Origin of the sequence: Dyadobacter diqingensis, from assembly GCF_024220585.1 — a bacterium.
GTDB lineage: Bacteria > Bacteroidota > Bacteroidia > Cytophagales > Spirosomataceae > Dyadobacter > Dyadobacter diqingensis.
This window is the reverse complement of record NZ_JAMXKF010000003.1, coordinates 403,698-461,368: the sequence shown is the minus strand read 5'-3', so window position 1 is coordinate 461,368 and position 57,671 is coordinate 403,698. Positions and strand designations below refer to the sequence as shown.

At 42.8% G+C, this 57,671-nt stretch carries 45 protein-coding genes (1 of these 45 only partly in view); 22 read left to right on the top strand and 23 right to left on the bottom strand.

The annotated features are described in order from the left end of the window. A protein-coding gene (locus tag M1L62_RS11100) for a fibronectin type III domain-containing protein (protein ID WP_254413102.1) crosses the window boundary here: on the bottom strand, positions 1 to 1,792 show its 5' end (the start). Its footprint begins 2,576 nt before the window's first position; the window shows 1,792 of its 4,368 coding nt (coding positions 1-1,792); it begins with the start codon at positions 1,790 to 1,792; its stop codon lies beyond the left edge, outside the window. A 708-nt stretch (positions 1,793 to 2,500) separates the two neighbouring features. Between M1L62_RS11100 and M1L62_RS11095 the strand changes: the two genes are divergently transcribed. Then, on the top strand, positions 2,501 to 3,709 hold the full coding sequence (locus M1L62_RS11095; protein WP_254413101.1) for a hypothetical protein: 1,209 nt from the start codon (positions 2,501 to 2,503) through the stop codon (positions 3,707 to 3,709). 45 nt (positions 3,710 to 3,754) lie between these two features. Further along, positions 3,755 to 4,951 carry a hypothetical protein gene (locus M1L62_RS11090; RefSeq protein WP_254413100.1) on the top strand — a complete coding sequence of 399 codons (1,197 nt, stop codon included), beginning with the start codon at positions 3,755 to 3,757 and terminating at the stop codon, positions 4,949 to 4,951. A 14-nt stretch (positions 4,952 to 4,965) separates the two neighbouring features. Here M1L62_RS11090 and M1L62_RS11085 read toward each other — a convergent pair whose 3' ends face one another. Both M1L62_RS11085 and M1L62_RS11080 read right to left on the bottom strand, forming a co-directional pair. Beyond that, a complete protein-coding gene (locus tag M1L62_RS11085; RefSeq protein ID WP_254413099.1) occupies positions 4,966 to 6,285 on the bottom strand; it encodes a WG repeat-containing protein in 1,320 nt (439 codons plus the stop codon). Between the two features lie 239 nt (positions 6,286 to 6,524). After that, positions 6,525 to 6,920, bottom strand: coding sequence for a hypothetical protein (locus M1L62_RS11080; protein WP_254413098.1), 396 nt, complete (start codon positions 6,918 to 6,920; stop codon positions 6,525 to 6,527). Between the two features lie 571 nt (positions 6,921 to 7,491). Between M1L62_RS11080 and M1L62_RS11075 the strand changes: the two genes are divergently transcribed. Further along, on the top strand, positions 7,492 to 8,457 hold the full coding sequence (locus M1L62_RS11075) for a glycosyltransferase family 9 protein (protein ID WP_254413097.1): 966 nt from the start codon (positions 7,492 to 7,494) through the stop codon (positions 8,455 to 8,457). An 83-nt stretch (positions 8,458 to 8,540) separates the two neighbouring features. Here M1L62_RS11075 and M1L62_RS11070 read toward each other — a convergent pair whose 3' ends face one another. From M1L62_RS11070 to M1L62_RS11060, 3 genes are all read right to left on the bottom strand, one after another. Next, positions 8,541 to 10,247 carry a PQQ-dependent sugar dehydrogenase gene (locus tag M1L62_RS11070; RefSeq protein ID WP_254413096.1) on the bottom strand — a complete coding sequence of 569 codons (1,707 nt, stop codon included), beginning with the start codon at positions 10,245 to 10,247 and terminating at the stop codon, positions 8,541 to 8,543. Between the two features lie 239 nt (positions 10,248 to 10,486). Then, positions 10,487 to 11,581: a Fic family protein gene (locus M1L62_RS11065; RefSeq protein ID WP_254413095.1), complete on the bottom strand. Its 1,095-nt coding sequence runs from the start codon at positions 11,579 to 11,581 to the stop codon at positions 10,487 to 10,489. Positions 11,582 to 11,650: 69 nt separating this feature from the next. After that, on the bottom strand, positions 11,651 to 12,823 hold the full coding sequence (locus M1L62_RS11060) for an AIR synthase related protein (RefSeq protein ID WP_254413094.1): 1,173 nt from the start codon (positions 12,821 to 12,823) through the stop codon (positions 11,651 to 11,653). Positions 12,824 to 13,105: 282 nt separating this feature from the next. On the opposite strand from M1L62_RS11060, the gene M1L62_RS11055 reads away from it, so the two are divergent. Beyond that, positions 13,106 to 13,612 carry a C40 family peptidase gene (locus tag M1L62_RS11055; protein WP_254413093.1) on the top strand — a complete coding sequence of 169 codons (507 nt, stop codon included), beginning with the start codon at positions 13,106 to 13,108 and terminating at the stop codon, positions 13,610 to 13,612. Between the two features lie 32 nt (positions 13,613 to 13,644). On the opposite strand, the gene M1L62_RS11050 is transcribed toward M1L62_RS11055, so the two are convergent. Together M1L62_RS11050 and M1L62_RS11045 are read right to left on the bottom strand one after the other, a co-directional pair. Beyond that, positions 13,645 to 14,043 (bottom strand): GNAT family N-acetyltransferase, encoded by a 399-nt coding sequence (locus M1L62_RS11050; protein WP_254413092.1) that lies wholly within the window; start codon positions 14,041 to 14,043, stop codon positions 13,645 to 13,647. Between the two features lie 12 nt (positions 14,044 to 14,055). After that, positions 14,056 to 14,490 (bottom strand): carboxymuconolactone decarboxylase family protein, encoded by a 435-nt coding sequence (locus M1L62_RS11045; protein WP_254413091.1) that lies wholly within the window; start codon positions 14,488 to 14,490, stop codon positions 14,056 to 14,058. Positions 14,491 to 14,743: 253 nt separating this feature from the next. On the opposite strand from M1L62_RS11045, the gene argH reads away from it, so the two are divergent. Continuing rightward, positions 14,744 to 16,081, top strand: coding sequence for an argininosuccinate lyase (gene argH / locus M1L62_RS11040; protein WP_254413090.1), 1,338 nt, complete (start codon positions 14,744 to 14,746; stop codon positions 16,079 to 16,081). Positions 16,082 to 16,198: 117 nt separating this feature from the next. After that, positions 16,199 to 17,752 (top strand): FG-GAP repeat domain-containing protein, encoded by a 1,554-nt coding sequence (locus M1L62_RS11035; protein ID WP_254413089.1) that lies wholly within the window; start codon positions 16,199 to 16,201, stop codon positions 17,750 to 17,752. A 76-nt stretch (positions 17,753 to 17,828) separates the two neighbouring features. Here the strand turns inward: M1L62_RS11035 and M1L62_RS11030 are convergent, their stop codons facing one another. The 3 genes from M1L62_RS11030 to argB form a co-directional block, all read right to left on the bottom strand. Continuing rightward, positions 17,829 to 19,424 (bottom strand): SusD/RagB family nutrient-binding outer membrane lipoprotein, encoded by a 1,596-nt coding sequence (locus tag M1L62_RS11030; RefSeq protein ID WP_254413088.1) that lies wholly within the window; start codon positions 19,422 to 19,424, stop codon positions 17,829 to 17,831. Positions 19,425 to 19,457: 33 nt separating this feature from the next. Next, the gene (locus M1L62_RS11025; RefSeq protein WP_254413087.1) at positions 19,458 to 22,778 is read right to left on the bottom strand and encodes a SusC/RagA family TonB-linked outer membrane protein; all 3,321 of its coding nucleotides are present in this window, start codon (positions 22,776 to 22,778) and stop codon (positions 19,458 to 19,460) included. Positions 22,779 to 23,090: 312 nt separating this feature from the next. Beyond that, positions 23,091 to 23,882: an acetylglutamate kinase gene (gene argB, locus M1L62_RS11020; RefSeq protein WP_254413086.1), complete on the bottom strand. Its 792-nt coding sequence runs from the start codon at positions 23,880 to 23,882 to the stop codon at positions 23,091 to 23,093. Between the two features lie 320 nt (positions 23,883 to 24,202). Between argB and M1L62_RS11015 the strand changes: the two genes are divergently transcribed. Further along, entirely contained in the window at positions 24,203 to 26,317 is a 2,115-nt protein-coding gene (locus M1L62_RS11015; RefSeq protein ID WP_254413085.1) for a protein-disulfide reductase DsbD family protein, read from the top strand. A 210-nt stretch (positions 26,318 to 26,527) separates the two neighbouring features. Then, positions 26,528 to 29,014, top strand: a complete 2,487-nt coding sequence (locus tag M1L62_RS11010; RefSeq protein WP_254413084.1) for a glutaminase family protein — start codon at positions 26,528 to 26,530, stop codon at positions 29,012 to 29,014. An 80-nt stretch (positions 29,015 to 29,094) separates the two neighbouring features. On the opposite strand, the gene M1L62_RS11005 is transcribed toward M1L62_RS11010, so the two are convergent. Together M1L62_RS11005 and M1L62_RS11000 are read right to left on the bottom strand one after the other, a co-directional pair. Further along, on the bottom strand, positions 29,095 to 30,030 hold the full coding sequence (locus M1L62_RS11005; protein ID WP_254413083.1) for an RpnC/YadD family protein: 936 nt from the start codon (positions 30,028 to 30,030) through the stop codon (positions 29,095 to 29,097). Between the two features lie 143 nt (positions 30,031 to 30,173). Next, entirely contained in the window at positions 30,174 to 31,622 is a 1,449-nt protein-coding gene (locus M1L62_RS11000) for a M48 family metalloprotease (protein WP_254413082.1), read from the bottom strand. A 266-nt stretch (positions 31,623 to 31,888) separates the two neighbouring features. Here M1L62_RS11000 and M1L62_RS10995 point away from each other — a divergent pair, with 266 nt between their 5' ends. Together M1L62_RS10995 and M1L62_RS10990 are read left to right on the top strand one after the other, a co-directional pair. Further along, a complete protein-coding gene (locus M1L62_RS10995; RefSeq protein ID WP_254413081.1) occupies positions 31,889 to 32,704 on the top strand; it encodes a lysophospholipid acyltransferase family protein in 816 nt (271 codons plus the stop codon). Between the two features lie 57 nt (positions 32,705 to 32,761). After that, positions 32,762 to 33,676, top strand: a complete 915-nt coding sequence (locus tag M1L62_RS10990; RefSeq protein WP_254413080.1) for a TIGR01777 family oxidoreductase — start codon at positions 32,762 to 32,764, stop codon at positions 33,674 to 33,676. Positions 33,677 to 33,697: 21 nt separating this feature from the next. On the opposite strand, the gene M1L62_RS10985 is transcribed toward M1L62_RS10990, so the two are convergent. Beyond that, complete coding sequence (locus M1L62_RS10985; protein WP_254413079.1) at positions 33,698 to 35,020, bottom strand: CehA/McbA family metallohydrolase domain-containing protein; 1,323 nt, start codon at positions 35,018 to 35,020, stop codon at positions 33,698 to 33,700. Positions 35,021 to 35,206: 186 nt separating this feature from the next. After that, on the bottom strand, positions 35,207 to 36,679 hold the full coding sequence (locus tag M1L62_RS10980; RefSeq protein ID WP_254413078.1) for a M61 family metallopeptidase: 1,473 nt from the start codon (positions 36,677 to 36,679) through the stop codon (positions 35,207 to 35,209). 110 nt (positions 36,680 to 36,789) lie between these two features. Here M1L62_RS10980 and M1L62_RS10975 point away from each other — a divergent pair, with 110 nt between their 5' ends. The 10 genes from M1L62_RS10975 to M1L62_RS10930 all read left to right on the top strand — a co-directional run bounded on the left by M1L62_RS10975 (position 36,790) and on the right by M1L62_RS10930 (position 44,769). Continuing rightward, on the top strand, positions 36,790 to 37,449 hold the full coding sequence (locus tag M1L62_RS10975; RefSeq protein WP_254413077.1) for a hypothetical protein: 660 nt from the start codon (positions 36,790 to 36,792) through the stop codon (positions 37,447 to 37,449). Positions 37,450 to 37,614: 165 nt separating this feature from the next. Continuing rightward, entirely contained in the window at positions 37,615 to 38,247 is a 633-nt protein-coding gene (locus tag M1L62_RS10970) for an acetyltransferase (protein ID WP_254413076.1), read from the top strand. 144 nt (positions 38,248 to 38,391) lie between these two features. After that, positions 38,392 to 38,958 (top strand): YceD family protein, encoded by a 567-nt coding sequence (locus tag M1L62_RS10965; RefSeq protein ID WP_374760299.1) that lies wholly within the window; start codon positions 38,392 to 38,394, stop codon positions 38,956 to 38,958. 61 nt (positions 38,959 to 39,019) lie between these two features. Continuing rightward, entirely contained in the window at positions 39,020 to 39,214 is a 195-nt protein-coding gene (gene rpmF / locus M1L62_RS10960) for a 50S ribosomal protein L32 (protein ID WP_090337350.1), read from the top strand. 131 nt (positions 39,215 to 39,345) lie between these two features. Beyond that, complete coding sequence (gene plsX / locus M1L62_RS10955; RefSeq protein ID WP_254413075.1) at positions 39,346 to 40,284, top strand: phosphate acyltransferase PlsX; 939 nt, start codon at positions 39,346 to 39,348, stop codon at positions 40,282 to 40,284. Between the two features lie 90 nt (positions 40,285 to 40,374). Then, positions 40,375 to 41,379: a beta-ketoacyl-ACP synthase III gene (locus M1L62_RS10950; RefSeq protein WP_254413074.1), complete on the top strand. Its 1,005-nt coding sequence runs from the start codon at positions 40,375 to 40,377 to the stop codon at positions 41,377 to 41,379. A 76-nt stretch (positions 41,380 to 41,455) separates the two neighbouring features. Next, positions 41,456 to 42,022 carry an elongation factor P gene (gene efp, locus M1L62_RS10945; protein ID WP_090337344.1) on the top strand — a complete coding sequence of 189 codons (567 nt, stop codon included), beginning with the start codon at positions 41,456 to 41,458 and terminating at the stop codon, positions 42,020 to 42,022. Positions 42,023 to 42,056: 34 nt separating this feature from the next. After that, the gene (gene accB, locus M1L62_RS10940; protein ID WP_254413073.1) at positions 42,057 to 42,536 is read left to right on the top strand and encodes an acetyl-CoA carboxylase biotin carboxyl carrier protein; all 480 of its coding nucleotides are present in this window, start codon (positions 42,057 to 42,059) and stop codon (positions 42,534 to 42,536) included. A 37-nt stretch (positions 42,537 to 42,573) separates the two neighbouring features. After that, entirely contained in the window at positions 42,574 to 43,917 is a 1,344-nt protein-coding gene (accC, locus tag M1L62_RS10935; protein ID WP_254413072.1) for an acetyl-CoA carboxylase biotin carboxylase subunit, read from the top strand. A gap of 180 nt (positions 43,918 to 44,097) precedes the next feature. Continuing rightward, a complete protein-coding gene (locus M1L62_RS10930) occupies positions 44,098 to 44,769 on the top strand; it encodes a hypothetical protein (protein ID WP_254413071.1) in 672 nt (223 codons plus the stop codon). 105 nt (positions 44,770 to 44,874) lie between these two features. Here the strand turns inward: M1L62_RS10930 and M1L62_RS10925 are convergent, their stop codons facing one another. Next, on the bottom strand, positions 44,875 to 46,185 hold the full coding sequence (locus M1L62_RS10925; RefSeq protein ID WP_254413070.1) for a Gfo/Idh/MocA family oxidoreductase: 1,311 nt from the start codon (positions 46,183 to 46,185) through the stop codon (positions 44,875 to 44,877). 332 nt (positions 46,186 to 46,517) lie between these two features. Further along, the gene (locus tag M1L62_RS10920; protein ID WP_254413069.1) at positions 46,518 to 47,978 is read right to left on the bottom strand and encodes a TonB-dependent receptor; all 1,461 of its coding nucleotides are present in this window, start codon (positions 47,976 to 47,978) and stop codon (positions 46,518 to 46,520) included. Positions 47,979 to 48,130: 152 nt separating this feature from the next. On the opposite strand from M1L62_RS10920, the gene M1L62_RS10915 reads away from it, so the two are divergent. Then, positions 48,131 to 48,535, top strand: a complete 405-nt coding sequence (locus M1L62_RS10915; protein ID WP_254413068.1) for a gamma-glutamylcyclotransferase family protein — start codon at positions 48,131 to 48,133, stop codon at positions 48,533 to 48,535. Between the two features lie 4 nt (positions 48,536 to 48,539). Here the strand turns inward: M1L62_RS10915 and M1L62_RS10910 are convergent, their stop codons facing one another. After that, positions 48,540 to 49,313 (bottom strand): type III pantothenate kinase, encoded by a 774-nt coding sequence (locus M1L62_RS10910; protein ID WP_254413067.1) that lies wholly within the window; start codon positions 49,311 to 49,313, stop codon positions 48,540 to 48,542. A gap of 183 nt (positions 49,314 to 49,496) precedes the next feature. Between M1L62_RS10910 and lacZ the strand changes: the two genes are divergently transcribed. Beyond that, positions 49,497 to 52,916 (top strand): beta-galactosidase, LacZ type, encoded by a 3,420-nt coding sequence (gene lacZ / locus M1L62_RS10905; RefSeq protein ID WP_254413066.1) that lies wholly within the window; start codon positions 49,497 to 49,499, stop codon positions 52,914 to 52,916. A gap of 18 nt (positions 52,917 to 52,934) precedes the next feature. Here lacZ and M1L62_RS10900 read toward each other — a convergent pair whose 3' ends face one another. From M1L62_RS10900 to M1L62_RS10880, 5 genes are all read right to left on the bottom strand, one after another. Then, positions 52,935 to 53,501, bottom strand: coding sequence for a YceI family protein (locus M1L62_RS10900; protein ID WP_254413065.1), 567 nt, complete (start codon positions 53,499 to 53,501; stop codon positions 52,935 to 52,937). Positions 53,502 to 53,513: 12 nt separating this feature from the next. Further along, positions 53,514 to 54,416 (bottom strand): DUF5777 family beta-barrel protein, encoded by a 903-nt coding sequence (locus tag M1L62_RS10895; protein ID WP_254413064.1) that lies wholly within the window; start codon positions 54,414 to 54,416, stop codon positions 53,514 to 53,516. Between the two features lie 11 nt (positions 54,417 to 54,427). After that, on the bottom strand, positions 54,428 to 54,946 hold the full coding sequence (locus M1L62_RS10890) for a QcrA and Rieske domain-containing protein (RefSeq protein WP_254413063.1): 519 nt from the start codon (positions 54,944 to 54,946) through the stop codon (positions 54,428 to 54,430). A 94-nt stretch (positions 54,947 to 55,040) separates the two neighbouring features. After that, complete coding sequence (locus M1L62_RS10885; RefSeq protein ID WP_254413062.1) at positions 55,041 to 56,570, bottom strand: hypothetical protein; 1,530 nt, start codon at positions 56,568 to 56,570, stop codon at positions 55,041 to 55,043. Then, positions 56,551 to 57,120, bottom strand: coding sequence for an RNA polymerase sigma factor (locus tag M1L62_RS10880; protein ID WP_254413061.1), 570 nt, complete (start codon positions 57,118 to 57,120; stop codon positions 56,551 to 56,553). The genes M1L62_RS10885 and M1L62_RS10880 overlap by 20 nt, the downstream gene beginning before the upstream one ends. Positions 57,121 to 57,671: the final 551 nt, after the last annotated feature.

The window sequence follows — 57,671 nt, the reverse complement described above, 5'->3', positions numbered from 1 at the left end:
GATATCTACCCAGATTATTTCCTGTTTGATACGAATCGGTAGTACGTGCCGCATTCCCCTTCTTCCGGATCATCCCCGCCCGTAAAAAGGCATGCGTATGAGATACCAGCAAAGCATCTACATGAAATTCAGGCCTTTCCAAAATCGGCAGCAATTTTTCCCTTACCCTGGTCAAATCCTTTTCATCAGGAAAATGTCCGATAGTAGAAAACGGTGGCAGGTGAAAAGTAACGACTGTCCATTTTTTTGTATTTGCACTTAAATCCTTGATTAACCACTTAACCTGTGGCAGATTATCGATGGATGTGTTAAAATTATAATCCAGCGCAATTGAGTTTTTACTCAAAATGTCATAACCTCCAAAGTTGGATGTTAACCAATTATCGCTAATATTTTGAATTTCAATGAGTGGTGGATTCAAAACTACAAAATGGATATCTCCCTGATTGAAAGAATAATAACCCTTTTTATTCAACGTAGATTCTCCTCCGATTTGGGCACTGTCGGGGTACGCAAATGTTGAAAAACTGGCCGCGGTTTGTTTGTGGTATGCTTTTCTGACATAATAAGTTTTGCCATCACTATGCACGTAGTTGGGCTCAGGCTCATAGTCATGATTCCCAATCACTGTCCAGGAAGGTATGTGGGAAAGAAGCTGCTGATCATTCGGTCGGTTATAGAATCTAAAAAGGGTGGTGTCCAATGCTAGCTGAGTTCCCTCATAGTCCTGCGTATTTGAATTGTCTCCCAAAAATACAATACCGTCTACGTTGGGATTATTTTTGGAATTCAGGTACGCCAGATAGGCATTCCGCACTTTAAAAGGCCTGGGATTCAGATAGGTTCCCGCTCCCGAGTCACCCAGCAACCAAAAACGCAACGGATGGCTTGTGTCCGTGGGAGAAGGCAGGGTGCGGAAATAGTTAACAACCGAATTGTATTGCAATAACTGAAAGCTGTTGCCACTGTTATAACCCACGCTATAATAATATTTCGTGTCCGGATTAAGATTTTTAAGTAAAACACTATGCATCGTATCCCGGGTTGCTACGGAAACTTCGGTGTAAGAAGCCAAATCCGGACTGGTGCCATAGCGAACTGTTGCGGTTGACGCTACATTCGTGTACCAGCGTACCGTCATCTGGTTATAGGAAGGGAGTTGCAGATATGGATACCTGGAAAGCGAAATGGGCGTTACATCCGCTTCCAGCTGAAGATCAAAAAGGATATCAGTACTCCCGGAGTTATTTTGGTGCAGCTCTACGGCAATGATATTGTTTCCTTCCTGAAAAAGCGACGAGTTCAGTTTCATATCAATAGTGAGTGAATCTCCCGCTGTGATGGTAAACGGATCGCTTGAATTCGCGTTCATATTTTTACGGGTCGCTTCTACGCCGTTTACATAAATGACGATGCCATCATCGAGATAAGCCCTTAACCGGTAACTATTCTTTGCAGCCGCGTTGGTAATGTTGACCGTTTTACGAAAATAAAAAACCGGGTGATTAGGCGTGTTGTTATTCGGTCCCCGTTGCAGGAGTGTCCGATAAAAATGATTTCCAAAGGCAAACGGCGCCGGTCTGTAAAGCCATCCGCTGTCATCAAATCCAGCTAAACGCCAATTATTTGTATTAAAAATGGTGCCATTATCCAGATATTTCCAGTCCGACTGGTAAGCAATAATCGTTTCAGCCTGGCTTGTTAACGTAATGAATAAGAGGATCAGGAGGGATGTCCTGCGAAAAATGGAGGCGGATCGAGAAGCAAGAAGAGAATAGAGGTCAGTTCCCATAATACATAAAGTTTAAATGGATACCATTCTCTAATATAAGGATTTTCAAGGAGAAAAGATATGATAAATGTAAGTTTATTCGCTTAAAATGAGCGGTTTATAGCGATTTTCTACACCAGTATAAACGTGGTTCCTTCACATGCTTATCACTCTGTTTTTTATACCCGTTTAACCCATTTAATCAGGCTATCTTAATCAGCTATTCAGCATAAAATTACACACGCTAAAACATTCATTATCAACAAAAAAAGACAACAAATGCACCCACTATATACTTCATTCATCCTAGAAAAATGAATAAAACACGAGATGACCATAATCTTTATACGTACCTTCGGCATAGTGACTGGTCAGGTTGTTGGATCGCGTAGCGCTAAACGTAGTCTCGGGTAGCTAGGCGTAGCCTCGGACAGTAAAACGTAGTATTAGGCTGATGGGTAGTGTCAGGCTGTTGGGTCAGGCTGTTGGGCGTAGTCTCCAGACTACGCCCGTGTGTCATCGGTCTCCGACCGAAATATCCAGCCGTCAACCTCAATTACCCAGCGGTAAACAAACTTCGTGACACCCCACTTAACTTTGCAAAGTCAATTCCATACCGGAGAAAGCAGTTGTACCTCTCTTGTCCGACGGTCAAAAATGATACCTCAGACAGACGAATAAACCAATTCGATTTCAATGTTCACCTCCCGTGCTTCAATGATCAACCTTATGGCGCTTACTAAATGGCTGAGTATTTCCGCACTTTTGGGCTGCCAGTCCATTGATAAAACCATTACCAGCGGTCCGTTTACGATTGAGCGGGTTATCAAAAAGGAGTCAAACGGATCGTGGTATAACAATGGCACCAGTCCCTTCGCGACAGACAAAGCCATTTATTACCAGATCAGATACAAGGGCAAAAAGATAAGTCTACGCAATGGGGAATCGGACGATAAACTGTTTTACAAGGCACTTTTCCTGAACCATTCTGGTAAACCTGCGATCCTGGCCGGATCTGCCGCCATGTATTTGCTGACAGAAAAAAATGGTCAGCTAAAATCGGAGCTGCTGAGTTACAATAAAGATGAAAGTGGCAGCTATCAATGGCTGGATAGCGAAAATAACCAACCGGGTTATTCTTACAAGGCTTACAGTCAGCCCGCAGCAGAGGACAATGGATATCTGGATGGAGGAAAATTTCTGCTCGTCAATAACAATTGCGTGCTTGATGTGGTTACACATCGTTTTTACCCGTTTGAAAAGAACAGCTACGAAGCCCATCTGAAATCCGGCGATTTTTTCTCAGAACATGAAATAGCGGCCGGGTTTTCGCCAAATCGTACGCAGGTTGTTTTTGTTGGGTATAAAAGAAAATCGGATAACCACTTAAAACATATCTACGGCCTTATCGTGGTCGATTTCATCCATCAAACATTGACTGCCGTCCCCTTTGACCAGAATCAAACACATTTTATACCCGAACATTGTAAACACCCCGAATGGCTTCACAAACATTTCGAATGGGTTGTGGACGAAAATGGCAGGGAAAAGTTAATAGCACGAAAATCTGAAAATGACTACTGGAAAGGTTATTTCAGCGGTGATTTGCCTGGCACAGCCGCAGAAGACGATTATTATTCCTTACAGCCCGTCAAATCATCCATTGTTGAGACATTGAAAGATTACCTCATAAAAAAATGGAATGCAAGTCTGATCGAAAGCCGAAAGTTTGAAGATTCTGCAACCTTAATTTTCAAAATCGGGAAAGCCGAGATAACCTTATTTGACAACATCCGTCAGGAGAAAAAAATCAGCTTATCCACAAGTCTGGCAAGCAATACGGCAGAAAACAGAGCATTGGTCCGTCAGATCGGAAAAGATTTAAATGCGCAACTGGCATCAGGCCAGTTCAGGGAATATTTTGATGTATTTGATTAAAGAAAAACAATGCAAAAAAATAAACTACATCAAATATTGTCATACATGAAATGGTTAAGTCTAGTGACAACCTTGCTCGGCTGCGGATCGGGCACGAAGAAAATAAGTGATGGTCATGCCGCATCCGGCCCCTTTGAAATCCGCTGGGACGTAGAAAGCAGCCGTTCCGGCGCATGGTTCAATAATGGCGGCGACTTTAATGCACAACAATATACCTCCTATTTCAGTGTTTATTATAAGGGCAAGCTCATCGAAGTACCCACCAAAAAGGAGAATGCCAAATCTTTCTGGCAGGCTTTATTTTTGAAAGATGCCAGTCAGCCGGCGATACTGATCGGCACACACAGCATGTATCTCATTACTGAAAACAATGGCGCGCCCAAAGTTACACCACTTCACGAGCAGGACGGCAATTTTGCTACCTTCCAATGGCTGGATAGTGATAATGGACAACCCGGACCAGCAGAACGGGTTTATCTGGGCGACGATTCGGCCCGGGATCGTTTTTTATCGGGCGGAAATTATCTTATGGTTAACAATCAGGTAGTACTTGACGTTAAAAACCTGAAAATATACCCCATTGAAGTGAATACGTACGAGCGTGTTAAAGCACTGGATGACTACAATGCCTATAATTCTCAATTGATTGGCTTGTCTCCCGGCGGCACGCAAATGATCATGATCGGCAGCCGAAGCAATCCCGAAAACCAATTGTTATTTCAATATGCACTCGTGATGATCGACTTTCTTACCAATGAGGCCTATGCGGTGCCCTTTGACAGGACCGAAACAAGGTTCTTTTCTATATGGGATGGCACACCTGCATGGCTGACAACTTATTTCGAATGGAAAAAAGACAAAACAGGCCGCGACCAACTCGTCAAAAGAACTTTTGATAAATTGCCAAACTGGCAAGGTCGTTTCAGCAATGACCATTTTACGGGAAAAGTGTCGCAGTACAAACTGATTCCGGTTAAAGCATCTATGCTGGAAGCTTATTTTGAATTTCTGAAAACTCATTACGAAGTAACCGAGGTACGCCGCAAAGAAATGCCGGACTTCGGGACAAAAAGCATTCACTTAAAAATAAACGGGACCGAACTTTTGCTCTATTTCCAGCAAGAAGAACAGTCATTGTCGCTAAGTGGGAATGCAGAAGGCGTGATAGAACCTTTTGGAAAAGATTTTGACGCGGAAATGGCAAAAGGAAAATACCAGGAGCATTTTGACAACTTTAAATAAGTCATAAAAATCCGTCAGCCTTTGTTTTTCTGCCTCGACCTTTTTAGAAACCTCCACGGTGCAATCGCTAACGCAAACAGCCCGACCAGTATCAGCGCGCCTTTCCAGTAGCCGGAAATTCGTTTAAATTTTACACTGCCATTTGGTAAAACTTCATAAAAAAGGCCAAATCTTTCGGTTTCAACCATTTCTTCCCGAAACGGCTCGGCTTCACTAAACCATTCTTTCGTGATAACTTTCCCGCTGGTATCAATATAGGCGTACTTATTGTTCAGCTGTATCATCGCCACGCCGTGTTTGAAGTACGATGCAGACTGATACATAATCGGCGTTGTTATTTTTCCCGTCGTGTCGATATGGCCAAACTTACCATGCAACGAAACAGACGCACGATTTTCATCCATAAAACGCCCGGCATAATCATACAAAAACGGGATAACCGTTTCGCCCTTTTTATTGATACAGCCCCATTTTCCATTTTTCTTGACCCAGTAACGCCCCAGAGACGGTTTCTGTGTATCGTCGTAAAGAAACGGAATTACAATCTCGCCGGTTTTTGAGCTGACATAACCAAACTTATCACCGTATTTCACCCGCGCTAACCCTCGTCCTGAATGTTTGTAGATCAGATCGATATCATCCAGCGCCACAGGTACGCGTAGTATCAGGTTTTTATCGACAATCCCGAATTTCCCCTTATAATAAAACCGGAAAGGTTCCTTCGCTTTTTTGATATCAGCCTCGGTATATCGGCCAAAATTCCAGCAAAGCGTTGTCAGATTGCCATTTACATACCATATAAAATCCTCCTGACAATCGTGGTTGGCTACGTAAGAAGCGGTTGCATTTTCAATTAGAAAATCCCGCGTAAATAACTTCACCGGCACTTTATAAATTTCCTTTCCAAACGTATCCAGGTAAGAAAGTCCGAATTGTTTGCCGACCGGATAAATAACGTAGGTAATTCCATCGCGAAATTCCCCTCCACCATAATAAACCGGCGGAATCACAATTTTACCTGCCTTGTTAATGTAGCCATGCATCCCGATCGCCCCCCTGTGATTTTCAAAGGGGACGAACTCCGCCAGGCCATTTGAGAATTTGCCAATATCCCGGTATGCAGGCGTAAGTTTTTTCCCGTTTCTATCGACCAGATAACTGCTGTACTTGACGCCGGATTTCTCTATGCTTTTTACTACATAAACGTCTTGATAAACCTGATGCTCATTATACTTTTCAAGCCAGGCAGGCTTGTCGGCAAGCGCTTTACCAACGCTAAAAAAGTTGAACAACAATATCAAAAACAGCAAAAATGAAGTATTCTTAACAATCATATGGTTTCTTTTTTGGCAAATCAGGCTATTCACATCCGGGTTAAAATTATAACTAATAAATTAGTTATAATATATTTTCAGGAAATGATTTTCAGCAAGACCTTAATAAGGTGGTAAGTTAATTTACTTTTTTGTAAAAAAACCATCAAATCAAGCACGCAGGCTCGTTTTGATGGTTCATTTGTGAATAAGCTGCCTTGACAACGGACAGGATAACCGATTTTATATTGTTCTGATATTTAACTTAAAGAGATCGTTCTGAAAGTTTTTACATCCTGCGTGTTCAGTTCAATGTCTTTGATCTGTTTACTACCTCCTTCGGTTAAAATTAATTTATAAGAGCCGTCGGGAAGTGCGTTCAGGTCAAAACGCGTGCGGGTGGCTCCATCCTCTTTTTGTATTGACTTCGTTACCAGGGTATGGCCAAATTCATCAATTAAAGTAAGCGATGCTGTTTTGGGTGCAGACTTAATAACAACAACATCCACTTTTCCGGTACTTGTTTCGGCTACCATAAATCGGGGATTTTCAGTTTGATTCACTGCAATGGAGCGTGTGGTTGTCGATTGTGCAAAACTTGCGGATGAAATAGCAAGTGAGCATACTGCTACTACGGATGCGATAAGCGTTTTCATGGTTCTGAATGTTTTAAGGTGATCGTTTTTGTTTCTCAGCAGCAATTTGCTCCTGACTTCTGATACAAGAATACGACGTTTCGAACCGGTGTAAAAACGAAATCGACGGAGAGCCAAAGAATCCCGGTAGAGAGCAATAAAATACGTAAATAACTAAAAACAAGGAAGTTAATAACTTAAAATAGCAATTAATAGACCAAAAACGGCAACTCATAGACCGAGACGGTTGATTCATTGATTTTACAATGATATTTATGTGATCTTATTGTTATCAAGTTACCAATTTATAACTTAATGTTACTTATTTATCAGCCCGAATTTTACAGACATCAGAACCGCCTGACAAAATACAATACACTATCTGTGAGTTAATTAATATATAAAAAAGGGTCAATTCTCTTCTCGTTTCAGAGATAAAAAAAGCAAATACTAGCGCCTTCCAATAATTCCAAGTGTCCTGGTAGTGAATTTTTTTCGCAAATAATCACTTTATCAGGTATAGTATTTTTCATTAAAATCGGCACGAAGGCTCATATCTGTTTTTTCAACCCCAGATAGACGTTTCTGACAAATGCATATTTTAGTAACCCGGACTGATGCTATCGGCGATGTTGTACTGGCACTCCCACTTTGCGGCTATTTAAAAAAAACGCTGCCTGATACGCGTGTTTCAATTTTAGCCAGAAGTTATACCCGGTCAGTTGCCGAAGCAAGCAATGCCGTCGACCATTTTATTAATTACGATGACATTCTTGCTTTGCCTGAAAATGAACAGGTAAGCCTGATCAAACAGTACCAGTTTGATGTAATTCTGCATTTGAAAACAGAGCGTCATATTACGACTCTTGCGAAAAAAGCCAGAATTCCGATTCGTGTGGGCACCATCAGTAGGCCTTATCATTGGGCAAACTGTAACCGGTTTGTCTGGCTGCGACGTAAGGTTTCCGATGATCACGAGGGTATTCTTCATTTCCGTTTGGCGAGGCCTCTTGGTATTAGAAATGCCCCTGATAACATATGGGAGTATTACCAGCTGACTAAATATACAGCGCTGCCCGAAGATTTTTCGTCACTTTTAAACACGGAAAAATTCACCATTATCCTTCATCCCAAATCACATGGCAATGCACTCGAATGGGATTTGAAAAGGTTTTCCGAACTGATCGGTTTACTGGATAAAGATCTGTACAGAATATTTATTACCGGATCAGAAAAAGAACATGGTGAATTAAAACCATGGCTGAAAAGCCTGCCTGAACACGTTATTGATATGACCGGGCAACTTTCATTAAGTCAGCTCATAACTTTTATAAAGAAAACTGACGGTTTGGTTGCCGGGAGTACAGGTCCGGTACACCTCGCTGCGGCCTGCGGAATCAATACGCTGGGTTTATACCCGCATATCCGGCCAAAACATGCCGGTCGTTGGGGGCCCATTGGCCCAAAGGCGGACTATATTGAAACAACCACCGAAACACTGGACAGTATTTCAGCAACAGCAGTTTTTGAGAAAATCCGGTCGTGGCAGAAAATGTAAGGACATTCTAAATACCGATAAAGCTTCAAACCCATCCTGAACAGATGTTTTGAAGCTTTAGCAATATTTAAAATCCTGAAATTTTATTGCGAAATCAATACTTTTTGATTGACCACTTTGGTATCGCCTTGCAAACGTACGACATACATACCCGCCGCCATTGCTCCGACCGGCACACCGATATTGCCTGTTTTATTGGTGATATCCTGCTTTAATAAAACGCTGCCATTAACGCCTACCAATTCAAGTGATTTGAATGGTTCTTCAATCAGGACATTCATCATCCGGTTATCAATAAAAGATGGCCGTACAAAATTTGCGCTCAGATTATCACCATTCCGGTTGATGCTGATGATTTTTGAATATTTATAACTATCGTCCCGATCTACCATTTTCAGCCGGTAGTACATCGTGTTTCCGATCATCGTGTTATGTGAAAAATTGTATAAACCACCATTGGAAAAACTTTGTGACATAACGGTTCCAATTTTATTAAACTGTTTGGCATTGGTGCTGTATTCGACGTCAAATTGTCGGAAGTTCTTCTCCATAGCGGTTTTCCAGCTCAGCTGAACGCTCTCAACGCCGGGCCTTGCTGTAAAACTTACCAGTTCCACCGGCAGAGGGGCAGCAGGTGACAATGCATAGATAGTTCCTGCATTCAAACTCACAGCGAAAATTTCTCCGTTTTCGGCTTCGCCAAAATCCGAGAGTCCTGTGTAAATGGATGTCTGAATCGTGGTGGTCATTTCAGGATCATTCACCGGGCCAATAATATGGATATCGCCGGAGAAGTAGTCCGCACCCACATAGTAACCCTGCATCAATGGTTCTGCTATCCCCCGGTAGACCACGCCTCCCACCACGGATCGCCCCGCTTCCGAACCGGTCGCGTAGGTGTGCACAGGGAAATGAAACTGGGCTATCGGCGGGCAGCCACCCGTTATGTGAGCATTATCACCTTCATAACAGCGCCAGCCAAAGTTCGCACCTAGGGCCGTTGTGGCCGTTTTATGATTGATTTCTTCTTCCGCTCCCTGCCCTACATCCCCAATCCACATATCGTTTGTCTGGCTGTCGAAACTCCATCGAAACGGATTCCTGAGCCCAACCGAGAATATTTCATTTTTAGGTACGTTGCCGGCAGGATATGGATTACTGGCTGGATTGGTATAAAATGGAGCTGTTGCGGACGTATTGACATCGATACGGAGAATTTTACCAAGCAGAACGGCGGTATTTTGTGCATTATTATTGGGGTCATTGCCGCTTCCCCCGTCTCCGGTCGAAAGGTACAGATAACCATCAGTACCAAAATGGAGCTCGCCGCCATTATGATTTGCCTGTCCGGGATGCGGAATTGTGAGCACTACAACGCCGGAAGAGGCATTGGCAACATCCGGATTTGCACTGACCTGAAACCGTTTAATTTCCAGATTTCCCTCTGCATTGACATAGTACACGAAGAAAAATCCATTGGTTTCGTAATTCGGATGAAACGCCAGACTTAACAAGCCTTGCTCACCTCCTGTTAATAATCCGGTAACGGTCAGGAAAGTACCCCGGTTGACGTAATTATCATCATACACCAGAATCGTTCCACCTTTTTGAACGATAAAAATACGGTTAGAACCATCCCCTGCATGTACCAGCTGCATGGGAGAACTTAATCCAGTAATAACGGGGTCAAATTCGATCGTTGGCTGGGCATAGGAAACGCCCAGACTTAAGCAGAAAAACAGCAAAACATGAAAACACGCCTTACTGTACGTTGAGTCAAATTTTTCCATGGTTTCTGAAATGTTTTAGTGAGAAACACTCGAACTAGTTTGTAAAACTAGTTCTAAAACTTTCATGCCAGAGGATATTTTTAGGTTGAATTTCAATAAGTTAACACTAAAAAAATTGAAATTATCAGCTAAAAAATGACTGCATGGAATCTGATTTTCTTAACATGTTCTTCAAACGTGTTAAAAAAATGATTTTTTCTTAACACGTTTGAAGAACATGTTAAAAATCACCCTAATAATTAACGTATTTGCGAGGCACCAGTATTGACGCTAATTAACAATTTATAGAGGGCAACGTTGATGTAATAATTATCCTTTCCCAATTTAACTTTACTAACTAAGCCTATTCTCGCAAGCTCATCGAGATACTTAGAGGCCGTTTGCCTGGATACAGACAATTCCGACAACACAAACTCAATTTTTGTATACGGATGACGGAACAGATTATTCAGCAAGTCCTGGCTATAAATCTTTGGTAATTCGGTCCTCATTCGTACTTTGTAGTTCTGCATTTCTGTTTTAATGCCGCTTATTAAAACAACAGTCTGTTTGGAGGTACTTTCAATGCCATCCAGCATAAATAGAAGCCATTGCTCCCAATTACCTGTATCACGGACTTCCTGAAGCAAATGATAATAAAGATTTTTATTATCATTTATATACCTGCTAAGATACAGGATTGGCAAGTTGAGTAAATTCTCCTTGACCAGATATAAAATATTGATAATACGCCCCGTCCTTCCATTTCCGTCGTAGAAGGGGTGAATCGTTTCAAATTGATGGTGAATAACAGCCATTTTTATCAATGGATCTAAGTCACTCAGTTCATTAGCATTAATAAATTCCTCAAGATTATTCATCAATCTTATAATCTCGTCCGGATGCTGTGGCGGCATATACACAACCTCACCGGTTTGGCTATTTTTTAAAGCCGTACCGGGCAATTTTCGGAATCCTGCTTTATTTTCTTCAATCGAAGCCTGAATTTTCAGAATCAGGTTATTAGTCAGAATGCCCGTCTCCTTTACGACCTGAAATCCGTCCTGAAGAGCTTTAGAATAATTATAGACTTCTTTTGCCGCGATCGTTATAAACTCATGGGCCAGGAAATTACTTTGATATAACTCATCGTGGGTAGTAACAATATTTTCAATTGCTGAGCTATCTTTTGCCTCCTGTAATAGAAGCGTATCGATCAGGATTTTCTCATTGGGAATGCTATTCGCCACACCCTTTAACTCCGCTAATGCCTGATGAGCTTTGGCTACTTTTTTCAAAATGGACTTAGACTCAACATCCTGCTTAAAAGGCAATAAAGGGATGGCTCCTTGCATAGCTTAAATCATAATTTTTGATATCTGATTAATTATTTCCAAGCCAATCCCCTCACTTTAAATCATAGGTTACTCATACAAAAACGTCCCAGCCTCGCTCGAAATCGTTAATTTCTTCACAGGCGAAGCTTCAACCCGGCCGATGATCTGGGCATCGATACCAAATGATCTGGATAATTCGATCACTCTGGCTGCGTGTTCTTCCGATAAATATATTTCAAGCCGGTGCCCCATGTTGAACACCTTGTACATTTCCTGCCACGACGTACCACTTTCTTCCTGGATCAAACGGAACAAAGGAGGAACCGGTAAAAGGTTATCCTTAATGATGTGAAGATTATCAATAAAATGTAAAATCTTGGTTTGCGCTCCACCGCTGCAATGCACCATACCATGAATATGCGGACGAAGTTCATCCAGCAAAGCTTTCGCAACAGGCGCGTAAGTTCTTGTGGGTGAAAGAATTAATTGTCCCACATTTAGGGGTGTTCCTTCCACAGGGTCGGTCAGTTTTTTCGAACCGCTATAAATCAGATCCTTATTAACCTCAGGATCAAAACTTTCAGCATATTTGTCAGCAAGGTATTTACCCAATACATCATGGCGGGCAGACGTTAATCCGTTGCTTCCCATCCCCCCGTTGTAAGAAGTTTCGTAGGTCGACTGGCCGTATGAGGCCAGCCCTACAATGACATCACCCGCCTGGATATTGGCGTTGTCCACCACCTCAGATCTTTTCATACGGGCGATAACCGTACTGTTAACCGTTACCGTGCGTACCAGGTCACCAACGTCGGCTGTTTCACCGCCTGTGCTATAAATTTCAACACCATAACTACGCAGCATTTCCAGGATTTCCTCCGCTCCGTTGATCACTTCTGCAATCACTTCGCCCGGAATTCTGTTTTTGTTTCTGTCAATGGTCGACGAATACAACATGGGTCCCGTTGCACCCACGCATAACAAATCATCCGTATTCATCACAATCGCATCCTGCGCTATGCCTTTCCAAACCGAGATATCGCCCGTTTCTTTCCAGTATAAATACGCCAGCGAAGTTTTTGTACCTGCGCCGTCTGCGTGCATGATCGTGCAATACTCAGGATCACCGGCCAGCGTATCAGGAACAATTTTACAGAAAGCTTTTGGATAGAGCCCTTTATCAATGTTCTCGATTGCTTTATGAACATCTTCTTTCGATGCAGATACGCCGCGTTGCAAATAACGATCGGTGGTTTCCATGCAATAGGTATAGTTAATTCTTGAATAATCTTTTTGAAGGGCACAAAAATAGCAAAAAAGATGGGGGGAATGAAGCTTAGTGTGAGGAATGAAGAAGAGAAACCCGGAATCGTTGGGAATAAGCGACTTAACCGTTAAATCAAAAATATTAACAGAATCAATACAACCTAAAATTTCATTCCTAAAAAAACCTGTTTAGCTTTACACAACTAAGGTAAATTTAAAAAAGACAATATATTCTATTGATTAGGAGTTTTAGACTCAGAACCTAACCCAACCTGAATGTTTTTTACGATTCAACGTACCGTTTTATTAGGCTTACTTTTTTGCGCAGTTTTATTTGGCAATGGTGCCAGTGCCCAATCAAAAAATCCACAGCAGGCTGATGCTGATACGCTGAATGCGATCGAGTCATTGGTTTCGTTTGCAAACAAGCATTTACATATTCCTTACCGCTCTGGCGGTTCTTCAAAAAAAGGTTTCGACTGCTCCGGATTTGTCCGTTATTGTTTCAGCCAATGGGATATTCTTTTACCTCATTCCAGTGAAGCACAATCTGAAAAGGGTGAAATTGTAGAACTTCCGGAAGCACGTCCGGGCGACCTGATTTTTTTCAAAGGTCACAGCTCCAAAACTTCCCGGATCGGGCATGTCGGTATCATCACGGATGTTACACCCGGTTATGTCCGCTTCATACATTCGGCCTGGAAAGGGGGCGTACGTTATGACCTGTTAAGTGCTGATTATTACAAAAAACGCTTCGTGGCCATCAGAAGGATGATTGATTAGCGGTTCGGCGGTCGGTCGTCAGCAGTCGTTAGCTATAATTTCCTATTGATAATAAACCCGTTCTGTACTTTTTCTAATCCTACTTTGGGATAGTATTCCATAGCAGCCGGAGCAGACAAAAGCAACAGCATACTCTCATCACTGATCTTTTCTCTGGTCAGATAAATCAGCTTTTTCCCGATTCCCTCCTTCTGATAATCCTTTCTCACGGCCAAATCAGAAAGATAACAGCAATGACAAAAGTCGCTCAGCGACCTTGCTATACCCACCAGCAAATCGCCGTCCCAGGCCGAAATAACCAGGTTGGAGTTTTCATACATCTTGCCGATTCTTGCCTTATCCTTCGTTGGCCGGTTAAGCCCCGCATTTTCATACAATGTTATAATTGCGTCTGTTTCGGGTGTCAGATCAAACTGATAGGTAATATTCATGGCTAATAGATTTTATTCAGGTTTTCTTTCTGTGGTAACTCCCACTCTGTTCCAGGCATTCATGGCAATGGCCGCCATCATCACCTCCGTAGTATACTTTTGTCCGAGCAGGTCAATGGCATCGTTGTAAACTTTGTCCGGTACACCGTTTGTTATCATGGTTATCGATTCAGCTAAGGCTAAAACGGCCTGTTCTTCCTTTGTAAAAAACGTAGTGTCGCGCCAGACGCTCAATACATGTATCCGGCGACTGCTCTCTCCTGCGGCGAGCGCATCTGTAATATGTTTGTCGAGGCAGTAAGCGCAGCCATTCATTTGTGAAATCCTGATTTTGATCAGTTCCGCATGGATTTTGGTTAATGAACTTTGCGCCAGATAACGTTCAAAACCCATCATGGTTTCAAATGCCTTCGGATCTGCTTCTTTTAAAATCTTTCGTTTTGACATCTTCACTGCTGTTTACATCTCAAAAGTAAAAAGCAAATGGCCCTTCAAAGTCATCCAGATTTGAAAAATCCGGTAGTCCAGATTACTTCCCGGACAAAAATTGATATGCATCTTCATTTCCATATGAAGCGGTTTTAATTGTAAATTTGCGCATTCAAAGTTGGATACAGGATAACCATTCCTGAATCACGCATTTTATCATCGCAGCGGCGGAAATTATTCCGGTTTACCGCTCATTCATTTCGATATTGTTTTGAAACTCTGGCAAAAAGAAAATACCGTAACTTCTGAAAAAATAGAGCGTTTCACCGTCGGCCGCGACCGTGAAATGGATTTGCATCTTGCTGAATTTGATGTTTTAGGAAATCTGGCGCACGCGATCATGCTGGAAACGATCGGTTTGCTTACCGCCGATGACCTGAGTGCTTTAAAAACGGAGCTTCATGCGATTTATGAACAGATTCAGCAGGGAGATTTCACCATCGAAGACGGTGTTGAAGATGTCCATTCACAGGTTGAATTAATGCTTACGCGCAAGCTTGGTGATATTGGCAAGAAAATTCACAGCGGCCGTTCACGTAACGACCAGGTGCTGGTGGATATGAAACTTTATACCCGCGATCGTCTTTTTCAGGTTGTTGAGGCTACGGAAAAACTTTTCAGCGTATTGATAAGTCAGTCAGAAAAGCATAAAAATGATCTTCTTCCAGGGTATACCCATTTGCAGATCGCCATGCCGTCTTCTTTCGGGTTGTGGTTTGGTGCTTATGCAGAAGCGCTGATTGACGATGTGGTTCAATTAAATGCGGCATATCGTCTGGCAAACCGAAATCCACTGGGTTCGGGAGCTGGTTATGGTTCTTCCTTTCCTTTAAACCGTACACTTACTACCGCATTGCTGGGATTTGAGGGCATGCACCACAATGTGGTTTACGCGCAAATGAGCCGCGGACGTACGGAGCAGGCCGCTTTGACAGCGATCTCTTCGCTGGCGGCAACGGTTTCCCGTCTAGCGATGGATGTTTGTTTGTACAACAGCCAAAATTTCAGTTTCATCGTTTTGCCCGATGACCTGACCACCGGAAGCAGCATCATGCCACACAAGAAAAATCCGGATGTTGCGGAATTACTCCGTGCCAAAACAAACCGGATGAAAGCGCTGCCGATGGAAGTGACAATGGTGTTGAGTAATCTGCCTTCAGGATATCACCGGGATATGCAGCTTCTGAAAGAAATACTGATGCCGGCATTCGACGAAATACTGGACTGCCTGGATGTTGCGACATTTATGTTGGAAAATATAAAGGTGAAAGAAAATCTGCTGGATGATACCAAATATGATCTTCTTTTCAGCGTAGAAAGAGTAAATGAGCTTGTGATCAACGGCGTTCCATTCCGTGACGCTTACCGTCAGGTTGGCGCCGAAATTGGAGATGGAAGTTATGTGGCACCACGTGAGCTGAAACATACGCATGAGGGTAGTATCGGGAATTTACAAAACGACCTGATCCAAACCCGGATGAAACAGGAACTGGCTCGTTTTGAATTTGAGAAAGTTGAGAAAGCTTTGAATAATCTGATTGTTTCCTGATTCAGGCGACAGGGTTATGAAAGGTTTTATGAGAGAAGTCAAGTTTTGAAAACGGGGACGCCCAGTCTTGACTTCTCGTTTTTCCGGGGCCAGAAAACTAATTACGCGAATAGTAAAATGTCATGGATCAAAATCACAGCGGTCGTTTCGTTATCTCTCTGGATCACCGCATTTGCCTTTATCGACACCGATAAAAAAGTCACCACGTCCGCAGGCAACATTTCGTTTTCCGATTCCCTGTCCGGCAAACAGCTGGCAGCTCAGTACTGTGCCAGCTGCCACCTTTTTCCCGATCCCTCATTGCTGGACAAAAATACCTGGGTTACCTCGGTTTTGCCCAATATGGGGCTTCGTCTCGGGATTCGTGAGTCAGGCACAAACCCATACGACGATTTAAAACCGGAAGAAGTAAAGGTCATGCAGGAGCTGAATATCTATCCGGAAACGGCTTTACTTTCTCATGCAGAGTGGCAGAAAATTGTCTCTTATTATCAAACAGAGGCACCCGCTGAACCACTTCCGCAAAAGACAACCGCCCCTGTGACCGATCAGCTTCCCTTGTTCAAAGCACAGGAAATCACGCTCGGCGATAAACCTTTCCCTCAGACCACTTTACTGAAATTCGATAAAGCCACCTCCCAATTTTATGTTGGCGATGCACAGAACGCGCTGTATGTCCTGGACAATCAGTTTCAGGTGAAAGATACCTGGTGGGTTGAGAGTGCACCAACGGATATCGATTTCCCTAAAAATACGGCACCAAGGTTACTGACCATTGGTGTTTTTAAACCTTCTGAGCAAAAAACGGGAAGACTGATGTCGCTCGAAAAAACCGCATCATCCTCAGCCATCAATATCAAATCACTCCCACGTCCCGTACAATTTACGTCAGCAGATATCAATCTGGATGGGAAGGAGGACGCCGTAATTTCAGGTTTTGGAAACCATTCGGGTAAACTGGTTTGGTATGATGGTTTTCAATCCGATAAGGAGCATATTTTGAAAGCCTTGCCCGGAGCGAGAAAGGCGGAAATATCAGATTTCAATCGTGACAAAAAACCTGATATCATTGCTTTGATGGCCCAGGCCAGAGAAGAGATTTCAATTTTTTACAATCTGGGGAATGGGAAATTCAAGGAAAAAGTATTGCTTCGTTTCCCGCCGGCTTATGGTATGAGTTATTTTGAGCTTGTTGATTTTAACAAAGATGGCTTTCAGGATATTCTGCTGACCAATGGCGACAACTGGGATTTGTCACCTATCCTTAAAAATTATCACGGTGTAAGAATTTACCTGAACGACGGCAAAGACAATTTCAAAGAAGCCTTTTTCTATCCTCTTTACGGCGCCAGCAAAGCCGTTGCGAGAGACTTCGATCAGGATGGTGATCTTGATATCGCAGCCACTTCCTTCTACTCTGATCTCGAAAATCCTGCCCATGGATTTGTTTATTTATCCAATGAAGGTAAACTGAATTTTAAAGCCCTTGCCACACCGGAAGCCGCCAACGGAAAATGGCTGACAATGGAAGTCGCCGACTTCGACCAGGATGGCGATATCGATATCGTCCTGGGCTCCTATTTCCACACCATCGTAGAAATGACCAAACTGATTGCACATGGCGTTTTATCCTTTCCTCAAATACTGGTTTTGACGAATCAGAAGAAGTAAGAAGAGATGATTAACAAAAAAGCGGCAAGCCATATGGCCTGCCGCTTTAACTCTTAATAAACTTTAAACCCTGAGATTATTTAACGTCCCAGAAAATCTTTGCAGTGGCAAGATCGGATGCAGCAACAGCACTGTAATTTGCAGCGTTGTAAGCTTTTTCACTTCCAGGATATAGCAATCTTGAAGGAGGTAGCGGAGCATCCGGTGTGTTAGAGTCACGAACAAAAGTAAGTTGTGGATATTTTGTTCTTCTTACTTCCGCCCAGCTTTGAATCGATTGAAGGAAACCGAAGTTTACCCATTTCTGAACCCAGATTTTTTCAAGCTTTTGCGTAGCAGTACCTGTATAGGCAACAGACGCGCTTGCAACCAAAGCGTCTAAAACAGCCGCAGAAGGTACTGTAAGTTTTCCTTCGGCTCTTGTTGTGTTTGTATTGTTAAGGAAATAATAAAACTCAACAGATTGTTTTACCCCTTTATTATAAGCTGTGGCTGCGTCTGCACTGCTTCCCCATCTTTCCAAAGCCTCAGCTTTAAGGAAATTTGTTTCCGCTGCTGTAAATACTACGCCTGGAAGCTTCGTATTGAACAAAAAGGTAGTAGAGTCAAGAACAGCATATTTACCGGCTGTGATATTGGTTGTCTGCTCATTACTTGGAATATCCAAAGGCATCGCATTGAAATCAGCATTCTGAACAAATTTCTTGGCGGCATTTTCTGCACCATACTTGTCATAAATAGCTTCGATTCTAGGATCCTTTGCAGGTTTTAAAACAGTATTCAACAAATATGGTGTTGCGTACATCGAGTTAAAATCATTCAAAGCATTGCGTAGATTATCATTGTAGTCCGTCATTGGGTTAAGCAAGACATTATATTTTGACTCATCCACCAAAGGATAGGCTGTCGGATTATTAAGCATTTCCAAAACGGCCGCTTTTGATCCCGCTTCATCAACAAAAGATAATCTCATCAACGCACGTAAACGAAGTGAGTTTGCATAACGTCTCCATTTGTCCGTATCTCCCGCTAACAAAATATCCTGTTTTTTGAAACCCGCCAGGATTCCCGCATTCAGTGTATTGTTTGCAAAGAAATCAGATGCTTCTTTCAACCCAGTTAAAGCTGCCGCATATACATCTTTTGCTTTGTCAAATTTTGGCAATACAATATTACCGGTTGCATTCAAACTACCTGCCTCACTAAAAGGCATGTCTCCCCACAAATCAACCATTTGCAGCGTTTGATCCATCAATGCAATTTTAGACGCCTGCAAATATACCTCGGATACCTTCTTGTTCTCTGCAGACAAAGCATTGTAAGCTTTCTCTACTTCCCGATAGTGAGATACCATACCACTCCCCGAACTCTGGGTGTAATACGAGTTCCACCTGGATTGCGTATAATCAATCTGCTGCTGATAACGTTTGTTCTCGTTATTATACGAAAGGAACTGAGAGTAACGGGCTGTGTGGTTAACAACAAACGTTCTGATATCCCAATACTGAGGATAAACGCGCTCATTGTTTAGCATTTGAGTGAAAAATTTCTCAATTGAGGCATTTTCCGTTTTTTCAGGATCGCTGTACAGCTCTTCAAGCTTGTCCTGGCAGGAAGACAATCCTCCTAAAAACAAGACCGGTACAATAATTTTTATTAATGACTTTTTCATATTTTCTATTAGAATTTAAAAGTACAGGATTGTTTAGAAGCTCACGTGCAGGGAAACACCATAACTTCTGGTTGCTGCGCTTGAACCCTCATCTACACCCTGATTTTTCCAGGACGTTCCAACCGGAGCCTCAGGATCCAGGTTTTTAAGCGTTCTATAGATATAGAATAAGTTTCTTCCAATCAACGAAACCCGGATATTTTGCAGATGCATTTTTTCAGCAATTGATTTTGGAAGGTTGTAAGACAATACCAGCTCTCTTAGCTTAGCATAGTCATTTTTGTAAACCGCTCCTTTTTCATACCAACCCGTTGACCATCCGTACATGTTCAGATAGTAGTTAGGTGCGTCCACAATTGTTGTATTTTTTTCACCAGTAGTTGTTACCCCATCCAGCAAAACGCCATCATGATACACTCTTCCTCCGTTAGGCGCCGTTGTCGCATTTCCGGTAAGAAGAACTTTTTTCTCTCCATCCAAATAATACGAAAGTCCTCCATTCTCCTTGTCTCTGTACTCCATAGTGCTTTCAAACATACCAGCACCCGTTTGATAAAGTAATGGATTAGAAACTAGTTTTCCTCCGAAACGGTAATCAATAACCGCGTCAAGTGCAAATCCTTTGTAGCTAAAATTGTTAATCCAGCCACCAAGACCTTTTGGCATCACATTTCCAACCTTTTTGTATTCGTTGCTCATTACATAAAGACCATCATCAGAAATTACATAATTCCCATTGCTGTCTTGTAAACGAGGGTGTACATAAATGTTACCCAAAGCATCTCCTACATCAGAAACGATTTTAAGAGCGCCACCATCGGCGTTATATGCAACCAGCTGATTAATTCCCTGAGCCAGTTTATGAACCATTGTTTTATTCACAGAGAAGTTCAAACGTGTATTCCACTTGAAATTTTCTGTTGCAACCGGCGTAGCATAAATTCCGGCTTCGAAACCTTTTGAGCGAAGCTCTCCTACGTTAGCCAAAAATGTACTTGCTCCCGTACTGGATGGTACGTCCGTCTGAAGAATTTGATCAACAATACGGCTGGTATAATAAGTAAGATCAAGACCAATTTTGTTATGGAACCATTTAGTCTCTAATCCTAATTCAGTTTCGTATTTGTTTTCAGGCTTAATATTTTTGTTACCATAGTTGGTGTTAGCCTGCAAAATAGGCACAGAACCACTGCTTGTTTGCAAAGATTTCTGGTTATAAGTAGTATTAGCCAGATAAATCTGTGGAGAGTTACCCACGATACCGTAAGAAGCACGAACCTTACCGTAAGTTAAGAATGCCGGCAATTGGAAAGCCTCTGAGAATACGAATCCGGAGTTCACGGATGTATATACATAACTGTTGTTATTAGGAGGCAATGTAGATGAGTATTCTTTACGGGCAGTGGCCTCAAGGAAAAGGAAGTTTTTATAACCTAAATTAGCCATCCCAAGGAACGCATATTTCTGCAACTTACTTCTGCTGGCAGTAGCTTCAGCCAGACCTACCGAGTTGTTTAAGCTAAACCAGTTCTCTTGTACCAATCCATTTCTTGTTCCAACAGAATAGTTATAGTATTCCTCTTGTCTTGCCTGATAACCTCCGCTAACTGAGAAATCAAGATCTTTTGAGATATTGCCGGCGTAAGTCGCAAGAACATCTCCATAGAATATAGAGTATCTTCCGCTTGCAAGCGTATAACCACCTGTGCTGTTAGTTCCGTTATTGAAAGCAGTTGGATATTCTGTATAATTTTTCGTTTCCGTTCCAGTGCTTGTAAAGTCATTACCTACACGGCCACGCAAAGTAAAGTTCTTGAAAACGTTGTATGTCAAAGTAGCACTACTGATCAAACGATTTTGAATCTCATCGTTTGTATTCTTATAGTTTCTCCACATGTATTCCATCAAATCTGACGCACGGATATTGTATTTTGCACGGCTTTCGTCAACTAGATATTTGTTATCGTTGTATAATAAATATTTATACCCCGAGTTTGTCTGATACATATTCAAATATGTATTCATGTCATCAGTTCTACTGAAAAAACCGCCATAATTAGCAGTAATACGGGAAATCAACTCAGGTCTGTTGTGAATATTCGTATTCACATAGTTAACAACCACATCAGTACTAAGTTTTTTACCTAGTTTGATATTTGAGTTAAGATTGAAAGTATTCTTCTTCATATCACTTTCGCGCTGAATAGCGGAGTAGTCAGTACGTGTGTATGAGAAACGAATTGATGCTTTATCAGTATGGCTTGAAATCGCTGCATTGATCGTTGAATTTGAACCAGTTCTGTACAAATCCTTATAGTTATTTGGGCGAGCTGAATAGTCTTTTACAGAACCATCCCACCAAGTTACTTGCTGACCTTCCATTTTAGGGCCAAATTGTCCATAAGCACGGAAATATGGTCTCAATGGAGCAGAAGTTACCCCATCATGGAACCATCCATCTTCATCAGCACCGGCTGACAGGTTTGTTACACGGTCATATCCAGGGCCATACGTATTTTGATACTTTGGTGTAAAAGCAACCTTCTCAGTATTATAGGTATAGTTCAATTCTACTCCCAAACCTTTACCTCCTTTTGAACCTGACTTTGTTGTTATTACAATAACACCATTTGATGCCTCAGAACCATAGAGTGCAGTTGCACTTGCACCTTTAAGTACTGTAAGCGTTTCAATATCAGCCGGGTTAACATCTAGAATACCGTTACCACGGATCTTCTGATCACCCCAATAACCACCATTATTCAATCCACTGGATCCAGTTTCACTGATGTTACGGATTACAATACCATCAACAACATATAGAGGCTGCGTGTTACCCGTAAGTGAGTTAATACCGCGAACCTGTATGTTAACCGCACTGGTAGCTCCACCAGGAGCCGTTGTAATTTTAACACCAGGGGCCTTTCCATATAGTGCCGATCCAAAGTTAGTATTACCTGAGGCTGTAATGTCTTTTGCAGACACAGTGCTTACTGAATAACCCAAGGCTTTTTGCTCTCTTTTAATACCAAGAGCCGTTACTACAACTTCGTTTAGTTGAGCTGCGTCTTCTTCAAGAGCAACTTCAACTACCGTTTTGTTTCCTACAAGAACCTCTTTAGTTTTGTATCCAATAAAAGAAACAATCAAAGTACTTTGTGAAGAAGCATTGATACTAAATTGTCCATCGATACCTGTTGTGGTACCATTGGTAGAACCTTTGACCAGGATCGAAACCCCTGGCAAGGCCTGTCCATCACCGCTTGTTGTAACCTTTCCCGTTATCGTTTGTGCGAAAACAGGACCGCTTATCATCATCAACATGACAATAAGCCTAAGTAAATTTTTTCCCATAGAGAGTTAAATAATTTTGGTTAGTAGCCGATTTATGTGTTAAATAAAAAGCTTAACACAAACTTAATAAGATATTTTAATAAATAAATAAACTTATTAAAAATAAATTAGGTTATTCATTAAATTTATTAATATATCTATCGAATAGACTGTAAATAGCGAAGAAAATTCTGACGTGTATAAAAAGAGCAGAATTAGATACAGTGTTAAGAAAATATCATTTTCCGTGATTTTTTATCGATGATTCGCCGAAGGAAAAATCACTGAACATTGTTAGTGTAGATGGGACACAAAGTCCCCTATCTTAAAATTCTACTTATAGAAAAAGATAACAGTACCAGCTTCCCCAACTGCCGCTTCGCCTAACTCATCCGCATGGCAAATGGTAACTTTCTTAACACCTTCCTGCAACGCAGCGAAAGCATTATCCAATTTTGGAATCATTCCTTTATTTATAGCTCCGGATTCTTTGTGTCCGGCATACTCCGAAGGAGTTAACGAACGAATTACAGAATCATCATCTTCAGGATCTGATAAAACCCCTTTCTTCTCAAAGCAGTAAATAAGGTTTACATCATAGGATTTAGCCATCGCAACAGCCATCGCGGACGCCATGGTGTCTGCATTTGTATTTAGAAGTAACCCGTCATTGCTATACGTCAGCGGCGCGATGACGGGGACTAAATTACTATTCAGCAAAGCATTTACCTGAGCCGCATTCACCTCTTCAATGTCACCTACAAAACCATAGTCAATCGTTTTTACCGGCCGTTTGACCGAACGGATAATACCTCCGTCCGCGCCGGTCAGCCCGATGGCATTACATCCCACCGCCTGTAAACTAGCCACCAGATTTTTATTGACCAGTCCACCATAAACCATCGTGACCACATCCAGCATGGGTTTATCCGTAATCCTGCGCCCGTCAACCATCTGCGTTTCGATCTGAAGTCTGGCAGCAATTTGCGTCGCTACTTTTCCACCGCCATGAACCAGAATCTTAATTCCTGATAACTTTGCAAAAGCATTCAGAAAGCGGGAACAGGCTTCCGGGTTATCAATAACATTTCCTCCGATTTTGACTACGTAAAGTGGCTGCGACATTGAAGTAATATTTAACGATGCGTTTTTCGAGGTCGCAAAGTTAGTAGAAAACGTTTAGCAGCATGATAATTTCGAACGAAATCAGGGAGTTATTTCCGAAAAACATATTCGCACGCAACACTTTTCACCTATGTGAAAAATATTTTGGCTAACAATTTGCAGTTTTGCATTCACAAAAGGTAAACACGGGTGGTGAATTTTTTCGGGGAAATTACGTTGAATAGGTAAGTCTGCGTAAACTCCACCAGTTTACTAGATCATTAATCAAATAAAGAAAGCTTGAATATTATTAAATTCGGCTCCTACTATCGAAATATCAGATGAAACGAAGTATTTTTCTATTCATTATCGTTTGCGCATTTTTCGCAAAAACCAGCGCGTTTGCTCAAGTCCAGAAACATGCCCACTGGACTTATACATTCTCCAAAAATGATGTAAAACAAGGAGAAACCGTCGACTTGATCTTCACGGCAATTCTTGATAAGGACTGGTACCTGTATTCATCCGACTTCGATCCTGATCTGGGGCCAATGCTGACTAGCTTTGCTTTCACGCCCAACAAATCTTTTTCGCTTGTAGGGAAACTGAAACCGCAGAATCCAAAGACAAAATATGAAGAAATATGGGGCGGGAACGTCAAATTTTTCGACGACAAAGCTGTTTTCAAGCAAACCATAAAAATTTTAACGGACAAGCCAGTCATCAAGGGAAGCTCTGAATATCAGACTTGCAGCCACACATCGGGCCTCTGTGTAGCCGGAAACGATGATTTTGAATTTAAGGGCTTAAAGGTTGTAGCTTCAACCGGGGCAGTTCCTGCGGCGGAAACCGCAACACCTGCCGAAACAAAATCTGTGGCTACCAATGCAGTTTCGCCAACTGACACGACGACGCAGGAAACAGCGAATATTTCCATAACTGCCGGTGATTCGGCCGGAGACGTTTCGGAAAAAGAGGCTCCAAAAGTTGACCTCAGCAGCAGTGAAAAGTCTTCAGCAGGGGCGCCGGCCGCAGACAAGTCGTTATGGGCATTTGCGCTGGCCGCATTTTTGTCGGGGCTGGTGGCATTGCTTACTCCGTGTGTATTTCCAATTATCCCGATGACGGTCAGTTATTTTACCAACCAGACCAATGGAAAAGTAAAAGCGCTGCTTTATGGTATCTCTATCGTATTGATTTATACCTTAATAGGAACCGTTGTATCGCGTTTAAACGGACCGGCTTTTGCCAACTTTTTGAGTACACACTGGATCCCAAACGTACTCTTCTTCGCGATTTTCTTCGTTTTCGGATTGTCATTTTTAGGATTGTTTGAAATTGTTTTGCCTAGCGCATTTGTCAATAAAATGGACGCTAAGGCAGATCAGGGTGGTTATGCAGGGATCTTTTTCATGGCATTTACCCTCGTTTTGGTTTCGTTTTCATGCACGGGTCCTATCGTCGGAAGTCTTTTGGTCGCCTCAGCCGGTGGCGCGGTAGTGAAACCTATCGTCGGGATGGCCGCTTTTTCTTCCGCTTTTGCCATACCTTTTACCTTATTTGCCCTTTTCCCTCAATGGCTTAAATCACTGCCAAAATCGGGTGGATGGTTAAATACGGTCAAAGTTGTCCTGGGTTTCCTCGAACTGGCTCTCGCACTTAAATTCCTCAGTATCGCAGATCAGGTATACCACTGGCGCTTACTCGACCGTGAAGTTTACCTTGCTTTCTGGATCGTAATATTCTCCATGTTAGGATTTTATCTGTTGGGGAAAATTCTGACTCCGCACGACTCTCCGGTGGAGCGTGTCAGCGTACCGAGAATTCTTTTATCCATCATCACGTTCACTTTTGTTATCTATATGCTTCCGGGCATGTGGGGTGCCCCTTTGAAAGCTTTGGCGGGTTATTTGCCCCCGCAGTCGACGATAGACTTTGATCTGAGCAAAAGAGGCGTCGGTGTGGCTCCTGCTGGTTCGTCTAGTGTCACAAAAAAATATGCAGACCTGTTCCATTTACCACACGAACTGGACGGTTTCTTTGATATTAAAGAAGCACAGGCCTATGCGAAAAAGGTTAATAAGCCTGTTTTCATTGATTTTACAGGGCATGGCTGTGTCAATTGCCGTGAAATGGAAGCCCGTGTGTGGTCTGATCCGGAAGTTTTAAAACGCCTTCAGAATGACTTTGTAATCGCCGCTTTGTATGTGGATGACAAAACCGAATTATCTGAATCAGAATGGTATACATCCAAATATGATAACAAAGTAAAGAAAACCATCGGTGCACAAAATGCAGATTTGCAGATTGTGAAGTACAATAACAATGCGCAGCCACATTATTGCATCGTTGACCAGGAAGGAAATCTGCTGGTTGCACCCAAAAATTATGACCTTAATCCCGCTCACTTTGTTACTTTCCTTGAAAGCGCGAAAACAGCTTTTAAGAAATTATAATGCGTTAATCCCGGCCAGGGATAACTTTTAAAGTACGAAATTTTAAGGTGGTTCTGTTGTCTCTGGCGATAGAACCACGTTTTATTTGTGAGAAAGCGAAAAAAAGTTTTGAGATTTAGGATTAATACCGCCGGATTGAAAATTCATCTTATTAGCTTTCCGTCCTAAATCAATTGCTAAAACGTTTTAAACTATAAAAAACTCACGCTAATGAATAAACGCTGGTCTTTCGCGACGCTTTTGCTTTGCGGATTTTATTCCTGTTTTGCACAGGATTTCCATCCGCCGGCAGTTCCCCTGATCACCATCGATCCTTACACCAGTGTATGGTCTTTTGGTGACCAGCTTACCGGCTCTTCCACCAGACACTGGACCGGCAAACCCAATCCGATTGACGGGCTTGTTCGCGTCGATGGCAAAACTTACCGGTTTATGGGTGCACCGACGCCTGTTTTAAAAACCGTTGTTCCCACTGCCAAAACAGAAAACTATGATGCATCCTATACGATAACCAAACCAGCGGCTGACTGGTTTAAAGCAAATTTCAAAGCTATCGACTGGAAAACCGGAAAGGCACCCTTTGGGACAAAGGACAGAAATGACGCCATGCTCAAATCCGGCACCGAGTTTCCAAAGGAGGTCTGGTACCGCCGAGAGTTTACACTGGATAATGTAAATTTTGAAAAAATAGGTCTGAACATATTTCACGATGACGACGTGACGGTTTACATCAATGGTGTTCTGGCCTACAATTGCACCAACTGTTTTACGGCGGATTACGAGATCAAAGGAATAAATGCAGCTGCGAAAAAAACGCTTAAAAAAGGAAAAAATGTACTGGCCGCCTATTGCAAAAATGGAGCAGGGCCAGGTTATATCGATATCGGATTAACGGATGAGCTGGCTCCGAAAGGTTCAGAAGTGATCCTGAATACCAAACAGGCCAACTTCAAAATGACGGCTACACAGAGCATTTATGAATTTGACGCGGGGCCAGTCCATATCAGAACCCGTTTTGTTGCACCGTTACTTATGGATAACCTTGCCTTGTTATCCCGGCCGGTTAATTATATCATTTATGACGTCCGCGCTACCGATGGAAAAACGCATGAAGTTCAACTCCTCACCTCCGTTTCCGGTCTTCTGGCAGTACATGAGGGCACGCAGGAAGTAACGGAGCGCAAAGGTAAAGACGGCGATCTGGTCACGCTGTCGATTGGAAGTCTGGACCAGAAGGTTTTGCAGCGCAAAGGCGATGATGTCCGCATCGACTGGGGTTATGCTTATCTGGCCGCTCATGAAAAGTCGGTGCTCAGCGCCGGGTTGGGGACACCAACCGGTTTGATCAAAAACTTTGCAGAGAAAGGTGAACTGGATCAAATGAACATGGCAGTAATTGGTACCGGTGGAGACCGCGCGATGGCCATTGTGACTGACGTCGGAAAAGTAAGCAGCCAACCCAGTTCGAATCATGTCATGATCGGCTATGACGACGAATTTTCGGTCCAGTACTTCGGAAAAAACTTGTTGCCATGGTGGAATAAAAATGGCGATAAAACCATTCAGGGAGAATTAAAAGATGCTGAGGCTAATTTCAGCCAAATTGTTTCAGCATGCGAGGCTGTTGACACGAAAATTTACGGCGACGCTCTTAAAGCCGGCGGAAAAACGTATGCAGACCTGTGTGTGATGGCCTACCGCCAGGCCATTGCTGCACATAAATTAGTGGCAGGTCCTGATAATACCCCGCTATTTCTGTCAAAGGAAAATTTTAGCAATGGGTCCATTGGCACGGTCGATATAACCTATCCTTCTGCACCGCTCTTTCTTGTTTACAACCCGACACTCCTGAAAGGAATGATGGAACCGATTTTCTATTATTCTGAAAGTGGGAAATGGACAAAACCGTTTGCAGCGCATGATGTGGGTACTTATCCACTCGCAAACGGGCAGACCTACGGTGAAGATATGCCGGTTGAGGAATCCGGAAACATGTTGATCCTGACCTACGCCGTTTCCAAAACCGAACAAAATACCGACTTTGCCAAAAAACACTGGAAGACGCTGAGCATCTGGGCCAATTACCTAAAGAAAGAAGGTTTTGATCCCTCAAATCAGCTTTGCACGGATGATTTTGCAGGACATTTGGCCCGTAATACCAATTTGTCGATCAAAGCCATTATGGGACTGGCCTGTTATGCTAAACTGGCTGAGCAGCTAGGTGAAACAAAAGAAGCGGCAGAGGTTAATGCGCTGGTTAAAGAATTCGCTCAGAAATGGATCCAGATGGCCAATGACGGCGATCACTATGCTCTGACTTTTGATAAAAAAGGCACATGGAGCCAGAAGTATAATCTGGTTTGGGACAAACTTTTGGATTTGAATGTATTCCCAAAAGAAGTGGCGAAAAAGGAAATTAACTACTACCTGAAAAAACAGCTGACATTCGGTCTTCCGCTCGACAGCCGCAAAACCTACACCAAATCTGACTGGATTATCTGGACGGCGACATTGGCTGACAATCAAAAGGATTTCGAAGCTTTCATTCAGCCGGTTTATCGTTTCGCAACAAAAACACCTGATCGCATTCCGCTTTCTGACTGGCATGAAACAAAGGACGGAAAGTCTGTCGGTTTCCGTGCCCGCTCGGTAGTAGGAGGTTATTATATGAAGGTTCTCGAAAGAAAATTAAAATAGGCCTGATATTGGATCGTAAAATCACATTCAACTTTGTGTGATGTGGTTTTACGATTCTTATCTAAATAAAGGAATCAGCGTTAAAACTCTTGTCCTATATCTGTTTTTACTTTTTTGACAAAAGACTGCGTAGTATTGGCAAGTGCAGCAATTTTCGGAATATCAAAATCGGTGTTAAGTAAAAGGTTTTCAACAAACTCATAAGTTTTATTTTGAGCACCTGTTTCAATCCCTTGCACAATCCCCTTTTCAATTCCCTCCTCCAAGGTTATCACCTTTATAGCCTCTATAATACCCATAACTTTCTCGTTTCCAGTTAATATTTCTACCTCACTATCAAAATTACTATTTATTTCAGGATTTTCTATTCTAATAAACGTTTTAAGAAAAAACAAAAAACGCCTGATTTCTTCAATATCATATCGCTTGCTTCCAATAAGAGCTCGGGCAATGGTCAGTCTTTGTTCCGCCAGCTCAGCCTCGGGAATTTTACTAGCCAGCAGTGCTTTCTGCGCTGCCAGAATCACCAATGCAAAACGATTGTCCATCGTTAACAATTGTTCTTCGGTATGATCCAGGATATGGTAGACATTATATTCGTAGACAATTTTTGTTCCCAGAAAGTCATTACGGTATTGTGCAACGCTCTTTTGATTTATACCGCCCGTAAAGACCGCCAACGCCGCCACTTCCACTTCAAAACGATCCAGTATTCGGTAATAATATTGAAACATTCTTTTAGGAAAGTTCTTCGTTGCCCCGTCCTGTATTTCGATATGCACCAGAATCCATTCTTCGTTTCCATTTTTAAGGAATGTTTTTACCAGCATATCGACAAAACGGCTACCGCCCTTTTTCTCAATTTCCGGGAAAAGCTCCGACAGCTCCTTATCCATAAATTCAAAGTCGCGCGACAAGTCAAAAATATCGGCAGCATCTTTGAAAAAGAAATACAGCAATTCTGAAAATGCCTCTTCGAAGGCACTTTTTAATAAGATATCGTTTTTCCTGCGCATGACTTACGAATGCGTTTACCTAATTTCGGTTCACCGTTAATACAAAAACCACTTGCATAACTGAATCCTCAGTAATACAAGTGGTTTGTTTTGTATCAGTCTTTCGACGTAAAATCAGACGCTGCGTCTCGCCGCAGACAGTTTTATTTATTCAAAGTTTTGAAAAGCGTCCCTTTGGTAATCTTGTCGGTCAAAGCCATTCCGTTAAGAATCGCCAGATCGTCCAGTTTGCTGTCAGGCATATTGGCTCCCTTTAAGGCATCCCGCAATGTACCATCATTTTGTGCTGTCTTAATTCTGATACGATCAGCTTCCCTGTTAAGCTTTGAAGGATCAGTCAACGCCTTAAATCCTTGTGCAACTGATTTGAACTGATTGAAATTCGACCCAAAATCCGTACTTGCAGCTACGCCGTGAATAGCATAAATAGTACCGTTGTACTGAATAAGCCAGCTTGCAACCTGCGCTGCATTTGCGGCCGGAGCAGTTTGCCCTTGTGCCACCTGTTTCGCAACCAAAGCAATGGCAGGATTTCCGTTAATGGTTGTTTTATTGTTTTCAGAAACCTGAAGACTATAATTCTTGATCACCGTCTGTGCGGCCTCATCCAGTGTTTTCCCCTCCGCCAGTGTGAAAAGCATCATCGCTTTGCCATCTTTGGAAGCCATCTGGAATTGCGCCGGTGTATTTTCCGACTGCCAGTCGGCTGGTACCGGGAATTGGAATTTTAACTCTGGGTGATAAAACTGCCCGCCTTCAACAAATCCCTGTTTTGGATCGACACCATAAATAAGGCCTTCAATCCGGCGCAGATAAACATCCCGGTTCACATTATATTTAGCCTGATGTGCCGACTGGTAAGAGGTGGCAAGCTGCTCCACCTTCACCTGGCGGTTGCCCGGATCCGGGTGCGTCGACTGGAAAGTAGGAATGCTTTGCCCGGCTTTTTCACTGATTCTTTTCAAGGTACCGAAGAAATCGGCCATTTGGTGTGCGTCATATCCGATCTTACTGGAATAATCTACCCCCAGTTCATCAGACTGACTTTCATGATCGCGGCTGTATTTTAACAACACTAAGCCCAATCCCTGGGAAGCCAGATCCGATATACTCGGTGCAAAAACCGATCCTACGAGCAGAGCGCTTTGTGTAAATACCTGTTTCGTTTGTTGGCTAGCAGAGTGGCGCGCTGTAATATGCCCAATTTCATGGCCTAAAACACCAGCAAATTCTGCTTCATTATTAAAATGTGCCATAATACCGCGCGTGAAATAAACATATCCACCTGGTACGGCGAACGCGTTAACAACAGGTGAGTCTACGATAAAAAACTGATAGGTTACATCGGGGCGATGTGAAATCTTGCCCATCGCTTTCCCTTTTTCATTAATAAAGGCAGTCAGGTTTTTATCGTCATACAATCCCATGGATGCTACCACAGAAGGATGTGATTCAGCTCCCAAAGCTTTTTCCTTTTCCGGCGACATAAAAATAATCTCATTTTTTCCTGTCACAGGATTTTTAGAACAGCCCGAAAAAACTCCGGCTGCCAGAAAACAAGCAAGTATGTGTGTCTGATACTTAATATTCATAAAATATGGGTAATTTTTGTTAGTGAGTAGGTCAAAATTAAGTAAGTATTGAACGTTAATCAAAGAATCATGCCAATAGTTCCTCAATACTGTTATGACTGAAAAACATCGTTTTGGTTACAGTCATTTTTGTGGTCTGGTTATTTTATTAAATATAAGATTCTCTTTATATCTTACCTTCGTTATTCACAACACATGCTGATCAATTCCTATTTGAAAACCGGTTCCTAACTTTAAGCGCGCTTTATTGAACCATACTTTACTACATGAATTCAAAAAAAAGTATATTCAGTGCACTCCCGTCCTGGCTGGCACGATTTGATTTTCTGGGACTTTTCGAAAAGGACCCTTTCGGCAATTTCCTGAGCATTAAACGTTTTTTCATTTTTGTGATCGGATGGTTTACCTATTATCGCTATACGGCTGTCAACAAAATCCGGATCACGGGCAGTGAACAGTTGGTGGATCTTCCCGACCACGGCGTTATATTTTTATCAAACCACCAGACTTATTTCGCAGATGTTATCGCTTTTTACCACATTTTTTGTGCCACAAAATGGGGGTATAAGGATACCATTTCTCCCCCTTTTTACCTGTTCTCGCCCAGAGCAAGATGTTATTACGTAGCGGCTTCCGAAACGATGAAAGAAGGCATTCTTCCAAAACTTTTTAGCATTGGCGGAGCCATCACGATTGATCGTTCCTGGCGTGCCAACGGTGAAAATGTAAAAAGGCAACTTGATAACTCCGCGCAGGATAAAATTGGCATGGGACTTAAACATGGCTGGGTTGTAAGTTTTCCGCAGGGTACTACCAAACCGTTTGCACCAGTCAGAAAGGGAACTGCTTATCTCATCAAAGAACACCAGCCAATCGTTATTCCCGTTGTTATTAACGGTTTCAGAAGGGCATTTGATAAAAAAGGGTTACGATTTAAAAAGAGAAATACCACGCTCACCGTCCAGTTTAAAGCGCCCATGCACTTTTCGCCGGATGAATCCATCGACAGTATTATTGATCGTGTCACAAAAGCCATTGAACAGGAGCCACCCAAAGATTTCAATCCGGCTATGCCCGAATAATATCCTCGGCACCATTTTTGTAATCTGATTGATAAAAATATTTCATCCTAATCGTTTATGGCACAAAAAGTATTGATTACCGGCGGAACAGGGTTAATCGGGAAAAGGCTGACGACATTACTCCTTCAAAAAGGATATGAAATTGCCTATCTAACCCGAAAAAAGACAAATATTCCTTCGGTAAAAGTGTTTGAATGGGATGTTAAAAATAATTATATCGAACCAGGCGCACTCGAAAATACCGATTATCTGATTCACCTTGCCGGTGCCGGCGTGGCTGACGAACGTTGGTCGAAAAAGCGGAAAAGAGAAATTTTCAGCAGCCGCACCGATAGCATTGAGCTGATTGCCCGACAGTTAAAAGCCCTTCACTTCTTCCCCAAAGCATTTGTTTCCGCATCCGGGAGCAGTTATTATGGCGAAGATACCGGTGATATCCAGCATACCGAACACTCGCCACCTGCCAATGATTTTTTGTCAGAAGTAACCATTGCCTGGGAAAAATCAGCGGATGAAGTGGCGGCGCTCGGTGTAAGAACGGTGAAACTCAGAACTGGTATAGTGCTAAGCAACGATGGTGGTGCTATTCCGAAAATGGCTCAACCTGCCAAATTCGGTTTTGGCGCACCACTTGGTTCAGGAAAACAATGGTTATCGTGGATCCACATTGATGATCTTTGCCGGATGTACATCGAGGCGATGGAAAACGACACATGGCATGGCGCTTACAATGCAGTTGCTGCTCCTCCGGCAACAAATGAATATTTTACCAGACAAATCTGCAAGGCACTTCATAAACCTCAATGGCTTCCTAATGTACCCGCATTTGCACTGCGTCTTGTTTTTGGCGAGATGGCCAATGTGGTTCTGGGTAGTAATTATGTTATCAACGAGCGGGTTCAGGATGAGACCGATTTTAAATATCAATATCCTGATTTACCGGAAGCGTTGGAAAACGTACTGAGATCTTAATGCATGTCCCGAATGCGGCTGCTAAAATACATAAATAGGATTCGTGTAAACCCACGGAAGCCACTGGTTCCTGAATTTCAGTCTCGCGACAATCCGGTAATTTCCTTTTTTATCCCTGACTTTAAATTCGTACGCATAACGATCCTCCTGACTATCGATTAGTTTACCATTTCTGAACAGCTCGAATCGTACGGGATAAGGTGAAACTGCGCTGAGTTTAACCGCATTTTTGCCCTGAACAGAGTCTCCAACAATAGCATTCACTTTACCTGAACTATCGCTGGTAAAAAACTGAAATCCGCTGGCCTGCGCCAGACTTTCAAACGAAATATAAGCATGCCCTTTTACCAGTTCATTTTTAAGAGAACGACTCGACAATGAATCACCGAAGATGTGGGTGTTGGCAAAATTAAAAGAGTGGAAATAGGTATCGAGCTCCATTTTAAAAGCCCAGCCTGCAATATCAGGTTTCCCCAGAATTAATTTTTCCTTCCAGCCGGGTTTGTTTACCGACAATGTTTTGGCATTGGGCCCCACCCATTCCACCATATCATTTTTGGTATATCGCGCCCGCAGACTTTGATTGTTATGCGCGTCCACCGCAGCCATTCCCACAATCCGCCGATGATTATTCAGAGAATCCCAAAGCGCAACAATTTTTGTTTGTTCGTCGAAAAGCTCGCGATAACTCCAGTGCCTGTACACGCCGCTGTTGATCATACCATTGATCAGAAATTTGAGCGGACTTTTTTCATCAATGAGGTCCGAGTGGATATTGTAAATTTCCATTCCCTGATAATCCGGATTTCCCCAGTCGTGCTCATCCTCGGAATGAAGATAAAACACCATGCCGTTATTTTTCACCACCTCATGCATTAGCTGACTACGATCCTTCGCCCAGTCCAGAACGACGCTTCGCAGAGGCGTTACCATCATGCTGGCACCCGGCGATTCTGTTCCCGATTCGATCAAGATACCTTCAAAAGTCCCATGAATTCCTCTCGGAAAAGTGTCCAGATCAGCCATTCGATGATCGGCAAGGAAAATAAAATTCAGTTTTGCTTTTTTGGCGGCGGGAATAATTTCCTCCAAAATACCTCGGCTATCATGTGACCGGTATGTATGGGAATGAAGAACGCCTTTAAAGTCCGCATGGGGTATAAATTGCTCCGGCTTTTTATAACTCCGCCAAAGCCGGGTCCGCTCCTCTTCCAATTCCGGATAAACGACATACCGGTTCCACAAGGGCTCAGCCAGAAAGTATGCAATCAGCCCGATAAAAAGCACCAATATTATTTTCACCAGAACAAGCAGCATACGCCCGGCCATATTAACTGCTTTCATTTTTGGAGGATTTAGGAAATGTATCTTAATTAAAGCAGTTGAGCAGCCAATTCTAAGCAAGCATCAGGTTATCTCTTTGTTAAAAAATGTTTTTGAAGTTTAATTTATAAACGGCAACCTGGGAGCGACAAAGGCTTGGCTTTACACTTGCGGGAGGCTCCTTAGGAGTTCTTCGCAAAAGTCACCTCACTCCTCCTCCTCCTCCGAAAGCACCTGACGTGTTTCCAGCCATTTATCGCGCTGTATTTTGGCACGAAAATCGTCCTGAATGTTTAACTGAATATTCCCGTTGCTAAAAATGGTCATCTGTAAACCCACAAAACTCAGTGCTTCGTTGAGTCTGGTTTCGAGCGGCTCGTTGGTCAGAATACAATCGTTCCAGTACCAGTCCATTTTCTCACCGGCCACTTCCTCCACAATATCCCTGTAATCCTGGATGGTATAACCGATGAAAGGTTTTCCGAAACGCTCCCAAAGGATCTGCATAACCGTATCCAGCGACGAAACATGATTTGACTTTTTCCTCAGGAACAAATCAAGAATCAAAGCCACCAGCGCCCCTTTGTGGTAAACCGAAACCTTACGGTGCGGAATACCCTTGTCATAACCATCCAGCCATAAGTCAAAGGAAGATTCCGCCAGCGACTGCGAAGCGAGCGCATTGTTTTCAAAATGACGCTTCATATAAACCTGTAATTCCTTGATATAGGCTTCGTCGTTAAAAACACCGGCGCGTCTTAAAAACAAATCGCCATAATAAGTCGTGCAGCCTTCTGCCACAAAACAGGTTTCAAAATAGTTTTCTTTGGTAAAATCGTAGGGTAAAAGTTCGATCGGACGAATACGGATGATATTCCAGGCATGAAACAATTCGTGCGAACTCACACCCAGCAAATCCGTATAAAGTCCCTCACCTTCATCATCCGGGCCGAGCACAATCATCGTAGAATTATGATGCTCCACGCCATGGTAAAAAGCGTGTGGCAGAATAAGGTTCAGGAAATGGTACTCTTCCTCCGGAAATTCACCCATGGTAGCAATCTGTTCCCTGGAAAATCTCCTGAAATCACGCTGAATACGCTTCCAGTTCGGTTTCAGATTACCATGCATCCATATGTGAAACTGTACACCCCGAACGGTATAATCCGATTTTTGTAATGTTTCCGACGCCAGAAGCGGGCTATCCACCAACTGATAAAAATCTTTCGCTTTCAACTGATGTTTGCCAGCCGCAGCCAGCCCGCAGGCAATCCCGAATGTTTCCGGCAGCGCCAGTGTGACCAGGCATTCATCCGTAATTCTTCCTTCGGTATAAAGGCAAAAGTTGATAAAATTGAGATACCAGAGCTCCTCATCCACATAACTGCTGCCCGCATTTTGTATCGCCGCGAAGAATGCATAACGGATCTGAACTTCTTTTTCTCCGTTTGTTTTAACCTCCCAACGATCCTTGGTAATCTTGCGTAATGGTAGTTTATCACCGCTTATTGAAATTGCTTCAATAAATTGAATATTTTTGGCAAAATTTTGAATTTCATAACGTCCTGGCCGCCATGCAGGTAATTGAATTTCAATACGATCCGTTGTAATTTCAGGAATTGTATAGGTAATTGTTAAAAAATGGGAAGCAGGGTCAGTTACAGAAATATGATAATGCATAAGCTATCAGGCAGTGAATGAGGCAGAATTGATGAGGGCTTACTCAATAATAAACCAAAAGTTAAGAATTTTGCGTTACTATTAACAATATTAAAATAAACCATTTAGAAATGAAAAGGAAAATCCTCCTATCCTGTTTATTTATCATCACACTATCGATTAAATCAACAGTATTTGCCCAGACAGACGAATACTACCGCCCGGATACTGTGAAAAAAGAAAGGCCGGTAAGAAAAGAAATACCACCGATTGAAGACAAAGCTCCTGTTGAAAAGAAAAAAGTTGAAAGTGAATTAAAAAATCTTGCGTTCAAAGAAAGGATCAGGTTAGGCGGAAGTTTCGGGTTAAGTTTTGGAACATTCACCAACGTGAACGTATCACCAATGGCAGGTTACCAGATCACCGACAAGCTGGTTGGCGGTGTTGGCGCGACGCTGATGTGGTTCAAATCAAAAAATTATGGGGTCAATTCTGTTTACTACGGAGGAAGAGGATTTCTGATGTATCAAGTGGTACCAGTAATAAATATTATTGCTGAATACGAAGCCATGAATGTAGAAGCTGATTCCTTCATTAAATATGATGCCAGGAAATGGATTGGCTCGCCTATGATTGGGGCTTCTTACTCCCAGCCAACGGGTGGGCGTTTAATTAGGGCTATTCATTTCACCGCGTTATACAATTTAAATTACGATAATCAGCTAGACGATTATGGAAACAATATTTCGCCGTACGGAAGCCCGTTTGTGTTCCGCGTCACGTTTCTGTAAATCAATCCGTACTTTTATAAATAATTACCTGATACCGGGCATAACATCGCACAACGAAATTTATTTTCATACCTGCTGAACACTTGCTGCCGGATTCATTAACAAATTCAATTATTCCTTCATCCGGTCAAACCATATAAGAGGTGCGGATGAATAAAATCAATTATGGAAAATCCAGTTTTAATTTTTGGTGCAGGCTCCCTGGGAATGCAGGCACTTGATATTTTCAAGAAAAACAATGTGCTCGTCTACGGAATTCTGGACGATAATAAAGAATTACATGGTAAAGAATTCGGCGATATCAGCGTTTTAGGCGCAACGGATGACGAAGGCTTTATCAATATTATAGGCGAAAAGTGTGAAACTTTTGTTGCGGTAGGCGAACGTACCGTCCGCAAACAATTAACCGAGGGGCTGAACGAGCGTTTTAAAAGTATGCCCGTTAATGCCATTCACGAAAGCAGCATTATCTCGGAAACGGCCGTCATAGGTCACGGAAATCTTTTCGGAGCACGTGTGACCGTTGGGGCATTGTCAAAATTGGGAAGTCATTCACTATTCCAGACTGCGTCTGTTATTGAAACTTCCGCCGAAGTCGGGGATTATGTGACAGTTGGCCCGGGTGCCGTGATCAATGATCGTGTAAAAGTCGGCGACGGCGTATTTATCGGATCAGGCGCTATCATTGTTGCCGGTATCGAGATCGGAAAAAATGCAAGAATCGGTGCAGGATCTGTGGTGGTTGAAAACGTGCCGGCAGGGTCAACATTTTTTGGCAATCCTGCACGCAAGATTTAATGGGATTTGTAGAAAAAAAACGGATGCTGGTTGAGGAACAGCATCTTCCGTGTTAAATCCCTCAGTTCAAATCAATAAAAATTGTAGATAGTTTTTTTATTCACATGAAAAGACACTACCTTTGCAGTCCTTTTGACAGAAATAGTGAAAGAGCTAAGTAAATACAACATAGACATTTACGGTTTGGAAGACAAACAGTATGACTATGATATGGAGTCGGGAGACGCGTTTTTTGAAGAATTAGAGCAAGATCTGATCGAACATGGCCATTTCAAAACACATGTTGTTTTGACAAAATCGGCTACGATGATCCAGCTTCATTTTCATACGGAAGGCTCGGTTGAATTACTTTGCGACCGCACTTTGGAACCGTTTGAAGAGCCGATTGATTCGAGTGAACGGATTATTTTAAAATTCGGTGACCGTAATGAGGAGCTGACAGACGAGATTGAGATTATAAACAGAAATACGAACCGTATTAATGTTGCGAAATACATTTTTGAGTTTATCGCATTATCTCTGCCTGTAAAAAAATTACATCCAAGTCTTCGTGAGGAAGATTATGATGATGAGGATTTGGAAGACGACGATGAAGTGATTCTTATCTATTCTTCGGAAGGTCAGGAAGAAAGTGAAGAAGACAGCGATTCCGAAGAAAAAATTGACCCACGTTGGGAAGCATTAAAAAAATTAAAAGGCAATCAGGAGTAATTCCTGTCTGCGATATAAAAGTTTTTCAAACCGAATATTAACATACAGAACATAAAGCATCATGGCACATCCTAAGCGGAAAATTTCCAAAACCCGTCGCGATACACGCAGAGCACATGACTTCCTTACTGGCAAGCAATTGTCAGTTGATTCGTCAACAGGGGAGATTCATCAGTTCCACCGTGCGCACGTACACGAAGGAAATCTAGTTTATAGAGGCAAAGTTGTTGTTGAAAATTATGCCAAAACGGTCTAAATTTTAACAATGAGAATGCCAATTTCGCAACAGCCTTATAAAAGTTGTTGCGAAATTCTTTTTTACTAAGGCACAACTGCTAAATTTACACCTTCGATTTCTAACTTTTAGTACAAAATAACAGCGTGTAAATGAAAATTGCGGTAGATGCTATGGGGGGAGATTTAGCTCCACAAGCAATAGTTGAAGGGGTTATACAAGCCGCTTCCGAACTGCCATCGGATGCCCGAATCGTATTAATTGGCCGGGAAAGTGATATTCTGGAGATATTTCGCCAGCATAACTTCTCTTCGTCCGTCGTTGATATCGTTCATGCTGAAGATGTTATTGAGATGGGTGAGCACCCTACAAAAGCTCTTTCTCAGAAGCCGAATTCTAGTATTGCCATTGGATTTAAGCTTTTGAAGGAAAAAGAAATAGACATCTTCTGTAGTGCGGGCAACACCGGCGCTATGCATGTCGGCGCTCTTTTTAGTATAAAAGCTATTGAAGGAGTTTTGAGACCTGCCATTGCCGGTTTCGTACCCCAGGTTGGAGGCGGATATGCTATTATGGTCGATATTGGCGCCAACGCCGATTGCAAGCCTGAAGTACTTGCCCAGTTTGGTGAAATTGGCTCTCTGTTCGTTCAGCATACATTTCAGATTGAAAGCCCTCGTGTGGCTTTAATGAACATTGGCGAGGAAGAACAGAAGGGTTCATTAACTGCGCAGGCTACCTATCCCCTGCTCAAGGATAACAAACGAATCAATTTTATTGGAAATATTGAAGGGAAAGATCTCTTCACTAATAAAGCAGATGTGATCGTCACGGACGGTTTCACTGGGAATGTATTATTTAAATTAGGAGAGTCGCTATACGAAATTGCCAAACAAAGAGGGATTCAGGATGATTTTATAGATCAGACGAATTATGAGTCCATCGGCGGGAGTTCGATTATCGGAGTAAATGGTAATGTGATGATCGCACATGGCATTTCTTCACCGCTGGCAATAAAAAATATGCTGGGATGGGCTTACAAACAAGTCAAATCAAAAGCGTATGTTCACATTGCAAATGCTTTGAACTAATCGCTGAGCATAACAGCACTATTTTGCGAATAAACTCTGATAATGTTTTTTACCAAAATTCACGGGAATTTTGAATGCTAGAAATTAACCATGACCCACGCAAGAGCCTCTATAACAGGAATACACGGGTATGTGCCTGACTATATTCTGACAAATGCTGAATTGGAAACAATGGTGGCGACTAACGATGAATGGATCGTAAGCCGTACCGGCATCAAGGAACGTCGCATACTTAAAGGAGAAGGTTTAGGAAGCTCACATATGGGCGCTGAGGCTGTAAAAGGGTTGCTTGCCAAAACCAATACTGCTCCGGAAGATATTGATTTATTGATCTGCGCCACGACTACCCCCGACTTCATTTTTCCTGGTACTGCCAATCTGATCTGTGATATGACGGGCATCAGAAATGTCGGAAGTTTCGATATTCAGGCGGCTTGTTCCGGATTTGTTTATGCACTTACGATCGGTTCTCAGTTTATCGAGACCGGAAAATATAAAAAAGTAATTGTGGTCGGCGCTGATAAAATGTCAGCAATTGTCGATTACACCGATAGAAAAACTTGTATTCTGTTTGGCGATGGTGCTGGAGCTGTGCTTCTGGAACCTGATACCGAAGGATATGGTATTGTAGATTCGATCATCCGTTCCGATGGAGCCGGATATCCTTATCTGCATCAGAAAGCGGGAGGAAGCCGTTTTCCGCCTACACATGAAACCATTGATAATAAGTGGCATTCGGTGTATCAGGACGGATCTCAGGTGTTTAAATTTGCCGTAAAAAACATGGCAGATATTTCCGCTGAAATTATGGAAAAGAATAACCTTGCAAGTGAAGACGTTGCATGGCTGGTGCCACATCAGGCCAACAGACGTATCATCGAGGCCACGGCCAACCGTATGGGTGTTGGAATGGACAAGGTGATGGTGAATATCCAGAAGTACGGCAACACCACTTCGGCGACTATACCACTTTGTTTGTGGGACTACGAATCACAATTGAAAAAGGGCGATAATCTTGTACTTGCGGCCTTCGGTGGAGGATTTACCTGGGGCGCGATTTACCTGAAATGGGCCTACGATAAAGGAAATGAATAATGTAAAATGAATAATGATCTTGTTTCATTATTCATTTTTTCATTTTAAGATTTTATACATTTTTTATTAATTAAACATGGCAACGACTGCAGATTTACGTAACGGACTAGTAATACATTTTAACCATGACCTTTTTCAGGTTATCGAGTTTCAACATGTAAAACCAGGTAAAGGAAATGCTTTTGTACGCACAAAAATAAAAAGCCTTACTTCGGGAAAAGTATTGGATAATACTTTCTCTTCCGGTGCTACTATTATTCCGGTTCGCGTAGAAAGACATAAATTCCAGTTTTTATACAAAGATGAAGTTGGGTATAACTTCATGAACTCCGAAACATTCGATCAGGTATTGATCGATGAGAAACTTGTAACAGCGGCTGACCTGATGAAAGAAGGCCAGGAAGTAGAGATTTTGATCAACACCGAAACCGACGCTGCTTTGTTATGTGAATTGCCACCATTTGTAGAATTAGAAGTGACCTATGCTGAACCAGGCTTAAAAGGAGATACCGCAAACTCTCCTAAGAAAGCGATTGAAGTAGAAACGGGTGCTCGTATCATGGTACCTTTATTTATTGAAGAAGGTCAGAAAATCAAAGTAGATACCCGCACGTACGACTACGTTGAAAGAGTAAAATCATAGGTTACTATTCCTGCAACTGTATAAACTTGACTAAATGGAAACTAAAGAAATTCAAAAACTGATTGACTTCATCGCCCAGTCCGGCCTTGATGAAGTAAACATTGAAACAACGGATTTAAAGATTAAGGTAAAAAGATATGGCGCTGCTCCGGTAGTAACTGTTGCTCCGGCACAGGTTTCTGCTTCGGCTCCTGTATATACAACACCTTCGGCTCCTGCTGCTCAGGCTCCTGCAACGCCTTCGGCACCGGCAGAACCAGCTGCATCGGCAAATTTGATTACAATTAAGTCCCCAATGATCGGTACTTTCTACCGCGCATCAAGCCCTGAAACACCTGCATTTGCAAGTGTTGGAGACGAAATCGTACCAGGAAAGGTAGTTTGTGTGATTGAAGCAATGAAATTGTTCAACGAAATTGAATCTGAAATTTCAGGAAGAATTGTTAAAGTTTTGGTAGAAAACGCTACCCCGGTAGAATTCGACCAGCCTTTGTTTCTTGTTGAACCTATATAACGGTGATGACCGGTCTTAAAACACTTAATTAAATTTCATGTTTAAAAAGATTCTCATTGCCAACCGAGGTGAAATCGCATTACGTGTGATCAGAACCTGTCGTGAAATGGGCATAAAAACTGTTGCAGTTTATTCAACTGCCGACCGTGACAGCCTTCACGTACGTTTTGCTGACGAAGCAGTTTGTATTGGACCTCCTCCAAGCCGTCAGTCTTACCTGAGTATTCAAAATATTATTTCTGCTGCCGAGGTTACCGGTGCAGATGCCATACATCCGGGGTACGGTTTCTTATCTGAAAACGCTGAGTTCTCTCAGATTTGTGCTGATTACGGTATCAAATTTATTGGAGCAACTGCGGCTCAGATCAACGGAATGGGCGATAAAGCTACGGCTAAGGCGACCATGATTAAAGCAGGCGTTCCTGTTGTTCCGGGTTCAGAAGGTTTGTTAGAATCCGTTGAACAAGGAAAAAAACTTGCGATAGGCATCGGATATCCTGTGATTGTGAAAGCAACTGCCGGTGGTGGTGGACGCGGTATGCGTATCATCAACAAACCGGAAGATTTTGAAAAGGCATGGAATGATGCCCGTACAGAATCTGCTGCGGCTTTTGGAAATGACGGTTTATACCTTGAAAAATTTGTTGAAGAACCTCGCCACATCGAAATCCAGATCATTGGTGATCAGTATGGCAAAGTTTGTCACTTATCTGAACGTGATTGCTCTATTCAGCGCCGTCACCAGAAATTGGTGGAAGAAACACCTTCCCCCATTATCACGCCTGAACTTCGTGAGAAAATGGGTGCTGCTGCCATTAAAGGTGCGCAGGCTATCGGATATGAAGGAGCAGGAACGATTGAATTCCTTGTTGACAAACACGGTGAATTCTTCTTCATGGAAATGAATACGCGTATTCAGGTAGAACACCCGATTACGGAAGAAGTTACCGATTTTGATTTAATTAAGGAGCAAATCAAAGTGGCAGCTGGTGAGCCGATTTTGGGCATTAATTATACGCCTAAATTGTTTGCGATGGAATGCCGTATCAATGCGGAAGATCCTGCAAATGGTTTCCGTCCGTCTCCTGGAAAAATCACGAACCTGCATTTCCCTGGCGGCCACGGTATCCGTATCGACAGCCATGTTTACAGCGGTTATACCATTCCGCCAAACTATGACTCGATGATTGCTAAACTGATCGTGAGCGGCCAGTCGCGCGAGGAAGTCCTGACCAGAATGAAACGTGCGTTGCAGGAATTCGTCATTGAAGGTATCAAAACCACCATTCCATTCCATATTAAATTGATGGACGATCCTGGATTCAAATCCGGAAACTTCACAACGAAATATCTGGAGTCGTTTGATTTTTCTTCGCTTTAATTTTCGTTTAAACGCAGAGCTTCGGGAGGTTTACGCGGAGTAACGCTGAGTTTATACTTATATTATTATTTGAAAAGGTGTTTGGTTTTGATAACCGGACACCTTTTCTGCGTTTGAAGGTGAAATAAAATTAAGTAACTTTGATGTACCTAACATCTACTTCACCCTCAAGTATTTTCAATGAAACACTGCTGCATCTGTATCCTTGCCATACTTTTTTTTGCTTGTAAAAAAACGAAAATCGATCCAGCCCCTCAGTTCCCATCTACACTTTATTTAAACGGCATTACAAAAAAGTCTAAAATCCGTTTATTTACAAATAAAGGGGAAATAACAGATCAGTCGGTGATTGATAAATTCGTTAAAACCACAAAAGGTTTTACCAAAAAAGACACATCATTTACCTCCGGCGAAACGCTAACCTTCTTCTCTGCAGATTCCGCTGAAATACCAAATTCATTCAATTCACTAACCGTTGTAAAAAAAGAAAATCAGCTTATTTTTAAATCGACAAATAGACGAATTATAACAGCAGCTAACTTGGAATCAAACTATAAAATGGGAAGATATCAAAGCGAAATTGAGCCTGTTTGGGATGGTAAATTTAGCGCTTACAACATGCTGGTTGGTTATGGAGATTATTCCGCATTAAAACTATCAGTATTTGAATACAATAGGGTTAGCTGGTTTGTTCAATGGAATTGGGGTGATACTTCATCGCCCGATATATTGACTAAATCATCCTCATCAGGAACCATGTTCAATGAGTTTAATGAATCCTATATAAGTTCAATCCAAAAAAATGACACGCTTGCTATTCAGGAATATTTTTATTCGTTCCAAAAGAAATAATATGATTATCAATATTAAACGCAGCAAAACAACATGAGCTGTATTAAAATAGCCCGGAAAAATTTTTCCGGGCTATTCTCTTATAAGCACACTCAAAATAATCTTCTATACAATTTCCGGGACGGTATATGGCGCTCTGTACTTTCTTGTCAGGTACGTATTCGCATCATCATCACCCACAAACTTTTCTGTTTTAGGATCAAACGTCAAGGCACGCCCGGTCCGGTATGCGATGTTCCCCAAATGCGCCAATCCCGATGATAAATGAGCCGTTTCCACCGGGCCGTTGACCATTTTTGGATCGCGGGCTACTACGGCATCGATGAAGTTTTTATAATGGTCTCCCCCGGCCTTCCGTGTCGGTCCCGGCTTTTTATCTTTCCCCAGGAATGTTTCATAAAAATCATATCCCTTGACAACCAGATATCCCTCGCTGCCATAAAATATATTGCCAATGCCAACACCACCTTCATCGTTGGTCATCCATGGACGAACTTCAAATTCAATGATCTTCTTTTCCTTCGGATAAATAAACGAAGAGCTTAATACCTCCGGTGTTTCCTTTGCGTCGTCCCATAGAAACTTGCCACCTGAAGAAGTTATCTTTTCAGGGAAAGAATCTACACCCAGCCCCCACATACACATGTCGGTTTCATGAATTCCCTGATTCCCCACGTCGCCGTTTCCGTAGTTCCAATGCCAGTGCCAGTTGTAATGCACGTAGTTTTTCGAGAACGGTTTCATTTCTGCCGGCCCTGTCCACAGATCATAATTTAATCCTGCCGGAACCGGTTCTGTGCCTTTATTACCAATATCCGGTCTCCATTTGTATACCAGTCCGCGTGCCATATACACGTTTCCAATCAAACCATCGCGCATATGTTTCACGGCTTCCTGCAACGCCTCCGAACTTCTTAGCTGTACCCCATGCTGAACAACACGTTTGTATTTATGCGCCGCCTCAACCATCTTGCGCCCCTCATGCAGATTATGCGATCCTGGCTTTTCCACATACACATCTTTGCCAGCCTGACAAGCCCATATTGCTGCCAGCGAATGCCAGTGATTTGGGGTTGCAATACTGACCGCATCAATGGATTTGTCCTCATAAACTTTACGAAGATCATTTTCCGTCTTCACTTTTTTACCATTATTCTTTTCGGAAAACTCTTTCGCCCGTGTTTGTAAAATCACATCATCCGGATCACATAAAGTGGCCAATTCTACATTGGCAAGTCTCGAATAACCTTTGATATGGTCCTGCCCGCGGCCATTTACACCGATAACGGCCACGCGAACACGATCGTTAGCACCAAAAGCGCTGGCTGGAATAATGGAAGGAATGGAAAATGCTACTGCCGCACCGGCTGTATTTTTGATAAAGTCACGGCGCGAAACTTCGTTTTTGTTCTTCATGAGTCGCTGATTTAGGAAGTTTAAAGTTTAGACAAGTCAACGGACAAATAATTATACCCTTCTGACAGCTAATAATTTAGACGAGTTATTTCAAACCTACCCCGAATCACAAGTATCTTAAAGTACAATTATTTTTTACTTAAGTACCAACCCAGACAATTTTACCCGGCGAGCTCTATGATGAAAATGAAACGAAGTTTTTTATAATTAAAATGAAACGCGAAATGCTGTAACCGTTAACATGACAAAACCCATCTTACAGGAAAATTTTTCCTCGTAAAATGGGTTTGCGATGACGTGATGAAGACACGCCAGTATTAAGGCTGTTTAAATTATAAGTTACCCACAGCCTGATGAATGGATTTCACCGTATTCGTATAATTCTCTTCGTTTGGTAAACCAAAAAGTGATTTTTCCTTGATGATAACCGCGACGTTTTCCGGCACCAGTTTTTCCCATCCGGGTTCTCCCCGTTTGATTTTTTCAAGCACACTGTCTGTCGTAATGTGCATATGTTCTTTGTTGTAATTCCGGATATCTTCAATTTTGTTATTGATAATCAGATACTGGAATAACGGCCGCAGATGATCCGGCACAACAAAATTTTCACAGCTATACACCGAACCATCAGGCTGTAAAGTCGGGTAAATAAACAGCTTCACCTTGCGGCTAAACAGGGTGGCAAATGATTCAAGAATCCCCCCGGGAAGGAATTCGTAGTGTTTTTCTTCGAAAATATCCTGCAAACTCGGACTCCCCAGCAACAGACCCGCCTTAAGTTTCGAAAGCCTCGACAGATACGCGACCAGGCGGAAATACTCATGGTGATTGGAAATCATTACCATATGCCCGAGCGAACACAAAATATCCACCCGGTCAAGGAAATCCTTTTCATCGATATCCTTATCAGAACCTTTCAAATTGTGAAGTGTCAGCTCCGATACCAGAACCACTTTGGATTCATCCACATCCGGTTCTGCGAGAAATTGCTTTTGTCCGTTGCTGATCAAATCGATATGTACATTCGTGATCGGGCGCAAACGGCCCCGCATCATCAGAATATGTTTTTTGTATAACGCCTCAGAAGGTTGTAAAACGCCGCCATCAGAACCAAACAAGGCTGCATCAGTAAACCCGTTTTTCACCAGACGAAGGCTCATGAGCCGATTGTCCACTTTCACAAAATCGGGGCCGCTGAAACGCACCATATCGATTTCAATCCTGTCCGGGGTGAGGTCGTCCATTAAGGACAACAAAAGTATTTCCGGCGATTTATGGTAAAAAAAACAACCGTACATCAGGTTTACCCCGATAATGCCCAGCGCCTGTTGTTGCAACAAATTTTCGTCATCACGCATCCGCACGTGAATCACCACATAATTCGTAGGCCCTAGCGGCGTCAGCTGAAACTGAAGACCGATCCAGCCATGCGATTCATTTGTCTTTTGAAAGTTTAACGCCACCACCGTATTGGCAAACGCAAAAAACTGGCTCTCCTCACCTCTCTTTTCCTGAAGACGTTTTTCTACCAGATTGTATTCCCGGTTCAGCATCTTCATCAGCCTTGACTCCACGACATAACGCCCTCCTTCTTCCGTTCCGTAAATCGCATCACTGAAGGTCATATCATAGGCAGACATCGTCTTGGCAATTGTACCCGACGCTCCACCCGATTTGAAAAAGAAGGCAGCCGTTTCCTGCCCTGCACCGATTTCAGCAAATGAGCCATAAATCCGGCGGTCAAGATTGATCCGTAACGCCTTTTGTTTGGTACCGAGATTCTTTTCGTACATATCAATTCTGGGTTAGATGAAGAGCTCTTACTCGTAAATATAAGAAAAATCCCATTCTTAATAGTTATTAAGAATGACCGATTATATATTAGAACCGAAAAATTCTATATAATATTACTATTATAAGATAGTTTTAAATCCAATTTATTTCCATGCATCCGAACCCCGATTTTCTGTTTACTTACGGTACTTTGATGCAAGGGTTCGAAAATCCTTTTGCACAGCGGCTGCACACATCATCAACGTTCGAAGGCAAAGGATCATTCCCCGGCTTGCTGTATAAAATAAGCTGGTATCCGGGAGCGGTTTACGACGAAAAAAGTGAAAGCAGCGTTTTCGGAGAAGTTTACCAACTGACAATCAAAGCGCTGCTGCTGCCGGAACTTGATGACTATGAGGATGTTTTTGAAGACGAGGAGAAAAGTTTATATCTCCGAAAGATCATACCGATCCAAATGCAGGACGGATCGGTTCTGCCGTGCTGGGTTTATCTTTACAATCAGGATACAACCGATTTAGAAAAAATAGAAACCGGCGATTTCAGAACCTGCCGGTGATTATTCATCGGGCCGCGTTAATTTTTTCACCGATAATCCTTAGACCGTCGAGAGTCAGTTTTCTGTCTATTTCAACAAACTCATCACGCAGCGTATCAATGATGGATGATAATCCACCTGTGGCGACGGCTATACAATCGCCGCCCATTTCGAGCCGGATCCGGTGAATTAACGATTTCACCAACCCTTCATACCCGAGCAGTATTCCGGCCTGAATCGACTGAACCGTGTTTTTGCCAATCGCAGAAGCGGGAAGCTTCAAAGGTACCTCCGGAAGCTGAGCCGTATTGGCAAACAATGCCTTAACAGCCGTCACCAGCCCCGGCAGAATTGCCACGCCCAGGATTTCCCCTTTGTTGGAAACGGTCGTAAAAGTAAGGGCAGTGCCAAAATCAACCACCACACAATTTTGCTTATAGCGGGTCATCACAGCCACGGCATTGGCAATCAGGTCAGCGCCAAGTTCATGTGGATGATCGATCGCAATCGTTAACCCGGGCACGGTATTCGGTCCGACGGTAATGGTATCAACACTGAAAAGCGACCGGAGCATTTTCTGAATGGTCGGGGTTAGCGATGGCACCACACTGCTCAATACCACGGTTTTAACATCACCAAACGATATGCCTGCTTCCAGAAAATGAAGCATTAACTTGGATGCATAATGAGATTCACTTTCCTGGGCCAAAGAACGCACCCGCCAGACATGGGTCCAGGCGTCTGATTCATAAAGACCAAAAACAGTATCCGTGTTACCAACATCGACGGCTAAAAGCATAATCAGAATTTTATATTAAGAGAACAAATAAAAGCATTATCGAAATAAAACGGCAATTAAGGGCGTTTTTAACAACAGTTTCTTTTTGTTTAAACCTACTTTTAATACTTTTACAAACAGCCGATACTACACCCTCAGGTTACTTTTGTAATAAGTAAAGTTCATCCCCGATTTAGTAAAAACATGTATCATTTGAATGACTGCCGGTTCCTTGCATTATATATATTTCTGTTTCTAACCACTTTATCTTCAACTGCCCAGGTCGTTCCCGAATGGAAAGATCCTGAAATTATCAGTGTCAATACCGAAAAAGGGCGTGCCGATTTCGTTCCCTATAAAGACGAAAAAAGTGCATTGCAGCTTGATAAAAAATCACCTTTTGTCCGCTCGCTGAACGGCACATGGAAGTTCAGGTGGGTCTCCCATCCCTCCAAAGCACCTGCGGATTTTTTTCAGCCGTCGCATTCTACTGCCAACTGGGATAACCTCAACGTCCCTTCCAACTGGCAGGTTGCCGGTGCGCGCGAAGGCCGTAATTACGACAAGCCGGTATTCACAAATATTAAACATCCGTTCAAGGCGAATCCTCCGGGGATCGACGCGGATACCAATGCCACGGGACTTTACCGTACAACGTTTAATGTGTCCGATCATGATAAAGGAAAAACTTTCTTTCTTCAGTTCGGCGGGGTTCAGTCGGCCTGCTACGTATGGCTGAACGGCGAAGCGATCGGGTATCATGAAGACGGGATGACTCCTTTTGAATTCAACGTAACCGGCGATGTAAAAACCGGAATAAACCATCTTGCCGTAGAAGTCGTCAACTGGTCAGACGGCAGTTATCTTGAAGATCAGGATTTCTGGCGGCTTTCAGGCATTTTCCGGGATGTCAATTTGATTACACTTCCGGATGTACACATCAACGATTTTGCCGTTCGCACGGATCTGGATGCCAATTACCAGAACGCCACGTTAAAGATAAGCACCTACGTAAAGAACTTTTCGAAACAGACTGCTGCGGGAAATCAATTGGTTTTCACGTTATATGACTCAAAAAAATCGGTGGTTGTAACCCCGGTCAGCCGGCTGATTGGCAATGTTGAACCCCAGGGTGAAATCCCTATCCGCGTAGAAATTCCGATAACCAATCCGGAAAAATGGAGTGCGGAATCTCCTTCTTTGTACACACTCACCATCCAGATCCTCAATTCGGATGGTAAAACCATTGAAGCCGTCAGCCAGCGTGTTGGATTTCGGGAGATAAAAATTGCGGGCGGGCAACTGCTCGTGAACGGAAAACCCATCACCATTAAAGGCGTTAACCGCCATGAATTTGATCCTGAAACGGGCCGTGTGATGAGCCGTGAACTGATGATCAAAGATATCACGCTGATGAAACAGCATAATATCAACGCCGTACGGACATCCCACTATCCCAGCGTTCCTGAATGGTATGACCTATGCGATGAATATGGCTTGTACGTCATGGATGAAGCCAACATCGAAAGCCATGAACTCTGGGGACGGAATATCATTCTGGCTGACAAACCGCAATGGAAGGCAGCCTTTCTGGCCAGAGGAACGGCGATGATCGAACGGGATAAAAATCATCCTTCGATTATTATCTGGTCATTGGGAAATGAGTCGGGCATGGGAGCCAACTTTAACGCCATGGCTGATTATATCCGTCTCGCTGATCCGACACGACCGATTCATTACGAGGGAAGAAGCAATTACAAACCAACGACGCTGAGCAATTTTGATATCATTTCGGTGATGTACCCTTCGGTTAATGACATGATCGAACTGGTAAAAAAAGATAAAAACAGACCGTTGATCGTTTGCGAATATGCTCATGGTATGGGAAACAGCATTGGTAATTTCAAGGAATACTGGGACGTTATCGAAAAGTATCCAACCATGCAGGGCGGTTTTATCTGGGACTGGGTCGATCAGGGATTGCAGCTTAAAACAGCCGACGGAACACCTTACTGGGATTATTTCAACTATATCGATGGCGCCAATGCAGGCGACGGGCTTGTTAACCCTGACCGTGTTCCGCAGCCGGAAATCAATGAGGTCAAAAAAGTTTATCAGTATATTAAGTTTGAGCTTCCTGATACATTGCGTGCAGGACAGCGGCAGCTTACGATCAAAAATAATTACGATTTTATCTCGCTAAACGGTTTTGAACTGGTTTGGTCCTTACAGGAAAACGGGAAATTCATTGGCGAAGGAACCATTGCAAACCTGAGCGCAATGCCCAAACAATCGCAGCAGCTCTCCATTCCATATCAGCTTCCCAATAACCCCAAACCGGGTTATCAATACTTTTTAAATCTAAGCATCCGTTTAAAAAAACCGACATTGTGGGCGCCGGAAGATCATGAAGTGGCCTGGTATCAGGTTCCCCTTGAAGTCACGACTGAGGAGGAAAAGGATGTTGCCTATACCCGCAGTCCTGCTTTGCGACTATCGCTTGTTCGTGGCAAAGGTGTGACGATCAGCGGACAGAATTTTTCTGTCAGCTTTAACAAGAAAAATGCCCGTATGTCTTCGTTTATGTACAAAAAGGAAGAAATGCTGGAATCGGGTCCTTTTGCCAATTTCTGGCGCGTACCTACGGATAACGATGAAGGCGGCGGAAAACAAAGCTTTGCAACGCAATGGAGAAACGCAAACCTGGACTCACTGAAACTGACTGGTTCAGACCTGCGTGTTGAAAAACTGAATCCGCATGTGTTTAAGGTAACACTGATGAAAAGCCTTCGCAGTCGTGCCGGCGGCATGATCGTCAGCTCCGTTTACACCATTTATTCGACGGGCGATATTCGTGTACAAAATACCTTTACGCCAAGCGGCGAATGGCCTGAACTGGCGAAAGTTGGTTTCCAGTTTCAAATGCCCACTACTTATAACAAGATCCAGTGGTTTGGAAACGGTCCCTACGAAACTTACGCCGACAGGAAAACAAGCGGGCGAATCGGATTGTATGAAGGCAGCGTTGCTGACCAGCATTTTCCATATATAAGTCCTCAGGAAAATGGGAATAAGACAGATGTCCGCTGGGCTACCATTACCAACGAAGACGGTCTTGGCCTGATCGCGATCAGTGATTCTGTGTTTAATGTCAATGTACACGATTATACCGACAAGGAAATATTGGCCGCGAAAAAACGTGCTGCGGTACTTTCCCGAGGTAATACGACTGTGGTTAATCTGGATCTTGCCCAAATGGGACTTGGAGGTGATGACAGCTGGTCGCCGCGTGTACACGACAAGTACCGGCTACCAGCGCGGACATACGCCTATTCCTATCGGCTAAAAGGAATTGACAATGCCTCAAATCTCGATCAGATCACGCATACCCGGCTTCCGGATATTGCTTCCAAAACAAAAACTGCCACGGCCGAAGGAGACGACCAGGTGGCAGGAGAAGATGCGGCCGGTGATGAGGAAGAAGAAGCGGTAAAACCGACGGTCAGAAAATATTCATCCAAATATTCACGGAAGAAAGTATCACACAGAAAAAAACCGACTCGTAAAAAGAAGTCGGTTTCGAGAAAAAAATCAGGTTCTAAAAAGAAAAGAAGAAGGAGATAACCTCACGTACATCCTCTCCTATTTTTTATATGGCGAGAGGATGTACTCTACTTTTACCTTGATCGACTGCGCGATTTTCACAAATACGATCTGGGGTACATCAATTTTATGGTCAACCAGCGTCACTTCGAAATCAGAGCTGATGACCATTTTTCCCCCTTCCACTTTCAGTTTCCCTTTAATCGTCCGGTTTTTACTGACACCGTGTACTGTAAAACTCCCGGTCGCGGAAGCATCATAGGTTCCGTCTTTGGTAAAATCGATACGCTGATCCAGTTTTCCGCTGAAAGTCGCCGTCGAATATTTATCCGACTCGATATAATTTTCATTGAAATGTTCCTGCATCAGTTTATTTGGAAAAACGAAGTCACGCATATTCATTCTGATCGCGATTTCAGCCGTGCCTGTGTTCAGTAACACCTGCGTCTTTTTGTTCTCCGCGTAGATGTTTTCCATCGGCGTTTCGGAAGAAAACCGGGTGTTTCCACCTGCCGTTGCAAACATGCCTCCCTGGGCAAAAACCGTCCCGGATACTCCTGCAAGCGTAATCAGCAGGATTACGCTCAGGACTATATGATGTCTCATAAATCTGTATGTTTAGTATTGAGCTCTCTTGCTTTTCTTGTCAAAACTGAAAGTCCGTGAGATATTGAAGCCGTAATGCACATCACCTTTACCCCAGCTTCCCGTCGTTTCTCCGATAAACTGTTTCTCAATCATACCGAGGGAATTGGTAAAATGCAGCTGAAATACGTGCCCGCCGGTATCAATATCGACACCAAACGCCATGGAGTCATGATAAGGCAGGTTGGCATCTTTATCATGTGCCGCCCAGAAATATTCAGCATTCACAGAAACCCTTTTGCTCAGCTTCAGGCGCCCACCCAAACCAACGGAGAAAAGCCCACGCTTATCTCCGGCTAGTTCAGGCAGGTTTCGATATAGATAGGTTGGCGTTATTTGCAGTGAAAGTCGCTCGCTGAACTTACGGGCGATAAGCGCCTGGTATACATAAGTCAGCTTGTTTTTAAAACTGCGGGTGGCTTCATCCTCTGAAACCGGACGCAGCGTGCGGATCGCGGCACTTCCAAAGAGTGTTACCGATAAAGGGATCTGTCGTGCACCGGTAGTTTGTTTGATCAGCCGGTATTTTCCGAAAAAATCAAATGCTTTTTGTTCGGTGCTTCTTCCGACACCAATCATCAGATCGTCAGAAATACCATATTCAAAACCCAGTCTCAGTGTAGCCTGATCCAATCCGTACAATTGATAAGATCCCGAATTCAAGCGACCAAACCGGTGAGAGATACGAAAATCCATATGATTTTTCTTAACCGTTTCTACGGAATGCCCGTTGATGATCCGGGTAGATTTAAAAGTTGCCTGTACCGGCATGGTTGTATTGCTATCCAGTTTATTCAGTTCTCCAAGCAGGTCATTCTGTGCATGGAGCGATGTTACTGCAAAAAGTAAAATGATTGCGTGGCGGAGTGCTTTCATAGTTTTCAAGATTACGCTGTTACTGTTAATGTGTTGCCGTCAGCCGAGAGAACAGCCTTGTATGCCTTCAGGGCAGCCACGGCAGGACCTTTATCCACTGCGCCGGTCAGGGAGAATTCCGAACCGTGATTTGAACAATAGATATCATTTTCGCCACTCCGGTACTGCACCGTGGTCCCTTCATGTGTACATACTTTCGAAAGTGCAACATATGTTTTGGCCGTAGAAAATGCTACGATCAGGTCGCCAACGATCGCAAATGAGCCAGCTGTTTTCAGTTTTGAATAAGTGGCATTGGTCAGATCGACGGTAAAATTGATCGCACCTGCCGAGGTTGTTGCATTGCCTGTAAGCCCTGTTGTACTACCCGGTGTTGTCGGCGTTGGTGTATTGGTTACCGGATCCATTTCTCCCGTACTGCATGCAGTCAGTGAACCAAGGCAATAAACAGCCATTAATGTTGATGTTCCCAGGCTCAGACTTCTAAGGAATTCGGCCCTTTTCATCGTTTCTTTTTGAGTAGTGTTCATGGTGAAATAATTAGGAATGAATAGAAAAATTTGACAAAACGCATCCTGTCCCCGATTTTCAGGGAATGATTACCAGGTATTAAAACTTTATTACTTATTTAAAAACAGGGGTATATCTAATTGAAAACCAAGTACCAAACGTAAACAGATCCACCTTCCCAAAGCCAACTTTTTTAACAGGAATTCTCACATAAGGCTCCGCGATCAGCGATAGTTTTTTCGACAAACGATATTCGTATCCAACCGAAGCATTGAGGTGGCTTAGCCAATACCACCCGGTTGAAGTTTCATAATTTGACCATTTTTGCCCATGGACATATTTGTCATAATTGTAATCGTACTTTTCATTTTGCATGTAATAAGAGGAGGCTCCTGCACTCGTAAACCACCGCGACCTTTCCGTTTGCGTGATGTCATAACGCACGTTCAACGGAATTTCAATAACCTTACAAACCCCGTCAACGCTGGCTGGCAACACTTTCTGGTCATACCAGCTGGCAGGCCATTCGTATTCGCCGGCTTTTGCATTGTAAATTTTTGAACTTCTGGTTACGCCTGTCTGAATGTATAATTTCCGGAACAAGGCATATTCTATGAGTAGCGAAACGGCTGTGCCGGGTTTAGATAAATTTTTCAGACCTACTGTACTGAGATCCGGAGAATAACTAAAACGTACGGCAAATTTCGGGGAAGGTTCTTTTTCATCAGCCGCTTTGACCGGTTGCGAAACCGGCGTTTCAGCTGGCTTCACCTTTGGCAATGCTTTTGCTTTATTCCAAACCATAGCTCTGGATTCCAGCCAATCTGCTGAGATCAATAACCGGTTTTCCTCAGCCACATCACTGGCATTAAAAGGAATATTTTCAGCAGCCTGTGACTCCGAAATAGGATCCGTGTCAACCGTTTGTACCACGCCCTTCCCAGAATTGAAAACTTCCCGTTCACCACGTTTCGTTTGAACCAAAGTTTCTTTCTCCGCCACATTCCCCAAACCACCTTCAATCGCCGGATACTTCCTGGCTTTCTGCTCAGTATTAAATGCCCCGTCACCCCCTCTCCCAATAGAACGGTTAGGCTCTAAGTACACTCCGCCTGTCTTAGACCAGCGACGGGGCAGTATCTTTCTATTTTTTGTTTTAGTTATTTCGTTATCCGCTGCGCTCCCCGGCAAGTCATTTTTACTTGCAGAGATCTCATCTTCCTCACGTTTTGCAACAGCGCCTATTCCCTCAAGCTGCCCTTTTTTTCCGTTTTGGGCAACATTTTTACTTTGCCCATCCAGTTTTACGGCAGTCTGTTCTTCAACGATTTTATTGTTAGCCTCGCCATTTTTAATCGAAGGGGCAGGCCCTATCGATGTTTGACCGGCATTTTTGGCAGCAAAAGTTTTATCAGATTCTTTCGGGTTATTTGTTAGCAAATACGTTCCTATTCCGCCTATCATCAGTAAGGCAAGCAAACCCGCCGACCACCATTTCCTCCACCACATTGCGGGTGTTTTTCCATCGGCACTATCCAACCTGCTTCTCAGCGCGTTCCAATCCTGTGGATCAAAAGTCGAATCAAGCTCTTCCGCTGACTTTTTGAAGAGCTTGTCCAGTTCGTCATCTGGTAACTCTTTCATAATTGTCAATGTTAATTTTGGATAGCATCATTCTCAACTTTTCCCTGGCACGCGACAAATTCGATTTTGAAGCTCCTACGGAAATATTCAATTGTTCGGCAATTTCTTCGTGCGTGTACCCGTCAATGACAGCCAGACTAAAAACCAGCCTATAGGCCGGCGTTAACTCTTGTACAAGGCTGATTATCTCTTCATGCGCCATTTTGTTGATTACAGTTTCATCTACAAATACCTGATCCGCAGCTTCCACATCATCCAAAACTTCGTGACGAATTTCGTGCCGGTAATGATCCAGTGCGGTGTTTATCATTACCCTGCTCAACCAACTTTTAAAAGAACGGCTTTGATCAAAACTATCCAGCTTGGTAAAAATCTTTAAAAAACCATCGTTCATTATTTCTTTCGCCTCTTCCCGACTCCGTGTATAGCGTAAACAGATGCTCATAGCATAGCCATAAAACTGTTTATACAACAGCTCCTGACTACGGCGGTTCTTTTTCAAACAGCCGTCGAGTAGTTCTTGAAGAACGGCGGAGTTATACTCGGGCATGTCGTTTGTTTTTCTACACTTACGTTGTAGTTGCCAAAGTGGTTGCGTGGGTTTTCCGTTTTTTTGAAAATAATTTTTCGCGCCGGTCAATAATACGTCACATCCTGCATATCATCCATTCCAAAAGCCTCATGAATATCGCTATAAAATGCAAACAACGAGCCGCTTAACAGATTTTTTAGCTTTCAGGAAATATCTTTCAAGATCATGATTTTTATCCATTTTTTTATCAAACTCAGAATCCGTACCTATAAATCTGATATTTTCCTTCTCCTTTACAATCAGATAATTGTTTATCAACAAATTGAGGTTGGTAAGATTCATTCTACAAATTCATTTGGATTACTTTTAATAAAAAACAGAAAAAATGCAATTCTGTTTTAAACAACGATAATTCTCAATGATCCGGCTGATCAATCTTGTCCGTAATTATCAATTATTCCGTACTTTTGCTGCCCTGATGATAGGAATATGGTTATCAGGCATTTGACCTAACTTTATGAATCCATAATTGCCGTAACCCTTTGTTAGTAATAGTTAAGTAACCTGTA

Bases quoted from the DNA above. Each gene is read 5' to 3' on its own strand.
- M1L62_RS11095 (WP_254413101.1), top strand. From the start codon at position 2,501: ATGGCGCTTACTAAATGGCTGAGTATTTCCGCACTTTTGGGCTGCCAG.
- M1L62_RS11090 (WP_254413100.1), top strand. From the start codon at position 3,755: ATGAAATGGTTAAGTCTAGTGACAACCTTGCTCGGCTGCGGATCGGGC.
- M1L62_RS11085 (WP_254413099.1), bottom strand. From the start codon at position 6,285: ATGATTGTTAAGAATACTTCATTTTTGCTGTTTTTGATATTGTTGTTC.
- M1L62_RS11080 (WP_254413098.1), bottom strand. From the start codon at position 6,920: ATGAAAACGCTTATCGCATCCGTAGTAGCAGTATGCTCACTTGCTATT.
- M1L62_RS11075 (WP_254413097.1), top strand. From the start codon at position 7,492: ATGCATATTTTAGTAACCCGGACTGATGCTATCGGCGATGTTGTACTG.
- M1L62_RS11070 (WP_254413096.1), bottom strand. From the start codon at position 10,247: ATGGAAAAATTTGACTCAACGTACAGTAAGGCGTGTTTTCATGTTTTG.
- M1L62_RS11065 (WP_254413095.1), bottom strand. From the start codon at position 11,581: ATGCAAGGAGCCATCCCTTTATTGCCTTTTAAGCAGGATGTTGAGTCT.
- M1L62_RS11060 (WP_254413094.1), bottom strand. From the start codon at position 12,823: ATGGAAACCACCGATCGTTATTTGCAACGCGGCGTATCTGCATCGAAA.
- M1L62_RS11055 (WP_254413093.1), top strand. From the start codon at position 13,106: ATGTTTTTTACGATTCAACGTACCGTTTTATTAGGCTTACTTTTTTGC.
- M1L62_RS11050 (WP_254413092.1), bottom strand. From the start codon at position 14,043: ATGAATATTACCTATCAGTTTGATCTGACACCCGAAACAGACGCAATT.
- M1L62_RS11045 (WP_254413091.1), bottom strand. From the start codon at position 14,490: ATGTCAAAACGAAAGATTTTAAAAGAAGCAGATCCGAAGGCATTTGAA.
- M1L62_RS11035 (WP_254413089.1), top strand. From the start codon at position 16,199: ATGTCATGGATCAAAATCACAGCGGTCGTTTCGTTATCTCTCTGGATC.
- M1L62_RS11030 (WP_254413088.1), bottom strand. From the start codon at position 19,424: ATGAAAAAGTCATTAATAAAAATTATTGTACCGGTCTTGTTTTTAGGA.
- M1L62_RS11025 (WP_254413087.1), bottom strand. From the start codon at position 22,778: ATGGGAAAAAATTTACTTAGGCTTATTGTCATGTTGATGATGATAAGC.
- argB (WP_254413086.1), bottom strand. From the start codon at position 23,882: ATGTCGCAGCCACTTTACGTAGTCAAAATCGGAGGAAATGTTATTGAT.
- M1L62_RS11015 (WP_254413085.1), top strand. From the start codon at position 24,203: ATGAAACGAAGTATTTTTCTATTCATTATCGTTTGCGCATTTTTCGCA.
- M1L62_RS11010 (WP_254413084.1), top strand. From the start codon at position 26,528: ATGAATAAACGCTGGTCTTTCGCGACGCTTTTGCTTTGCGGATTTTAT.
- M1L62_RS11005 (WP_254413083.1), bottom strand. From the start codon at position 30,030: ATGCGCAGGAAAAACGATATCTTATTAAAAAGTGCCTTCGAAGAGGCA.
- M1L62_RS11000 (WP_254413082.1), bottom strand. From the start codon at position 31,622: ATGAATATTAAGTATCAGACACACATACTTGCTTGTTTTCTGGCAGCC.
- M1L62_RS10995 (WP_254413081.1), top strand. From the start codon at position 31,889: ATGAATTCAAAAAAAAGTATATTCAGTGCACTCCCGTCCTGGCTGGCA.
- M1L62_RS10990 (WP_254413080.1), top strand. From the start codon at position 32,762: ATGGCACAAAAAGTATTGATTACCGGCGGAACAGGGTTAATCGGGAAA.
- M1L62_RS10985 (WP_254413079.1), bottom strand. From the start codon at position 35,020: ATGAAAGCAGTTAATATGGCCGGGCGTATGCTGCTTGTTCTGGTGAAA.
- M1L62_RS10980 (WP_254413078.1), bottom strand. From the start codon at position 36,679: ATGCATTATCATATTTCTGTAACTGACCCTGCTTCCCATTTTTTAACA.
- M1L62_RS10975 (WP_254413077.1), top strand. From the start codon at position 36,790: ATGAAAAGGAAAATCCTCCTATCCTGTTTATTTATCATCACACTATCG.
- M1L62_RS10970 (WP_254413076.1), top strand. From the start codon at position 37,615: ATGGAAAATCCAGTTTTAATTTTTGGTGCAGGCTCCCTGGGAATGCAG.
- rpmF (WP_090337350.1), top strand. From the start codon at position 39,020: ATGGCACATCCTAAGCGGAAAATTTCCAAAACCCGTCGCGATACACGC.
- plsX (WP_254413075.1), top strand. From the start codon at position 39,346: ATGAAAATTGCGGTAGATGCTATGGGGGGAGATTTAGCTCCACAAGCA.
- M1L62_RS10950 (WP_254413074.1), top strand. From the start codon at position 40,375: ATGACCCACGCAAGAGCCTCTATAACAGGAATACACGGGTATGTGCCT.
- efp (WP_090337344.1), top strand. From the start codon at position 41,456: ATGGCAACGACTGCAGATTTACGTAACGGACTAGTAATACATTTTAAC.
- accB (WP_254413073.1), top strand. From the start codon at position 42,057: ATGGAAACTAAAGAAATTCAAAAACTGATTGACTTCATCGCCCAGTCC.
- accC (WP_254413072.1), top strand. From the start codon at position 42,574: ATGTTTAAAAAGATTCTCATTGCCAACCGAGGTGAAATCGCATTACGT.
- M1L62_RS10930 (WP_254413071.1), top strand. From the start codon at position 44,098: ATGAAACACTGCTGCATCTGTATCCTTGCCATACTTTTTTTTGCTTGT.
- M1L62_RS10925 (WP_254413070.1), bottom strand. From the start codon at position 46,185: ATGAAGAACAAAAACGAAGTTTCGCGCCGTGACTTTATCAAAAATACA.
- M1L62_RS10920 (WP_254413069.1), bottom strand. From the start codon at position 47,978: ATGTACGAAAAGAATCTCGGTACCAAACAAAAGGCGTTACGGATCAAT.
- M1L62_RS10915 (WP_254413068.1), top strand. From the start codon at position 48,131: ATGCATCCGAACCCCGATTTTCTGTTTACTTACGGTACTTTGATGCAA.
- M1L62_RS10910 (WP_254413067.1), bottom strand. From the start codon at position 49,313: ATGCTTTTAGCCGTCGATGTTGGTAACACGGATACTGTTTTTGGTCTT.
- lacZ (WP_254413066.1), top strand. From the start codon at position 49,497: ATGTATCATTTGAATGACTGCCGGTTCCTTGCATTATATATATTTCTG.
- M1L62_RS10900 (WP_254413065.1), bottom strand. From the start codon at position 53,501: ATGAGACATCATATAGTCCTGAGCGTAATCCTGCTGATTACGCTTGCA.
- M1L62_RS10895 (WP_254413064.1), bottom strand. From the start codon at position 54,416: ATGAAAGCACTCCGCCACGCAATCATTTTACTTTTTGCAGTAACATCG.
- M1L62_RS10890 (WP_254413063.1), bottom strand. From the start codon at position 54,946: ATGAACACTACTCAAAAAGAAACGATGAAAAGGGCCGAATTCCTTAGA.
- M1L62_RS10885 (WP_254413062.1), bottom strand. From the start codon at position 56,570: ATGAAAGAGTTACCAGATGACGAACTGGACAAGCTCTTCAAAAAGTCA.
- M1L62_RS10880 (WP_254413061.1), bottom strand. From the start codon at position 57,120: ATGCCCGAGTATAACTCCGCCGTTCTTCAAGAACTACTCGACGGCTGT.